The sequence below is a fragment of the Lysobacter sp. DMC104 genome (genome assembly GCF_056313665.1).
Window position 1 is genome coordinate 171,647 of sequence record NZ_JBQUZW010000005.1, and the last position, 54,469, is coordinate 226,115.

Consider the following 54,469-nt stretch of genomic DNA (forward strand, 5'->3'; position numbering starts at 1 on the left):
TCTCGATCACCGCGGTGAACCTCGACCAGAAGCAGCCGGGCTTTCCCGAGCACGTGCTGCCGGACTACCTGACGTCGATCGGCGTCGACTTCCGCATCCTCGAACAGGACACCTACTCGGTCGTCACCCGCGTGGTGCCCGAGGGCAAGACGATGTGCTCGCTGTGCTCGCGGCTGCGCCGCGGCGCGCTGTACACCTTCGCCGAGGAACAGGGCTTCACCAAGATCGCGCTGGGCCACCATCGCGACGACCTCGTGGCGACGTTCTTCCTCAACCTGTTCTTCCACTCGAAGATCAGCGGCATGCCGCCGAAGCTGCTGAGCGACGACGGCAAGCACGTGGTGATCCGCCCGCTGGCCTACGCCCGCGAGGACGACATCGCCGCCTACGCCGAGGCCCGCGGCTTCCCGATCATCCCCTGCAACCTCTGCGGCTCGCAGGAGAACCTGCAACGCAAGCAGGTGAAGAAGATGCTCGATGCCTGGGAACGCGAGACGCCCGGCCGCATCGAACAGATCGCCCGCGCGCTGGGCGACATCCGCCCGTCGCAGCTCAGCGACCCCAAACTGTTCGACTTCCTCGCGCTGGGCAAGCGCGGCGACGGCGCGCTGCCGGATGCGCATGCGTGGCTGGGAGGCGCGAACGACACCGACGCGAACGAGGGGCCCGGCGACACCGCGATGCCCTGATGGTGTCCTCCCGGGCACAGCGAGGGACCCGCTGCGTCCTCCCCGTTTTCCCGCAGCGAATCCCGAAGCCATCCGGCCGCGGGACGACACGACCCCCACTCTTTCCGGATTCCCGATGTTCTTCCGCAACCTCACGTTCTTCCGCTTCCCCGCCTCGCTCAACGTCGACGACCTCGACGCCGGCCTCGTCGAATGCGCACTCAAGCCGGTCGGCGCGCTCGAACTCTCCTCGCGCGGCTTCATCTCGCCGTTCGGCCGCAACGAGGAAGCACTGTCGCATCGCATCGGCGAGTCGATCTGGCTGGCCGCCGGCAGCGAGGACAAGATCCTCCCGGGCTCGGTGGTCAACGACCTGCTGCAGAAGAAGCTGGCGGAGATCGAGGAGAAGGAAGGCCGCCGCCTCGGCGGCCGCGCGCGCAAGCGGCTGAAGGAAGACCTGGTCCACGAACTGCTGCCGCGCGCGTTCGTGAAGCCCGGCCGCACCGACGCCCTGATCGATCTCGCCAACGGCTTCATCGCCGTCGACACCTCCTCGCGCAAGAGCGGCGAAGCGGTGGTGTCCGACGTGCGCCAGGCGCTGGGCAGCTTCCCGGCGCTGCCGCTGAACGCGGAAGTCGCGCCGCGTTCGATCCTCACCGGCTGGATCGCCGGCGACCCGCTGCCCGCGGGCCTGTCGCTGGGCGACGAATGCGAACTGCGCGATCCGGTCGACCACGGCGCGATCGTCAAATGCCAGCACCAGGAGCTGCAATGCGACGAGATCGCCAAGCATCTGGAAGCCGGGAAGCAGGTCACACGCCTGGCACTGACCCTCGACGACCATCTCGGTTTCGTGCTGGGCGAGGACCTGATCGTGCGCAAGCTGAAGTTCCTCGACGGCGCCGTCGACCAGCTCGAATCCACCGAGCGCGACGACCTGCGCGCCGAGCTCGACGCGCGCTTCGCGCTGTTCAGCGCCGAAGTGCGCCGGCTGTTCCTCACCCTCGAACCGGTGCTGAAACTCTCGAAGGCGGACTGAAGCGCGTCGAGCGACGTCGAAACGCGTCGCGTCGGATCGAGTCCGATCGACGCCTCCGACGTTCGTCCCCTTCCGCAGCGCATGACGCTGCGGGTAGCATGTCGCAATGCCTTTCCGATTCCGATGGCGGGACGATGCTTCCCCCGCACGTGCGCCTGCGCGTGCCGCCCGCACGCAGCAGCGCGATGTCGTGCCGTTCCGCTTCGAGGACGGTCGCGCCGTCGACGTGCTGCGCGTGCGCGATCCGCGCGCGCGCCGGATCAAGCTGTCGGTGAGCGAACGCGGCGTGCGCCTGACCGTGCCCGAGCGCGCCAGCCTCGGCGCCGCGGACCGCTTCCTGGCCGAACACGGCGAATGGCTGGATGCACAGCTCGCACGGCTGCACGGCATCGGCCACATCGCGCTGCGTCGCGACGAGACCAACGCCCTGCCGCTGCGCGGCGCGGCGATGCCGCTGCGCTGGGCCCCGGGCCGCTTCACCGCGGTGCGTCGCGAGGACGACACGCTGGTCTTCAACGTCGCCGCACGCGCCGGCGATGCCGCACTGCATCGCGCACTGCGCGATTTCTACGAGGCCGAGGCCCGCGCCGACGTCGGCCGCTGGCTGCCGCGCTGGCTGCCGACCGTGGCGCGCGAACCGCGCCGCGTGCAGTTCAAGATCATGAGTTCGCAGTGGGGCTCGCTGGCGCCCGACGGCACGGTCTCGCTGGACCTGTCGCTGGTGCTGGCACCGCCGGAGGCGTTCGAGTACGTGCTGGTGCACGAGCTGTGCCACCTGATCCACCACGACCACTCGCCGGCCTACTGGGCCGAGGTCGAAGCCCGCTTCCCGGGCTGGCGCGAACAGCGCGACTGGTTCCGCGAACACGGTCGCGCGCTGAAGGCGCAGCTGCTGGCGCTGGTGCGCTGAGCGAACTGCTGCCGGCCAAGATGCTCTGGTAGAGCGGCCTGACCAGCCATTCGGCTGTTGAACACCAGGCCGCTGCGTTTGGCTTCATCTCGAAAAGCAGCGGCCTAAAGGCCGCTCTACCGCGCCGGGGAGACAGCGCAGGTCCGGCGCCTCACAGTTCCAGCGCCGCCACGACTTCGGCCGGATGCGTCATGTGCAGGTGATGGCTGCCGACGATCGGCGTGCAGCGGATGTCCGCGACGCAGGCGAGGCGGCCTTCGCGCAGGCCCGGCGGGAAATACGGCGGCGAGGGATCGGCGACGACGAGCCGCACCGGGCACGTGATCGCGCGCAGGCAGTCGCGCACCTGCGGCTCGGTCATGCGCATCGCGGTGGGCACGGTCAGGCGCGCGTCGCTGCTCCATTCGAGGCCACCGTCGACCGGGCGCATGCCGCGCGCGACCAGCAGCTGCGCCGACGCTTCGTCCAGTTCGGTGATGTTGTTCTGCATCCGCGCCTGCACCGCCAGGCCGGGATCCGTGAACACCCGCTTGCGTTTGCCGTCCAGCGCACGGCGCTTCACCACCGCATCGCGCAGGCGTTCGGCGGTGGTGTCCTCGGTGCCCGACAGCGGGCCCAGCGCCTCGATCAGGTGCAGGCGCTCGACGCGCCCGGGCGCGACGGCCGCCAGCAGGCTGGCGATCGCGCCGCCCATCGAATGCGCCAGCACCGCGAACCGGTCCCAACCCAGCGCGTCGGCGGCCGCGAGGATGTCCAGCAGCGTGCTGAACAGGCTGTACTCGGCGTGTTCGGGATAGTGGAAGCTGCGGCCGCTGCCGGGCAGGTCCAGCGCGACCAGGTCGTACCCGGCGAGATGCGGCGCCATCGGGACGAAGCTGGCGGCGTTGTCGAGCCAGCCGTGCAGCGCCAGCAACCGCGCGCCGCCGTCGCCGTCGTTGCGCAGGCCGGCGAAACGGCCGCGCGCGGTCTCCAGTTCGAATTCGCGCAGGCCGCCACTCATCGACCGACACCGTCCACGGTGCGCCGCGCCAGCGCCGCCAGCGCATCGGCATGCGCGTCGGAGGCATTGAGGCAGGGGATGTAGCGCAGCGCCTCGCCGCCGGCCTCGCGGAACAGCGCCGCGTTCTGCAGCGAGATCTCCTCCAGCGTCTCCAGGCAGTCGACCGCGAAGCCCGGGCAGACGACGTCGATCGTCTTCACGCCCTGCGCCGCCAGCGCCTTCAACGTCTCGTCGGTGTAGGGCTGCAGCCACGGTTCGCGGCCGAAGCGCGACTGGAAGGTCTGCACGGCCTGCGCGGCATCGAAGCCGGCGTCCGCGGCCAGCGCCGTCACGATCGCCTCGGTACCGGCGCGGCAATGCACGGCATAGGGATCACCGGCGTCGGCCAGCCGCTGCGGGATGCCGTGGAACGAGAACAGCAGGCGATCGGCGCGGCCATGTTCGGCCCAGTGTTCGCGGATCGAACCGGCGACCGCGGCCACCCAGGCCGGGTCGACGTGGTAGTCCGCGATCGTCTGGAAGGTCATCGCATCGTCGGCCTCGCGGGCGAGACGCGCGACCACGTCCTCCACCGATGCCGTGGTCGTGGTCGAGTACTGCGGATACAGCGGCAGCACCACGACGCGGCGCACGCCTTCGGCGCGCAGGCCGGCGACCACGTCGGCCATCGCCGGCTTGCCGTAGCGCATCGCCCAGGCCACGCGCAGGTCGGGCAGGCGCGCCTGCATGGCCTCGGCCAGCGCGGCGGTGTGCACCGCCAGCGGCGAGCCGCCGTCCATCCAGATCTCGGCGTACTTGTGCGCGACCTTCGGTCCGCGGATCGGCAGGATGATGAAGTGCAGCAGCGGGCACCAGAGCCAGCGGCTCAGCGCCACCACGCGGTGGTCGTGGAGGAATTCGGCCAGGTAGCGGCGCACCGCCGGCGCGGTGGGCGCATCGGGCGTGCCGAGGTTGACCAGCAGGACGGCGGTTCCGGGCGCGGAACCATCGATGGGGAGGACATCGGAAACGGGTGGCGTCATCGCCATAGGATGACAGCTGCGCCGGTGGGCGTCAGCGGAGACTGGCGCGGTTCATGCCGGCCGCATTACGCTCGGCGCACCCCCGCACGAGAATCCCCGCCCATGTCGACCGCGCGCTTCGCCGCCCTGTCCCTCGCCGTCTCGCTCGCCGTGGCGGCTCCCGCCCACGCCGGCCCCCGCGAGGATGCCCAGGCCGACAACGCCGCGCGCGTGCTGAGCGAGATCCAGGCGATCCCCGAATCCGCCATCCCCGACAAGCTGCTCGACGAAGCCAAGGCGATCGTCATCGTGCCCGACACCATCAAGGCCGGCCTGGTGCTCGGCGGCCGCCGCGGCCACGGCCTGCTGTCGATGCGCACCGCCGACGGCGACTGGTCGAACCCGGTGTTCGTGAAGCTCACCGGCGGCAGCATCGGCCTGCAGGTCGGCGTGCAGTCGTCCGACGTGGTGCTGGTGTTCCGCAGCCAGCACGGGCTGGATTCGATCGTCAACGGCAAGTTCACCCTCGGCGCCGATGCCGGCGTCGCCGCCGGCCCGGTCGGCCGCCAGGCCGCGGCCCTCACCGACGGGCAGATGAAGGCCGAGATCTGGTCGTGGTCGCGTGCCCGCGGCCTGTTCGCCGGCGTCGCCCTCGACGGTGCGGTGCTGAGCATCGACGATGCCGCCGACGAGGCCGTCTACGGCCAGGACACCACGCCGCGGATGATCTTCGAGGACCGCGCCGCGCAGGCGCCCTCGGCCGCTGTGGCGGCCTTCCGCGACCGTCTCGTGCAGGCCAGTTCGGCCGCGCGCGCCGCCCGCCAGCCGGCGGAACCGGCGGCCGCCAGCGCACCGGCCGCCAGCGCGTCGCCGCAACCGCAGCCGGCGGACGGCAAGCCGGTGGAAAACCCGGCCAAGGTCGAGGCCCTGCCGGCCACGCCCTGAGCCCGCCGGCGGCAATGCGGTATCCTGCACGTCTGTTCTTCCTTTTCCAGCGAGCACTCCCATGGGCGGCATGAGCCTCACGCACTGGATCATCGTTCTGGTCATCGTGCTGCTGGTGTTCGGCACCAAGCGCCTGACCAGCGGCGCCAAGGACCTCGGCAAGGCAGTCAACGAATTCAAGAAGGGCGTGCAGGGCGAGGACGACAAGCCCGCGCAGCTGAAGGACCAGTCGCAGCGCGAGTCCGCCGGCGACGCCCAGCGCAACGACGACCACGTCGCCCGCTGACCGCACTGCAAGACCCGGCCATCGCGGCCGTCCGTCATGTTCGACATCGGCTTCTCCGAACTCGTGGTGATCGGGATCGTCGCCCTCGTGGTGCTCGGTCCCGAACGCATGCCCAAGGCCGCCCGATTCGCCGGGCTGTGGGTGCGCCGTGCCCGCGCACAGTGGTACTCGGTGAAGTCGGAGCTGGAGCGCGAACTGGCGGCCGAGGAACTCAAGCGCACACTGCACGACACCCGGCAGACGATGAACGACCTCGACGCCGGCATGCGCACCGCTTCGGACGATGCCCGGCGCGAGTTCGAGGCCATGCAGGCGCAGCTGCGCCAAGCCACGGCCGACGCGCAGGCGCCCGCCCCATCGCTGCCCGAACCCGCTGCCGACACCGCCGCCAATACCGCTGCCGGGGAACCCGATGACCGACGCTGACGGCGGCGCCGAGGGCAGCCTGCTCAGCCATCTCATCGAACTGCGGGCGCGGCTGATCCGCGGCCTTGCCGCGGTGCTGGTGGTCTTCTTCGCGCTGGTGCCGTTCTCCAAGCAGCTGTTCACCTGGCTGGCGCACCCGATGCTGGCGGTGCTGCCGGCGGGCGCCACCCTGAATGCGTACGAGGTGATGTCCTCGTTCATGGCGCTGATGAAGCTGGACTTCTTCATCGCCGTGTTCGCGACCATGCCGTGGCTGCTGTACCAGGCGTGGGCGTTCGTGGCGCCGGGACTGTACCGCAGCGAGAAGCGCATGGCGCTGCCGATCCTGGTGTCGTCACTGCTGCTGTTCTACGCCGGCTGCGCGTTCGCCTATTTCGTCGTGCTGCGCGGCGCGTTCCGGTTCCTCACCTCGTTCGCACCGGACATCATCAAGATCACGCCGGACCCGGTGAAGTACCTCGACTTCGTGATCGTGCTGTTCTTCGCCTTCGGCGTGAGCTTCGAACTGCCGGTGGCGCTGGTGATCCTGGTGATGCTGGGCCTGGTCACGCCGCAGCAGCTGTCGCAGTGGCGCGGCTACGCGCTGATCGGCATCGTCGTGGTGGCCGCGGTGATCACGCCCCCGGATGCCGTGTCGCAGCTGATGCTGGCGATCCCGATGTACCTGCTGTACGAAGTCGGGATCATCGCCTCGCGGCTGGTGGCGCCGAAGCGGGAAGCGGCCTGACGCGACGACCGCAACGCCTGCTGACAAAGTCTGTCGTCAGGGGCTGGTGCAATGGCGCTTCCTTGCACCGAGGCCCCATGCCATGCCTTTTTCCTCCCCGCGCGCCACCGTGCGCACCCTGGTCGATGCCATGAACCGCGGCGATCTCGACGCCGCATGCGCCTGCTACGCACCCGATGCGGTCTTCGCGGCCGCGCCGGGGCAGCTGTTCCACACCGCGGACACTCGCCGCGCCGCGCTCGACGGCATGCTCGCGATGCAGCCGACGCTGGCCACGTTGTCCGAGATCGTCCTGCAGGGCGACGACATCGCGCTCTACCAGAGCGCATGGCGCATGACCGGCGTCGACGCGACCGGCGCCCCGGTCGTACTCGATGGCCACTCGGCGGACGTGCTGCATCGTCAGGCCGACGGGCAATGGCGGATCGCCGTGGACAACCCTTGGGGCGCGGTACTGCTCGACGCCGCGCCGTGATGCCTGCCCACACGAAGACGCCGGCTTGCGCCGGCGTCTTCACTGCACGGGTGACGGGCAGGGATCGCGTCACTGGGTGATGTCGACGTCCTTGGTCTCGCGCAGGAACAGCGAGCCGATGACGGCGGTCATCACCGCGATGCTGATCGGGTACCACAGGCCGCTGAAGATGTCGCCGGTGGCGGCCACGATGGTGAAGGCGATGAACGGCAGGAACCCGCCGAACCAGCCGTTGCCGATGTGGTACGGCAGCGACATCGAGGTGTAGCGGATGCGGGTGGGGAACAGCTCCACCAGCCACGCCGCGATCGGGCCGTAGACCATCGTCACCAGCAGCACGAGGTAGGTCAGCAGCGCGATCACCATCGGCTTGTTCATCTGCGCGTCGTCGGCCTTGGCCGGATAGCCGGCGGCCTTCAGCGCATCACCCAGCGCCTTGCCGAACGCTTCGGACTGCGCCTTGAAGGCGTCCTTGTCCAGCGACTCGCCTTCGAAGCTCGGCAGGGTGGCGGCACCGATCTTGACCTCGGCGATGCTGCCCGCCGGGCCGTCGACGATCGTGTACGGGATGCCCTTCTTCGCCAGCGCCGAGGTGATGATGTCGCACGACTGCTTGAAGGTCTTCTTGCCCACCGGGTCGAACTGCAGCGCGCAGCGGCTGCGGTCGGCCTTCACCGTGGCCGGAGCGCTGGCCACGGCCTGCTCCAGCGCCGGGTTGGCGGCGTGCATCAGGCCCTTGAACACCGGGAAGTAGGTCAGCGCGGCGATCAGGCAGCCGGCCATGATGATCTTCTTGCGGCCGATCTTGTCCGACAGCCAGCCGAAGAAGATGAAGCCGCCGGTGGCGATGGCCAGCGCGATCGCGATCAGGATGTCGGCCGTGTTCGGGTCGACGCTGAGCGTCTTGGTCAGGAAGAACAGCGCGTAGAACTGGCCCGTGTACCAGACCACGGCCTGGCCGGCAGTGGCGCCGAGCAGCGCCAGCAGCGCGATCTTGCCGTTGCGCGAGAAGAAGCTCTCGGTGATCGGCGCCTTCGACTGCTTGCCTTCGGCCTTCATCTGCTGGAACAGCGGCGACTCGTGCAGCTGCATGCGGATCCACACCGACACGCCCAGCAGCGCCACCGACACGATGAACGGCACGCGCCAGCCCCAGTCCTCGAAGGTTTCCTTGCCGAGGTAGTTGCGGCACGCCCAGATCACCAGCAGCGACAGGAACAGGCCCAGCGTCGCGGTGGTCTGGATGAAGCTGGTGTACAGGCCGCGCTTGCCGTGCGGCGCGTGCTCGGCGACGTAGGTCGCGGCACCGCCGTACTCGCCGCCGAGCGCGAGGCCCTGCAGCAGGCGCAGCGAGATCAGCGCGACCGGCGCGGCGATGCCGATGGTGTCGTAGCTCGGCAGCACGCCGACGAGGAACGTCGACAGGCCCATGATCACGATCGTGACCAGGAACGTGTACTTGCGGCCGATCATGTCGCCGAGGCGGCCGAACACCAGCGCGCCGAACGGACGCACCGCGAAGCCGGCCGCGAAGGCGAGCAGCGCGAAGATGAACTGGCTGGTGTCGTTGAGGCCGGTGAAGAAGTGCTTGCCGATGAGCGCGGCGAGCGACCCGTAGAGGTAGAAGTCGTACCACTCGAAGACCGTCCCGAGACTCGAGGCGAAGATGACCTTCTTGTGGGCGCCGGTGAGCGCTCCCGTCGCGGGAACGCCTGGTGCGGTGGTGCTGGACATGGTGCGTTCTCCGGTCAGAAGCTGTACTTGACGTGGGTGTGCAGGCGATTCAGGTCGCCATCGAGATCGTTCTCCAGCGTGCGACGGCCCCAGATCAGCTCGGCACCGATGTCGAGCTTCGGCACCGGCGAGTAGATCAGGTTGGCGTGGAACGACTCGGCGCCCTTGGTGACGGCGACGCCGGTGAGCGCGGTGTCGTTGTCGAAGGCAGCGGCCGAGTAGAACAGGTTGCTGCGCAGCTTCGGCGAGAACGCGTGGCGCCAGGCGGCGAAACCGCCGTAGCCGTCGATCGCCTCCAGGCTGCCGCCGGCATCGAGCACGGTGTCGCTGGCGATGCCCAGGCCGAGGTAGCGGCCGATGCCCTTGCCGTACGTCGCCATGTAGCGGATGTCGTCGTTCTTGCCGATGTTGAAGCGGCCGGACACGCTCAGCGCGCCGCCGGTGGCGGTGTCGTCGATGCCGGCGGCCGGGTTCTCGTACGCGAACTGGCGCACCATGCCGGCGACCGACACGTAGCCCCAGTCGCCCTTCTTTTGCCAGCGCACGGTGAGGTCGGGCACGTTGTTGTCGTCGCTGCTGATGCGCGCGCCGACGTTGTGGTACGGGGTGATCGTGGTTTCGGGATTCTCCAGCGAGAACGACCACGCGCCCTTGGTGTAGCGCACCTGGGCCTGGCGCACGAAGATCGTGCCCTCGGTCGGGCCGACGAAGTCGATCGCATCCGGCAGCGCGGCCACGTCCTGGAAGTTCGACCACGTCTGGCCGGCGAGCACGCTGCTGCCGTCCGGGCGGGTCCAGTTCACGTAGGCCTGGCGCAGGCTCACGCCGTAGGTGTTGGTCGACACCTCGTTGCCGTTGATGTTGCCGCCACCGAACATGTCCATCTCGAGGTAGCCCTTGAGCTTGTCCCCGGATTCCAGGTCGGTATCGGCCGCGAACCAGAAGCGCGAGAACTGCGCGCCCATGTCGGTGTCGGTGCCTTCGTTCGCGCCCGGCGCACCGACCGGAATGGTCGACGGCACGTAGAACAGGCGACCGACACTGCCGTCGGCGATCTCGCCGTCGCTGGTGTTGGTGATCATCGCGTCGAGCTTGACGAAGCCGCCGAACGAGAAGCGCGTGCCGGCGTTGGCCGCGGTCATGATCGGCGTGCTCTGGATCTTCGGCTTGTTGTCGGCCGGCGCCGGCGCGGCAGCGGGCGCGGCCGTCTGCGCGGCCTGTGCCTGTTGCTGCGCAGCGAGCTGCTGCACGATCTTCTCGAGCTCGGCCACGCGCGCTTCGAGCGCCTGTTCGCGTGGCGTGGATGCCTGCGCGAGGGCGAGCCCCGGCGCGAGCAGACAGACCATCAGCGACAGCGTCAACGGCCTCCTGGATTGCAGTCGATGGTTCATGGCGGGCCCCTCCCGAGGGCACGTAACGGTGCGAAGTGGTCGCAGCCTGTGCCCCACCACCGGCCCCGCCTATTCGCCATTGGTCGAAGCGCACGGGCATTCCCGGCATTTTGCGACCATGGTCTAAACGTCATGTTGCACTGCAAAACAACGGGTTTGCGGCACACTGTGTCCATTGCATCCCCCGCGGAGGAACTCCCCATGTCGCAGACCGACAACGCCCCGTCCGTCTATCCGGTGCCCGACGCATTCGCGGCGCAGGCCAGGATCGGACGCGAAGACTACGCACGCGACTACGCCGCCGCGATCGACGATCCGGAAGGCTACTGGGGCCGCATCGCGCAGCGCCTGGACTGGTATCGCGCGCCGACGAAGATGAAGAACGTGAGCTACGCGCTCGACGACTTCCGCATCCGCTGGTTCGAGGACGGCGAGCTCAACGTCAGCGTCAACTGCCTCGATCGCCACCTCGCCACGCGCGGCGACAAGGTCGCGCTGATCTACGAACCCGACGATCCGGCGAAGCCCGCCGAACGCATCACCTACCGCGAACTGCACGCACGCGTGTGCAAGCTCGCGAACGCGCTGCGTGCGCTCGGCGCGAAGAAGGGCGACCGCATCACCATCTACCTGCCGATGATCCCCGAGGCGGTGGTCGCGATGCAGGCCTGCGCGCGCATCGGCGCGATCCACTCGGTGGTGTTCGGCGGCTTCTCGCCGCATTCGATCGCCGACCGCATCGCCGACTGCGGCAGCCGCATCGTCATCACCGCGGACGAAGGCCTGCGCGGCGGCAAGTCGGTGCCGCTGAAGGAGAACGTCAACGCCGCGCTGAAGATGGCCGGCACCGATTCGGTCGACACCGTGCTGGTGCTGCGCCACACCGGCGGCGCGGTCGAGATGCAGATGCCGCGCGACCGCTGGTACGACGCGGTGGTCGACGAACAACCCGCCGAGTGCGAACCCGAGCGCATGAACGCGGAAGACCCGCTGTTCATCCTCTACACCTCCGGCAGTACCGGCAAACCCAAGGGCGTGCTGCACACCACCGGCGGTTACCTGGTGTGGGCCAGCTTCACCCACGAGGCCGTGTTCGACCTGCGCGAGGACGACGTCTACTGGTGCACCGCCGACGTCGGCTGGGTCACCGGCCACAGCTACATCGCCTACGGCCCGCTGGCCAACGGCGCGACCTCGGTCGTGTTCGAGGGCGTGCCGAACTACCCCAGCGTGTCGCGCTTCTGGGAAGTGGTCGACAAGCACCAGGTCACGATCTTCTACACCGCACCGACCGCGATCCGTGCGCTGATGCGCGAAGGCGAGGCGCCGGTGAAGAAGACCTCGCGCGCGTCGATCCGCCTGCTCGGCAGCGTCGGCGAGCCGATCAACCCCGAAGCCTGGCGCTGGTACCACGACATCGTCGGCGACGGCCGCTGCCCGATCGTCGACACGTGGTGGCAGACCGAAACCGGCGGCATCCTCATCTCGCCGCTGCCCGGCGCCACCGACCTCAAGCCCGGCTCGGCCACGCTGCCGCTGCCGGGCGTGCGCCCCGCGCTGGTCGACGCCAACGGCGAACATCTGGAAGGCGCGACCGAGGGCAACCTCGTTCTGCTGGATTCCTGGCCCGGCCAGATGCGCACCGTCTACGGCGACCACCCGCGCTTCATCGACACGTATTTCCGCACCTATCCGGGTAGCTACTTCACCGGCGACGGCTGCCGCCGCGACGAGGATGGCTACTACTGGATCACCGGCCGCGTCGACGACGTGATCAACGTCAGCGGCCACCGCATCGGCACCGCCGAGGTCGAAAGCGCGCTGGTGTCGCATCCGAAGGTGGCCGAGGCCGCGGTCGTCGGCTTCCCGCACGACATCAAGGGCCAGGGCATCTACGCCTACGTCACGCTGGTGGCCGGCGAAACCCAGACCGAAGAGCTGCGCAAGGCGCTGGTGGCGCACGTGCGCAAGGAGATCGGACCGATCGCCACGCCCGACTTCGTGCAGTGGGCGCCGGGCCTGCCCAAGACGCGATCGGGCAAGATCATGCGCCGCATCCTGCGCAAGATCGCCGAAAATGCGCCGGACCAGCTCGGCGACACCTCGACCCTGGCCGACCCGTCGGTGGTGAAGTCGCTGGTCGAGGAGCGGCTGGTCAAGTGACGCCGCTGCAATGAACCGGCGGCCGCCATTGGAGCCGGCCGCCGGTCTGCGTTACCTTGGGCGGGCCGCCCTCGCCGTGCCGCCCGCCATGCCCACGATTCTGGTCGCCGACGATCACCCGCTGTTCCGCGAAGCCCTGCGCGGCGCGGTGTCGCGCGCGCTGCCCGGCGCGCAGCTGCACGAAGCCGACAGCGTCGACGCGCTGTACGCGCTGGTCGAACGCGAACCCGACGCCGACCTGCTGCTGCTCGACCTCAACATGCCCGGCGCGCACGGTTTCAGCGCGCTGGTGCACCTGCGCGCGCACTACCCGCAATTGCCGGTGATGGTGGTGTCCGCACGCGAGGAACCCCCGGTGATGCGTCGCGCGCTGGACCACGGCGCCGTCGGTTTCCTGCCGAAGTCCGCCGATGCCGCGACCCTGGGCGAAGCCGTCGACACCGTGCTGGCCGGCGACCGCTGGGCACCCGCCGCCGCGCTGAAGGCGCCGGCCGCCGCCGCGGACGAACACGACGCCGCGGCGCGCGTGCGCGAACTCACGCCGCAACAGTTCCGCGTGCTGCAGATGCTCGGCGACGGCCTGCTCAACAAGCAGATCGCCTACGAACTCGGCGTCTCCGAAGCCACGATCAAGGCGCACATGACCGCGATCCTGCGCAAGCTCGGCGCCAGCAACCGCACCCAGGCCGTGCTGATCGCCGGCAAGCTCGCGGTCGATCCCGAAGCGGTCACGCCGCCACCGCCGGACGACGAATAAGCCTCGGGCTTCCGCATCACGCAGATCGCGATGCGCGTCGTGCGCATCGCCAAGCGGGCCACGCATTCATCCGCGACGACATCCCCGCGCCTACACTCCACGCGTCTTCATCGCCTCGGAGTCGCCCATGCGCCGTTTCTGCGCACTCGCGTTCGTCTTCCTCGCACCCGTCGCCCCGCACGCCGCCAGCTTCGACTGCGCGAAGGCGCGCGCCGCCGACGAGAAAGCCATCTGCCGCCATCGTGCGCTCGAGGATGCCGACGTGCGCATGGCGACGATGTGCGAACTCGAAGGCCACCTGCTGGCGATGGGCGGCCGCGGCGCACTGCAGGATGCGCAGGTCGCGTGGCTGAAGCAGCGCCGCCGCTGCGGCGCCGACGTCGCCTGCCTGACCCGCAGCTACGACCGCCGCCTCGCCGAACTGCAACGCGTGTTCGACGACATCGCCTCGCGCGGGCCGTTCTGACGCGGCGTTTCCGAACCGCGTCACTCGTCCTCGCCACGCGCCTCGACGCACGTCACCTCGCCGTCCTCGGCGACGACGGTAAACACGATCGGCCGGCAGCAGACGCTACAATCCTCGACGTAGGTCTGCTGGTCGACCGAGCCATCGACCAGCACCTCGATCTCCTCGCCGCAATAGGGGCATTGCACGAACGCACTGTCGAGACCGGGCATGGGATTGTCCTGCGTAATGGTCGGCGTAGGCGCGATCCGACCACATCGTGATCGATCGCCGCGGCCATCGTAGCGCTCGACTGCGGGGATTGCCGGCCATCGAGGAAGGCCGATCCATACGCCTGGAGACAGGGGCCGCCATCAAGGTCGGCGACCACAGCGGCAAATGGATCGGACGCTCATCGCCAAAGTCCTCGACGATTTCATCGAACGCTCGAAAGCATCTCGGCTCACGATCGAATCGGGATGACAGCTCGAAAGCAACCAGATCCGCTTCCCGATCAGATGGCGAAACAGATCGCACTGATCCGCCGCCGTTGCATAGAAGTCGAGGTTGGACAAAGGGATGCGCTCAAAGTCGCCCCTGTACCACGGCGGCAATGACATTTCCGCAGAGGAGGCTGGCTCGTCAATCGCTACCCGTCTTTCCGTGCCGGCACCGTCTCGCACCCGCCCAGCTACCTGAAGTTCGGGCCGCTCGCGGCGGGGAAATGAACAGACACCACGACCAGGCCTTGCGAACGGCCATTACAAGATATATCTTGAAACCATCAAAACACCTCCGAGAGGCAATTCCATGATGTCCCCCTTCCGACGCCACGGCGGCCGCCGCGGCCATGGTCACCACGCCCCCGACGATCGTTTCGGGCCCGATTCCGACTGGCAGGGCCCCGGCGCCGGCCGTGGACGCCGAGAACGCATGTTCCAGGGCGGCGACCTGAAGCTCCTGCTGCTGCACCTGCTGCGCGAACCGGCGCACGGCTACGACCTGATGCGCGCGATCGGCGATCTTGTCGGCGGCGACTACAGCCCCAGCCCCGGCACCATCTACCCCACGTTGACCCTGCTCGAAGACCTCGGCCTCGCCGTCTCGGTCACCGAGGAGGGAGGCCGGCGCCGCTTCCGCATCACCGCCGAGGGCGAAACCCATCTCGAACAGCAGCGCGACGCACTGGCGCAGTTGCTCGAACGCCTGCAGCACGTCAATGCGCGCAGCCGGGCGCGTCGCATGCCCGACATCGTGCGCGCGATGGAAAACCTGAAGACCTCGCTGCGCCTGCGTTTCGCCGACGGCGCCGTGGACGAGGACACCACGCGCCGGATCGCCGATGTCATCGATCGCGCCGCGGTGGAGATCGGCCGCATCCAGCCCGGCGCTCCGGCACCGGAGCCTTCGGCATGAAGCAGCATAGTTACCGCATCACGCTCGAACATCTCACGGACGCGAACGGCGCACCGCTCGCATTGGCCGAACCGTTGCGTTTCGCGGTCGGCAACCATGACGACATCCCGGCCATCGTCGCGCGCCTGCGCGGGCGCGATGACCTGCCGTTCGATGCGGACCAGGCGGCCGCCTTCGCGACCGGTCTGAAGCTGTTCTCCGAAGTCATGCTCGAACATCGCGGCCATCCACTGTTCGCGGACTTCGCCCCGCACTTCGGCCAGTTCATGAAGACGCTGAAGAAAGGCCCGCAGGACAGCCGGGGATGACGCCCCTGCGGTGCATCTTCGGGCAACCCTGAGTCAGGCGGCCGCAGGTGCTCGCCGCACCAGGACCCACACATTCGCCAGTCCGCCGAGCGCGGAATGTTGCGTCGCCGTCCAGCGCGGATCGTCGAAGGTCGCATCGGGCAACGCGCGGCCGCTGCGCGCCATCGCCCAGAGCAGCAGCATCCCGCCACCATGCCCGAGCCCGCCGCGCAGCCACTGCCGCAGTGCACGGCCGCGGCTCATCGCCGGCGCGGCCTCGATCACGATCACGCAGCCGCCCGGCTTCGTCAGCGCAAGCAGATGCTGCAACGTCTCGCGCGGGTCGGGCGTGACCACCACCAGCGACGATGCCGACACCACGTCGTGGCGCCGATCCGTCGCGACTTCGTCGGCGAGATCGGAGACGGCGAATTCGATCGTCGCGCCGTGCATCGCGGCCAGGCGTTCGGCCGTCGCGATCATGCCGGGATCGCGATCGATGCCGCGCACCCGGAAGCCGCGCGATGCCGCGATGCGCGCGAACACGCCGGGCCCGCAACCGACGTCCAGCCACGTGCGATCGCCGTGCGCGACGCCGGCGAAACCGGCGGCGATCTCGTGCAGGCCGCGGTAGAACGCCGCGGCCTGCAGTCGCCCGAAGAGCGCCGGCCCGGGCATCGTCACGCGGCTTCGACGCGCGCGGCCGGCGTCGCTGCCTGCCGCCGCAGTTCGCGCACCAGCACGACCACGAACAGCACCGGCAGGAACGGTGCCGTGGACGTCTGCAGCCACGTCACCTTGCCCGCGAACAATGCCGCCAGCGTGCCGAGCCAGTCGATCGCCTGCACCAGCACCATCGCGCGCAGCCAGCCGGCGTTCGCACGCGGATCGCGCAACGCCAGACGCATGCCGTAGGCGAAGCCGAGTGCGCGGGCACCGAACTGCGCGAACATCCAGTCGGTCCAGGCCGGCGCGGGCGGCAGCCCCAGCGCATGCGCGAAGGCCTGCGGCGCGAACGTGAACACCACGCCGAGCACCAGTTGCACGATGAGGATGAGGACGATCACGCCGCGCGCGATCGTGCCGGGTCTGTCGAGGGTCTGCATGGGTCGGCTCCGGTTGTCGGCGCGCAGCATAGGTGCCAGCATGCGGCCCCGGAAGAACGCACTTTCCGGTAATCCGGTATACGGAAGTGAAGCAATGACCGTTGCACGCGCGGAGGCGAGATGGGCCTGAAGGGTTGTCCGATCGAACGCGCCGTCGACGTGCTCGACGGCAAGTGGACGCTGCTGATCCTGCGCGAACTGTTCGACGGCACGCGCCGCTTCGGCGAACTGCGCGCGGCCCTGCACAGCGTCAGCCCAAAGGCGCTGACCGACCACCTGCGCCGGCTGGAAGACGGCGGCGTGATCGAACGCACGGTGTATCCGGAGATCCCGCCGCGCGTCGACTATCGCCTCACCGACCGCGGCCGCGCCGCCTGGCCGGTGATCGAAGCGCTGCGTGCATGGGGCGAGACGTTGGACGGCTGAGTCCGCACTGCGCACTCAATCGTCGACGACGCCCGCGGCGCGCCACAGCGCCTCGAAGTCCGCTTCCGGTACCGGCTCGCCCGGGCAATCCTCCAGACGCAGGTTCGTGTCGAGCCAGAAGCCGTAGTTCTCGCGATCAGGCCCGGCCAGCACGATGCCGCCGCCGGCATCCAGCCCGATCTCGCGCCCGGGCAGCCCCTGGTCGTCGAATTCGATGAGCCAACTGTGCACGCGGTGCATGCGATCGACGTAGCGGGGATTGGCGGTGATCGGACGGAGCCGTCGCGCCAGCCACGTCGGCGCGGGCCAGTCGGTGGCGAGCATGGTGCGGAGGAAGGGCATGGTGCGTTGCGTGTCCGGCCTCAACGCACCTGGTAGGTATCGAGGAACTTGCCGACCTCGTTGCCTTCCTCGGTGCCATCCGGATGCGCGATGGTCCAGTCGAGCAGTTCCGCTTCCGGGAACGCGTACGCATCGCCGTGGTGGTAGCCGCGCACGCCGGTGACTTGGCTCCAGATCCGGCCGCGGATCGTGCCGCCCTCGATGCTGCGCACGGCGATGAAGACCTGCTCGAACGCACCGGTGCCGTCACGCAACCGCGTGGTGACGAAGAACGATTGCCCCTTCGGCAGCCCGGCGAGGAAACGCCGCTTCGCGGCCGGGTAGGTCTGCTTCGCGTGCGCGACATGCGGTGCGATCGCGGCTTCGAAGGCGGACAGCCCGGAGGAATCGACGTGGTTCGGCTTGTCCTTCGGCGCATCCGGGGACAACTGCGGGTTCTGCGCGAACAGGACGGCTGGCCAGAGCAGCAGGCCGAACAGGGCGGATCGTGTCATCGCGATGCCTCACGGAGATGTCGATCGGGGAATGATGTCACGACCACGGCGAAACGATGGCCTTGCCCCTGCCGCCGCAGTGCCGGCGACAACGCCGGCATCGACGTCGCCACGGATCATCCGCCTACACGTGCGTCCGCGCGACATTCCCGCGGTTGTCGCGCAGTTCGCGGATCCACCACTGGATCGCGGGATCGCCTTCGATGAAACGCAGGTGCGTGGCGATCTCCAGCAGCAGGCGGTCGTCGGGGTCGAGCAGGGTGCCGACGTAGGCCACCAGGTCGTCGGCGCAATGCGTGAACTCGTAGCCGTCGTGGTCGAACAGGAAGACATGGCCGGCGTGCGTGCCGTCGGTGGGCATGAGCAGGGTGTTGCCCGTGCGCGGCTCCTCGCCGATGGCGACGCAGGCCTCGACCCATTCCGGGACGATCTCGGCGCGTTCGTCCTCGTCCAGCGGATCGAGCCAGTCGAGGAAGCCGGCGCGCAGGCCCGCCCAGGCGGTCGGCGCGGCGATGTGCACGGCGGCGTCGCCGCTCTTGTCGTCGACGAAGAAGACGATGCTGCCGAAGGTGTCGTAGAAATCGTCGAGGCGGCCGATGTCGGGCAGCGCATGCCCCGACAGCGGCGGCGCGACGACATGCCGGAAGCGGACGATCTTCTTCTCGTCGGGGCGGCGGATGCGCTCGCAATGGAACTCGCCCGTGTGCGCGAGGACGGCCGATTCGAGTTCGACGAGTTTCAAGCGGGACCTCGCAGGGGAAACAGCGGCGCGCGCGACGGCGGAGGCCGGATTCCGCAGTCTGCGAGCGCGACCGGAGCCGCGTCAACGCGGCGCGCCCTGCCGGATCTTGCAGGTTGCCGGCACGACGCGACGCGCCATCGCGTCAGCCCCACGCCCCCAGCCACGCGCGCAGCGACGCGGGTTTCACCGGTTTTGTCAGCACGGTGCAGCCGTATTCGCGGGCGGCGTTCTTGAGCATGTCGCTGCCGTCGCCGGTGAGCAGCGCGGCGGGCAGGTCGCGCCTGGCGCGGCGACGCAGTTCGGCGATCACGCCGAGGCCGTCGAGCCGGTCGTGCAGGTGGTAGTCGACCAGCGCGACGTCGGGCAGCGTGTCGGGTTTCTCCGGATCGATGTGCGCCAGCGCTTCGTCGACGGTGGCGGCGGTGAGCGCGACGGCGTTCCAGCGATCGAGCAGCGCGCGCATGCCGTCGAGGATCTCGGGGTCGTTGTCGACGCACAGCACGCGCAGGCCGGCGACGGCGTCGGCCGCGGGCATCACGCGCGGCGGCCGCGCGGGCATGGCACGGCCGGGCGGCACGCGGATGGAGAACACGCTGCCGCGACCCACGCGCGAATGCACCTGCAGCGGATGGCCGAGGATGCGCGCAATGCGCTGGCAGATCGACAGGCCGAGGCCGAGGCCGCGTTCGCCGCCGACGCCGGCCTGCTCGAAGCGGCGGAATTCCTCGAAGATCTGGCCGAGGTGGTGCGCGGGAATGCCCGGGCCGGTGTCCCACACCTGCAACTCGATGCCCTGGCCGCGACGGCGCAGCGCGAGCAGCACGCCGCCGTCGCGGGTGTAGCGCAAGGCGTTGGCGAGGAAGTTCTGCAACGCGCGACGCAGCAGGCGGCGATCGCTGCGCGCGAACGTGCCCGGGCGCGCATGCACGCGCAGCGCGAGGCCGCGGCCGGCGGCGCTGGGCGCGTACTGCGCGGCGAGCTCGTGCAGCAGTTCGGTCGCGTCGAAGTGCGAGAGCTCCGGTTGCAGCACGCCGGCGTCGAGGCGCGAGACGTCGAGCAGGCCGTCGAGCAGATCCTCGGCGGCGCGCAGCGCGGTGTCGACGCGCTCGGCGAGGCGCGTGCGCTCGTCGGGATCGGGCGTCTCGCGCAGCGCGGAGGCGAACAGGCGCGCGGCGTTCAGCGGTTGCAGCACGTCGTGGCTGACCGCGGCGAGGAAGCGCGTCTTCGATTGCTGCGCCGCCTCGGCCTCGCGGGTGCGCTGCTCGACACGCTGCTCCAGCGTCTCGTTCACTTCGCGAAGCTGGCGTTCGACGTGCTTGTAGTCGGTGATGTCGCTGAAGCTGGTGACGTAACCGCCGCCGGGCAGCGGCTGGCCGCGCATCTCGATCACCTGGCCGTTCGCGCGCACGCGCTGGAACACGTACGCCTGCCCCGCGCGCAGATGCGCGAGGCGGCGATCGACCTGGTCCTCGACCGACAGCCCGGTGCCGCCGCTCATCTCGTTCATTTCGGCGCGCTCGGCGCTCCAGCGGATGAGGTCGGCGATCGGCCGGCCGACGTAGAGCATGCCCTCGGGGAAGCCGAGCATCTGCTGGTAGCGCCGGTTCCACGCGACCAGGCGCAGGTCGGCGTCGACCACGCTCACGCCCTGGCTGATGTTCTCCAGCGTGGTCGACAGCACCTGGCGGTTGAAGCGCAGTTCCTGGCTGGCTTCGTCCAGCAGCGACACCACTTCGCCCAACTCCATGCCCGAGCCGCGCAGCGCGCTGGTCAGCGTGAGCCGCGCCGACGCCGCACCGATCGCCGAGGCGAGCAATCGTTCGGTGAACTGCACCAGCGCGCGGTCGGCGAGCTGCTGCGGCTGCCACTGCCGGCGCACCGTCGACTCCGCGAAGTCGGCGAACGCGCGCCGCGCGTGGCGCTCGCCGACGATGCGTTCGGCCAGCGCCAGCAGTTCGCCGCTGCGCACGGTGCCGGCCCAGCCGCCCGGACCCAGCGGCGACTTCTGCGCGTAGGGATCGAGATACGACGCGGACAGCAGTTGTTCCTGCAACAGCGGCCGGCGCCGTGCCGACACCAGGAACAGCGCGCCGATGTTGAACAGCAGCGACCAGAACACGCCGTGCGTGAGCGGGTCCCAGCCGGTGAGGCCGAACAGCTGCCGCGGCCGCAGCCACGACAACCCGAACGGCCCCTGCGCCAGCCACGACGCGCCCCACTCGCCGCCGAAGCCGCCGCTCTGCGCCAGCGTCGGCAGCAACAGCGTGTACGCCCACACCACCGCGCCGGCGAACACGCCGGCGAACGCGCCGGCACGGCTGGCGCCACGCCAGTACAGGCCGCCGATCAGCGCAGGCGCGAACTGCGCCACCGCCGCGAACGACAGCAGGCCGTGCTGGGCGAGGCTGTCGCCCGCGGCCGCGGCCATGCGGTGGTACGCGTAGGCCAGCAGCGCGAGCAGCAGGATGGTCACGCGCCGCACCCACAGCACGAGGCGGTCGATGCCGCCGGCGGTGGGTGCCCGGCCGCGCAGCAGCAGCGGCATCACCAGATCGTTGCTCACCATGGTCGCGAGCGCGACGCTGGCAACGATCACCATGCCCGTCGCCGCGGAGAATCCGCCGATGTAGGCCACCAGCGCCAGCCAGTCGCGATCCAGCGCCAGCGGCAGCGCCAGCACGTAGGTGTCCGGCGAGACGCCGCGCCCGGCCAGCAGTTCATGGCCGGCGAGGGTGATCGGCACCACGAACAGGCTGAACAGTACGAGATAGCCACCGAACAGCCAGCGCGCCGGGCGCAGGTCGGCCACGTCCTGGCATTCGACCACCGCCACGTGGAACTGGCGCGGCAGGCAGACGATCGCCGCGAACGCGATCAGCGTCTGCGCGACGAAGCCCGCCGGCAGGCCCGGTGCCGACGCGACGCCGCCGGCCGCGGCGATGCGCGCGACCAGGCTGCCGTCGCCGGGCAGGTGCAGCAGCGCGAACACGCCGATGCCGAGGAACGCGAGCAGCTTCACCAGCGACTCCAGCGCCACCGCCAGCACCATGCCGCGGTGGTGCTCGGTGGCGTCGATGGCGCGGGTGCCGAACAGGATCGCGAACGCCGCCAGCAGCAGCGCGACGTACAGCGCGGGATCGGCGAACAGCTGGCGGTCGCTGCCCGGCGCCAGCACTTCCACGCTCATCGCCACCGCCTTGAACTGCAGCGCGACGTAGGGCACCGCGGCCAGCACCGCCACCGCCGCGACCAGCGCCGCCAGCCCGGGCGCGCGGCCGTAGCGCGAGGACAGGAAGTCGGCGATCGAGACAATGCGGTGCTCGCCGGAGATCAGCACCAGCCGTTCGAGGATGCGCCAGCCGAACAGCAGCAGCAGCAGCGGCCCGAGGTAGATCGGCACGAAGCCCAGCCCGGTGCGCGCCGCGGTGCCGACCGCGCCGTAGAACGTCCACGACGAGCAGTACACCGCCAGCGCCAGCGCGTAGACCGCCGGCCGCAGCCAGCGCCAGCGCGGGCGCGCGCCGCGCACGTCGCCGATGTAGGCGACGGCGAACAGCACGCCGACGTAGCCCAGCGACACCAGCAGCAGTACCCAACCCGGGATCATGCGTCCCCCTCGGACGAGGCCCGATCGAAGGGGCGAGTGTACGTCGGTGCAGGGCTCAGCCCTGAGGTATCCCCACTTTTTGTGCCGACAGACCATCGGGGCAAGCGATTTCGCCCCATTTCGTGTCATCCCGAGCCCAAGGCGAGGGACCTGCTTCATTGACGATCGGGGTCATCCTTGACGAAGGCATGCGGCGAGCTTGCCTGCCCGGCTTTTGGTTTCGCTCGCTGCCGCGAGCGAGTCACCTTTCTTTGCTTGTGCAAAGAAAGGGTGACCCAAAGAAAGCACACCCCGTCGGTCGCGCCCGACGCTGTGCGTCGGGTGCACGGTCTTCGCGGGGTTTTTCGACAGCACATCCATGTGCTGGTCGAAAAACGCGCGGCCTCCTGCCGCGCGCCCTGCGGGCCTGATCCGCGAAGCCCGTCGCGACCAGGGGCCCCGACAGATCAAGACCAGAACCGGCTCACGAATGTCGTCGGGACGTGAAGGCCCAAGGATTCCACGAAAATTTGTGGGGATACCTCAGACTCAGTCGCGCCGGCGGCGCAGCGCGCGCCACGCCACCAGATCGGCGATCAGGGCATGCAGCGCGCGGCGTGCGGGCGCATCGGCCGCGAGCGCCAGCAGCCGGTGCAGCGGGTACGCGCGGCCATCGTCGAGCAAGACGATCAGGCGCGCGACGGTGGCGGCGTCGAGCGTGGTCGCGGCGACATGGCCTTCGGCGCCGACCAGCACCGGCGCACCCGCGGCGGCGGACCACAGCATGCGCACGCCGGGCACGCGGCGGAGCGAGTCGCCGGGTGCCAGCGTCGGCCGCTTCGCCGGTGACGGCACGGGCTCGAAGCCGCCGGCGCCGGCGCGGACCAGCGCGACCCGGCGCGCGCTCGCGGCCAGCCGTCGCGACGCGCAGCGGCGGCGCAGGTCGGCGGCGGCGGCGCGCCAGACCGCGGGCGTATCGGCGTCGGCGTCGCGCTGCGCGTCGACCGGCATCGCGACGCAGGGCTGCGCCGGCACGACGATGCGCGCGGCACCGCGCGCCGGCCGCATGTCGACGGCGGACAGCAGGTCGTCGATGTCGTAATGCCGATGCTGCTCGCCACGCGGAATGCCGACGTTGACGCTGGTCGCCGCGCCGTCGCCGGCGGTTTCGCCGACGTGGTAGTAGCTCGCCGGCCAGTACAGCGCCTCGCCCGGGCCCAGCTCCACCGCGAACGACTGCGGCAGGTACGCAGCGTACTCGACCATCGTCGTCACCGGCTCGCGCCACGGACGTTCGGCCCAGAAGCGCATGCGCTTGCGCCCGGCCAGCACGAACATGAAGGTCGCGAAACGGTCCTTGTGCACGCCGATCGGGCTGTGGTCGTAATCGCCGTGGAACCACGTGGTGATCGCGCTGCCCGACGGCAGCCCGACGCGCGCCCACAGCGGCGCGAACCAGTCGCGCTCGCGCCGCCACAGCGCGTGGTCGAACCCGTGCAGGCGATTGACGATCACCGCGTGGCGTCGCCCGTCGGCAAGATCGACGAGACGACGCGCGTAGGCGGCGAGATCGCGCTCGCCGGCGCGTGGCAATGCCGGCCGCGGATCGGTCTGCTGCGCGCGATCCAGCGTGAACTGCGCGTACGGCAGCGGCGACATCCCGACGCCGGCCGCACGCGACGCCGCACGCAGCACCGCATCGGCCACGAACGGCGCGCGGCCGCAATCGACGATGCGCACCGGTCGCCGGTCCCAGTGCGCGGCGACGAAGCGATCCCAGTCCAGCGTCGGCAGCACGTCATGGTCGGTCATGGCGCCGGTTCCTGGATCAGGTCGAGCGCACCCAGCGCATGCAGTGCATCGAGCCGCTCACGCACGGCGTCGCGATCGCGCGCGCCACCCACCAGATCGCCCATGCGCTGCGGCATGTCCGTGCACAGCCGCGTCCACGCGCGACGCCACGCGGGCCGCGCGTCGACAAGCTGTGCATGGCCGTTGATCGCCAGCAGCCAGCGCCGGTCGTCGAGCCTGCGGCGGATGACGCCATCGGTGCAGAGGCGAACGCATGCATCGTCGTGCAACGACGCGCGACGCACGCCCGGGATCGGCAGCAGCCCGCGACTGCTCGCGCGCAGGCAGGCATCGAACTCGATCGCCTCGGCCAGCGTGTCGTGCAGCGACGCCGCCGACAGCGCCTGCGCCACCGCGCGCAGCGCCGGCGACGGCGCCACGCCGCGCGCACCGGGCGTCGGCGGAAATGGCCGCATGTCGACGGCGCCGTCGTCCGGCCACTGCCGTTCGAGCAGATCACGCAGCAGCGCGTCGGTCGCCTCGGCGGCGGCCTGCGCGATCGTCGCCGGATCGGTCGCGATGCACAGGGACAGCAGCAGTGCGCCGGCATCGTGCGGCGGCGCATCCGCATCGACCGGCCACCACAGCGCATCGCCGCGCGCGACGACGCGGCCGTCGTCGAGCCGCAGCGCGCCGTCCAGCACCGCGATCAGCCGCGCGTGGCCGTCCGGCCACGTCCACGGCGCGAGTGCATCGCCGGCGCGGAGCGTCAGCGCCGCGGCGACCGGCAGCACCGGCACGGTGTCGGCACCGAGCGCGTCGCGCAGCAGCGCGCGCGCGGCCTGCCACAGCGCGGCATCGGCCAGCAGCGGTTCGTCGACGCGCAATGCGAAATCCGACGTCCCTTCGGCCGCGAGGCGCGCGCGATACGCCGCGAGTGTGCGGTCCGGCGGGCCGGGCAGCGCCACGCCGGGTGCACGCAGTCGCGCGCCGTCGCGCCAGAAACGCACGTCGGGCAACACGCGGAAACGGGTGCCGTCGCGGAACGGCGCGCAGGCCGCGCGCAACGCGCGCCAGGCATCGCGCGCATGCAGGCCGGCGGCGCGCGCGGCGCCGGGCAACGGCTGCGGCACGGCGGGCGGCGTCCAGGCAGCATCGCGGGTCATCGGCTGCGCTCCATGGCGGCCAGCTTGCGCTGCGCCTGTCGCAGATACCGCGCCATCGGCGGCAGGCCGACGTCGGCGCGGCGCGCGTCGACCTGCGCGGCGCCGCGGATCGGATACGGCACCAGCGCACCGTCGACACGCCGCAGCTTGGTGCCGAAGCGCTGCGGCCGTCCGGCCTGCACGCACAGCGCGTCTTCGAGGTACGCCGGCTGCGACGGCGGCACGTCGCCGGCCTTCGCGGCCGCACGCAGCAGGCGCAGGCCGCGACGCTGGAACGCGACATCATCGGGCAGGTGCTGGATCAACCGGCAGGCCGCTGCCGCCGCGCGTTTCCCGACCAGCGCATGACCCGGCCAACCGTGCGCGTCGATCACTGCATGCAGCCAGTCGCCAGCGCTGCGTTCGAGCGCGCGCAGTTCGCGTGCGACCTCACCGCGTGCGGGAAAGCCGGCGGCAGCCCAGCGCGCGCGCAGCGCGGCGTCGACCCGATCGATCCGCAGCAGCTGCGTGCGCAGCCGCGCGCGTTCGGCCGCATCCGGTGGCGGCGACGACAGCGGTTCGGCACGCAGGCGCAGGCGTTCGCCGTGCCAGCGGAACACGAGGCGATGGCCCTGCTGCGGCCAGTCGAACGTCGCGCTGCCGCGACGCGCACCGTCGATGCGCAGCGACACGCCGAGCGCGGCGTCGACGCGTTCGCACGGACCGGTGTCGCGGAACACGTAGGCCGCGGCATCGCGCAGCGCGATCGCGAGATCGATGATCTCCGGCGCTTTCGCGAGGCCATCGCGCGACAGCGCTGCGGGATCGGTGCAGCGCAGTGTGCGCCAGCGCGGTGTCCCGTCGCCGTCGATCGCACACCAGCGCAGCGGCCCGCCACGCAGCGCGCGATAGAACGCGGGCAGATCACCGCGCCGCATCTGCGCGCGCTCGGCGGCATCGAACGCGTCGAAGCCGGCGCGCGCGTCGAGCATCGCGTCGTCCATCGCCGCGGCGTAGACCTCGCTCGATCGCCGCAGCACGCGGGTCCGCGCATCGGTGGCATGACGGCGCAGCCAGGCGTCGAGACGCGGGCGCTCCAGGCACAGCGTGAGCCAGGCGTCGAACATGCCGCGGAAGAACGCGGGCAGGTACGGCGCATAGCCGATGCGGCCGTGCGCATCGGCGACGACGTTCGCGGTCGTGGTGCGCGCCAGCGAGGCATGGATCCGGCGCAGCGCGAGCCGGCCGTCGGCGTCGCGCACGAAGCCGGTCAGCGGCGTGTCGGTGCTGCACAGTCGCGGCAGGCGCTCGAAACCGACGTGGTGGTTGCCGCCGTCGGCGGCGTCGCCGACGAGGCCGGTCTGCCACAGGCCCGGCAGCGGCTGGAAACAGACTTCCGGATCGACCGGATACGGCAGCGGGTCGGCCAGCGCACGGCGGCGACCGACGCGCACGTTGCCGCCGAACAGGTCGGCGATGCCGAAGCCGAAGCTCGCCGCCGCCAGCGCACCGGCGTCGTGCCAGAACCGTCGCGCGACGCGCTGCGGCAGCCGCGGCCCGCGCAGACGCCACGCACCATCGCGACGCAACGTGCCTTCTTTGTCCGCCAGCGCGATCCACTCGCACCACACGCAGTCGCGGCGCACACCGTCGACCGATGCCAGCAGCGGCAACCGGAACGCACCGGCCGCGGCGGGCGCGCGTTGCAGCACGTCGAACAGGCCGCCGGCGCGCAGCAGCAGACGTTCGCCGTCGGCGGGACGCGCCTTGCAGACGACGGCGACGCCGTCGCGGAAACCGACGCGCAGCACGCGATCGAAGCCGTTGTGGGTTTCGTCGCCCAGCGCAGCGAGCGTGAGTGCGCGACCGCGCACGCCGAGCGCGTGCAGGCGGCCGCCGCGCAGGTCGCGGCGCAGACGATGCAGGAAACGTTCCATCGCGGCGCAGAAGGCGCGGCGACGATGCTCCAGCCAGCGCGCGTTGTCGGCGACGCGATGCGCACCGGCGCAGCGTTCGAACGCCTCGCGCAGCAGATCACCGTAAACGTCGCCGTTGAGCAGATCGAGCTGCCGCGGTGCGAGCACGTCGGCGTACCGCGGCGCCTGCACGCGGCACCAGGCGTCGAGCGCGGACAGCAGCGTCAGGAACGGCGCGAACGCCGGCCGCGACCACAGCGCGAGCAGCGCGCGTGCGGTGTCGGCGCCGGAGAGCGCGCCATCGGCGACGGCGAGGCGCCCGCCATCGGGGCCGTCGCGCAGCGCGAGCACGGGCGGCAGCAGCGTGCCAGCGTCGCCGCGCGCGACCGCACGCGCGATGCGCCGCGCGACCGGCGGCAGCGTGCGCGGGACAGGACCGGGTTCGAGGACGCACAGCGCAGTCGCGTCGTCCATGCGTCCGTGCATGCGGGCGTGTCGCGTACGTCGGCGGAAATCGATGCACGCCCGCCGGGCGCAAGTGGCGACCGGCGGGCGTGCAGGACCTCAGAAGCAGTAGATGAACCGGGTGCAGCTGCCGGCCGGCGCATGGCCGGCGGGCGCCTTCTTCTCGAGCGAGCCGAGGGCGGCGTCGAGGCGCTGGTCGCGGGAAGCGGAGCGGGTCTGCACGGACTTGTGCTGCGTGGTCTTGCGCTTCATGGCGTGGTTCTCCTTGAGGGTCGATGGAAACGCCGCCGCGGACGCGACGGCGTTCGACAGCATCACCAACGGACGTCGCATCGAAGGCGACGCGATGCCCGCAACGGGGCATCGAGGCGGTGATACCACGCGGCACGCGCCGGAAAAAAGGGCGGCGGTCCCATTCATGGTGCCGCTCGCGACGGACGGCATGTGTGCCGGCCCGCTTGCGGCCCCCTCCGGATCAAGGCTTCGCCGCGGGCGCAGGTTTCTTCAGCTCGGCCATCCGGCCCCGGGCGGTGTCCGCATCGGTCGGCAGCAAATCGATGCTGCCCCGCACCATGCCCATCACCAGGCTCGCCTCGAAGTAATAGACCTCGCCCGGTTCGATCGCCTGCAAGCGGGCATCGCGCCGCTTCTTCTTGTCGCTGTAGAGCTGGTAGTCGCCGGGCTCGAGGTAGGCATACACGAAGCTGCCGTTCTTGAGCTTCGGGAACTGGGTGTCGTTGTAGAACAGCTTCCACCCCACGCCGCCGCCGACGAAGCGCGACTCGCGGAAGATGACCACCAGGCCCTTCTGCGGATCGGGACGCGGCATCCAGTCGGGATCGGCGCGGTAGTCGGGATTCACCGGCGTGTCGGCCACCGGCGCGGGCGGGGTGGCGGGCGGGGTGGCGTCCTGGGCGGTCGCGATGCTGTTGCCGCACGCCAGCAGGGCGGCGAGAAGGAGGGCGTTGCGCACGAAGCTCATCGGGGATTCCGGATGGTGGTGTCGGAGGTGGTGCCGCCGGAAGCGGCGGCAGCGGGGACCGCGACCGCTGCAGGCGCAGCGGAAGCGGGCGTGTCCGCGGCCGGCGGGAGGGCCGAGGCCGGGGCAGCGGCCGTCGCCGGCGGAGCGACCGGGCGCGGCGGTGCCACGACGGCATGCAGCTCGGTCCCCGCAGGCACGTCGATGTCCTCGCCCTGCACCAGGGCGGCCCCGATCAGGCCGAAGGCGATCCCCGCGGCCGTGCCGCTGCGGCGGCGATCGGTGCCGCGGTTGGTCTCGGCGCTCCTGAGACGGATCGCGCCACCGGGCGCGTCGATCGCATCCACCCGGAGGTCCAGCGCACCGGGCCGACCACTGGCGCCCTTCTTGCGCGCGAAGATCACCGTGCCCTGGCCGCGGGTGCCGGCGGGAACGCGCACGGCGCCGTCGACGACGACATCGGCCGCCACTTCGACGGCGAATTTCTGTCCGGTGGTCGCGGTCGCCGAAGCCATGGGCTCCAGCGTCCTCACCACGATTTCCGTTCCCGGCGGAACGGGCGGCGCCTCCTGGGCCGCAACGGGCAGGACGACCGGGATCGACAGCAGGAGGGCCGCGAGGCACCCCCTAATCGTGGGTTGGCGTTGCATTCGGAATCCCCTGTTGGATGACGGCATCGGCGTGCGTCGCGACGGACGCCGCCGTTGGAACCAGCGCCGCGGCCGGCGGGGCCGCGGATTGCATGACGGGAAGGTCGACGTCCTGGTCGACGTGCACCAGCAGCGGCGTGCCGCGTGGGATCTTCACCGATTTCCCGTGGACGACGCCGCCCAGCGGGCCGAACGCGGCGCTCAGCCAGACCATGCCGGCATCGCCGTCCTTGCCTTGCCTGAGCATCGAGAAGAACAGCGGAATGCGGCGATCCCCCACCTGCACGGCCAGCACCTTCAGTTGCAGCACGCCGGGCTTCCCGTAGGCCTCGCGGGCCTGGGCACGGACGACGACACCTTCGGCGGGCGTGCCGCGCGGAATCACCACATGGCCCTGCGTGCGGACGTCCTCGCCGACCTCGAGCCGGAAGACCTGGCCCTTGCGCGCGCCCTCGGACGAGAGCTCCTCGCCGAGCACGAGGCGGACCTCGGTGCCGGCACGCACGCGCACGACCGTCTCGGCGGCCTGCGCACATGCCATGCCGGCCCACAGCCAGGCACATGCGGCGAGCATCCGGCATGGCCGGGTGATGGTCGTCATCATCGTCCCCCTTCGCGACGACCGCGCCGGAATGACGCGAACATCGTCCCCCGCGTCCATCGCGTTCTGCTTCCCTGCACGCGACAATCCGCATCGTGATCCGCACCGCTCCACCCGGCGCGGTCGCATCCTATCCCGTGCCGGACCCCACTGCATGAACGACCTTCGCCTCGATCCGCTGACCGATGCCGACTTCGGTACCGTCGCCGCGCTCGCCGACACGATCTGGCGCAGCCACTACGGCACGATGATCTCGATGGCGCAGATCGACTACATGCTGGAAGGCCGCTACACCGCCGACAACCTGCGTCGCTACGTGGACTCGGACGCGCGCTGGCTGTGGGTGCTGCGCGTCGACGGCGAGGCGGTCGGCTACTGCAGCTGTTCGCTGGGCGAAGGCGACGACGAGATGAAGCTCGAACAGCTCTACCTGCTGCCCGCCCTGCACGGCCGCGGCCTGGGCGGCCGCATGCTGCGCCACGTCGAAACGGTGTGCCGCACGCAGGGCCGCGACGTGCTCTGGCTCACGGTGAACAAGGGCAACGCCGGCTCGATCGCCGTCTACCGCAAGGCCGGCTTCACCGTCCGCTGCGACGCCGTCTTCGACATCGGCCACGGCTACGTGATGGACGATTACGTGATGGAGAAGCGGTTGGGGGCATAAAGCCGCGCGCGAATGCGTTCGCTTCCGGTAGAGCGGCCTTCAGGCCGCTGCTTCTTACGCCGACATAAAAGCAGCGGCCTGAAGGCCGCTCTACCGGGCATCACCGGGCATTCCGGTCGCGTTGCGAACCGCGATCCTCACAACAACGAATCCGCCAGCCGCGCGATGCCGTCCCGCGTGCGCCGCCACGTCGGTCGCCGCGCCCACTGCGCCGGATCGACGAGGTCACTTTCGGCGAGGCGCGCCGCCTCGATCGCGTGCAGCCGCGCGACCACGCTGGCGTCGTAACACAGCATGCCCGCCTCGGCATTCAGCGCGAACGAGCGGATGTCGAGGTTGATCGAGCCGATCAGCGCCACGTCGTCGTCGACACTGAGGTGCTTCGCGTGCAGGAAACACGGGCGGTGCAGCGCGATGCGCACGCCGGCGACGAGCAGGTCGTCGAAGTACGACGCCTGCGCCCACGCGGTGAGCGTCTGGTTGTTGCTGCGCGACAGGATCAGCGTGACCTCGATGCCGGACAGCGCGGCGATGCGCAGCGCGGCCAGCACGGCGTCGTCGGGCACGAAGTAGGGCGTCGCCAGCACCACGCGGCGACGCGCGCGCTGCACCAGCGCGACCACCGCATCGCGCGCGTTCTCGAACGGATACGCCGGCCCCGACGGCAGCGCCTGCGCGATGCCGCCGCAGGGTTCCGGCGCGCAGGTCGCGACGGCGAGCGTCTCGCCGGTCTCGATGTACCAGTCGCTGGCGAACAGCGCCGCCAGCTGCGCGACCGCCGGCCCGCGCAGGCGCGCGACCAGTTCGCGATTCGGATAACCGGGCACGAACGTCGGCACGGCGAGGTTCTGCGAACCGGTGTAGCCGATGACGCGGTCGATCACCGCGATCTTGCGATGGTTGCGTAGATCCATGCGCCCGCTGCGGCGCCAGCGCAGGCCGCCGGGCAGCATCGCATGCACCTCGATCCCGCCCGCGGCCAGGCGGTGCTTCCACGCGCGCAGGCCGGGCTTCGCGCCAAGCGCATCGAGCAGCAGCCGGCAGCGCACGCCGCGCGATGACGCGCGCAGCAGGGCATCGCAGACCGCGGCGCCGACGGCGTCGTCGAACATCAGGTAGTACAGCAGGTGGACTTCGTCGTTCGCGGCGTCGATGTCGGCGATCAGGCGCCGGAGGCTGTCGTCGTAGTCGTCGAGGAGTTCGACGCCGTTGCCCGGCATCGGCAGGAAGCCGCCGAGGCGTTCGACCAGCGCGGCGATGTCGGCGCCCGCGCCGGCCGGCACCGCGCGCTGCGCGGCCAGCGGTACCTGCGCCTCGCGGATGCGCGCGGAGGCCTGCGCCTGGCGCGCGCGGCGTTCGCGCGAGATCCACGGCTGCCCCAGCAGCAGGTACAGCGGCAGCCCGAACAGCGGCACGAAGCCGACCAGCAGCAGCCAGCTGCGCGCCGCGGCGGGCCGGCTGCGCGACGGAATCCACCACAGCGCGGCAAGGCGGATCGCCCAGTCGACGATCAGCAGCCAGTAACCGGGATGCAGGCCCAGGAGCATGCGGCGATTGGAGCATGGCCCCCGCGACAATGGCGAGCGTGAGGCCGCGGAACGGTCTTTTGCGCGATCCCGCGCTTCGGAATCGCGCATCGGAAGCGGGTGCCGGAAAAGCAAGAACCCGCCTTGCGGCGGGTTCTCGTGGAAGCGGATCAGTGCGGTGCGTGTCGGGCGATGGATCCCGGCTTTCGCCGGGATGACCTGCGGCCTGCGCAGGTCACTTGATCTTGCCTTCCTTGTACATCACGTGCTTGCGGACGACGGGGTCGTACTTGCTGACCTCCATCTTGCCGGGGGTGTTCTTCTTGTTCTTGTCGGTCGTGTAGAAATGACCGGTGCCGGCCGAAGAGATCAGGCGGATCTTGTCGCGCTTGGAAGCCATGGTCGATTACTCCTCAGATCTTTTCGCCGCGGGCGCGGAGCTCGGCGAGCACGGCGTCGATGCCGTTCTTGTCGATCGTGCGCAGGGCCTTGGTGGAAACGCGCAGCTTCACCCAGCGGTTCTCCGAAGCCACCCAGAAACGGCGCTCGTGGAGATTGGGCATGAAACGGCGGCGGGTCTTGTTGTTGGCGTGCGACACGTTGTTGCCGGTCGCGACGCGCTTGCCAGTCACCTGACATTCGCGGGACATACGTACCTCTCGATCAAGAACGCGCGACATCGGAAGTCGTGCGATCTGCGGATGCCTCCCGTGGCCCGGGAGACGGCGGCCCCGGCGGCGGTCCGGGCCTGGGCCGGGACGTTCGCCACGCGATGCGGGTCGAAGATCGTTGCGGAGGTCGACGGATCGAGCCGACGGGGATCGCGTTCCCCGTCCCCGGGCCTCCCGGAAGGGACACACCGGCCGCAGCGAGCCGCGCATGATGCCAGCTTTTCCGAGTCCGGGCAAACACTTAGGGGTCGCGGGCCGGGCCGGACGCGGAACCGTCCGTCGCCACTGGCTGGCCGCCGCTCGTCAACCGGCGAAGGAAACCGGTAGCATCCCGCGACCGGGGTCGCGACTCCTCAGGGAGCGCGGAGACATCCGGCCGACGACCATGCGCCAGAATCGCGCCTTTCAAGGACGAAAGAAAACCGCCATGACCCGCCCCCCCGCCCCTTCTGCCCGCGCCGACCGCGCCCATTTCCCATGACCGGCCAGGCCCGTGTTTCCCAGGACGACTTCATCCAGGTGGTCCCCGGCGTCCTGTCCCGCGAGTTGTGCGCGGAAATCGTCGCCCGCATCCGCGCCAGCGACGCGCTGCGCCCCGGGCAGGTCGGCGGCGGGGTGTATCCGGAACTCAAGCACAGCCGGGACATCTCGATCACCGGGCAGGCCGGCTGGCAGGACGTCGAGCAGGTGCTGAACCTGGCGATGCTGGACGCCCTGGTCCACTACCTGCGCGCCTGGCCCCAGGCGCTGATCGCGCCGCTGATGCTGCAGCGGCAAACACCCGATGGCGGCGTGCGCCGGCTGGCGGCGGAAGATTTCCCGGAGATGGACGCCGCGCAGCTCAGCGAACTGGCCCGCCACTGCCTGCGCCCGGGCAGCATCAACCTGCAGTGGTACCGCGCCGGCGAGGGCGGGTATCCCTACTGGCACTGCGAGTTGTACCCGCGCGATCCCGGCTGCGAGACGCTGCATCGCCACCTGCTGTGGACGGTCTACCTCAACGACGAGTTCGAGGAAGGCGAGACCGAATTCCTGTTCCAGCAGCGCCGCATCAAGCCGACCACCGGCACGCTGTTGATCGCGCCCGCCGGCTTCACCCACACCCATCGCGGCAATCGCCCGCAGGGCGGCGACAAGTTCATCGCCACCAGCTGGATCCTGTTCCAGAAGGCGGAGCGGCTGTTCGCGCAGGGGTGAGCGCGACGGCCACCGTCTCCGCTCCCGATCGACGACGTCAGTCCACTCCTGCTTCCCGACACCGGACGCACGCACATGGAGTTTCTGCCCGACTTCGCGGCCTCGCTGTTCATGGCCTTGTTCATCGCCAGCCTCCTGTTCATCCACCTGGGTCTACGCAGCAAGGCCAGCCTTGCTGCCTTCCTTTCGATGGTCGTCGTGCTGGCATGGAACTTCTGGGCACATGCGGTCTTCCACTTTGTGTCCGGCACCGAAGATCCCGTAGGCCAGTTGCGCATGGACCCTTATTCCTCACATCCGATCTTCGATACCGTGCACGGAATCGTCGGATTCGTACTGTTCGCGGTTTTCATTCTTTCCTTTTTCTGTGTCGCGATTTCCATCTCCGCAAAAGCGACCGTTCCTCCACCGCGTGAAGACATCGCCCGCGGCATGGCGCGTATCACGACACGCATGCTCTGGACCTTGGCGGCCGTTTCCCTGGCGTTGTCGCTCGGAGGGGCACTTGGTCATCACCTCATCGCGACAAGCGGTCGTTACCTGGAATTCGCACGCCCTTTGACCGTCACGTCGCTCTGCTGCCTCGGGGGCGGCGTGTGGCTTGCCGGCATGGCGATCCGCCGTCGCTTGGTAGCAGTGCGTTCGGACTGAACCGGCTCAACGGACGCCGTGATCGTCGCAACCGGCGACCATGCCCGTCTGCGAGGCAGTGGCGGTACGCCGTTGGCGGTCGTTTCGCGGACTTCAGAACAGGCTTCTCTGGCTCGGGTCCGACGCTCCGGCGTGCGACCGAGGCGGGGCGCTCGGCTTGACGAAGCGGGTCGCATCCAGCGCCGGCAATCGCCCGAACCCGATGCGCTTGTACGCCTTCGCGAAGCGCATCGCGATGAAGTCCGCGAACGGGCCTTCGCCGCGCATGCGCGTGCCCCAGGCGCTGTCGTAGTCCTTGCCGCCGCGCATCTGCTGCACGAGGCTCATCACGTGCGCGGCGCGCTCGGGGTAATGCAGCGACAGCCATTCGCGCCAGACGTCCTTCAGCTCGTGCGGCAGGCGCAGCAGCACGTAGCCGGCGGCGCGCGCGCCATGCGCATGCGCGGCTTCGAGGATGTGTTCCAGCTCGCGGTCGGTGATCATCGGGATCACCGGCGCCACCATCGTGCCCACCGGCACGCCGGCTTCGTGCAGCGCCTGCACGGTCTTCAGCCGCGTGTGCGGCGCAGCGGCACGCGGCTCCAGTTTCGACGAGAGCCGGTTGTCGAGCGAAGTGATCGACACGTACACCGACACCAGCCCGTCGCGCGCCATCGGCGCCAGCAGGTCGAGGTCGCGCAGGATCAGCCCGCTCTTGGTGATCAGGCTGACCGGGTGCCGCGTTTCGGCGAAAACCTCCAGCAATTCGCGGGTGATGCGGTACTTCCGCTCGATCGGCTGGTAGGCGTCGGTGTTGATGCCCAGCGAGATCGGCGAACAGCGATACGCCTTCTTCGCCAGTTCCGCGCGCAGCAGCGCCGCGGCGTTGGTCTTGGCGTACAGCTTCGTCTCGAAATCCAGCCCGGGCGACAGATCGAGGTAGGCGTGCGACGGCCGTGCGAAGCAATACACGCAGCCATGCTCGCAGCCGCGGTACGGATTGATCGACTGCGAGAACGGGATGTCCGGCGACTGGTTGCGGCTGACGATGCTGCGCGCGCGTTCCTCGGTGACCTGCGTGCGCGGCGCCTGCACGGCGGGTTCGCCGTCCTCGTCGCCGGCGTAGACCGAACCCCAGCCGTCGTCCTCGGCCTCGGCGACGGTCTTCTCGAAGCGGCCACGCACGTACGACGCCGCGCCGCGCCCTTTCAGTGGGCCGTCGCGCAGCAGGTTGTGGGTCGCGGGGTGCAGTTTGCCGCCGTGTGCCATCCGGGTAGGCTAGCGCGCACGGTTCGCACGCGCTGCGACGGAGAAGGCGGATGTACGCACTGTGGGACTGGCTGCACACGTGGCCGGGCTTCGGCCCCAAGCTCGCCTGGGCGTTGCTTGCCGGCTGGCTGCTCTATCTGGTGTGGCTGGGTGGCTGGATCGTGCTGCAGAAGCGCGAGCCGGTCGCCACCCTCAGCTGGCTGCTGGGCCTTGCGCTGCTGCCGTATGTCGGCTTCGTCATCTACTACCTGCTGGGGCCGCAGAAGATCCGCCGCCACAAGCTGCGCCGTGCGCGCAGCCGGTTGCAGGCGGATGCGCTGGGCAACAGCGGCTGCATCGACATCTGTTCGCCCGATGCGCAGGAGCTGGCGACGCTGGCGCACGCCGCGACCGGCCTCGCCCCCAGCACCGCGCGCGACGTGCGTCTGCTCGTCGACGGCGCCACGACCTACGACGCGCTGATCGAGGCGATCGGCAACGCACGGCACCAGGTCCACCTCGAGTACTACACCTACACGCCGGACACGAGCGGCGGCGCGCTGCGCGACGCCCTCGTCGCCTGCGCACGGCGCGGCGTGAAGGTGCGGCTGCTGCTGGACGCGATCGGGTCGGGTGCATGCAGCCGCGCGTTCCTTGTGCCGCTGGTCGATGCCGGCGGCGAAGTAGCGTGGTTCCACCCCACCCGCTTCTGGCGCTTCTGGTCGCGGCCGTGGCTGAACATGCGCACGCACCGCAAGATCGCGGTGATCGACAGCCGCATCGGCTTCGCCGGCGGCATCAACATCACCGACGAGGAAAACGAGCGCGTCCGCAGCGACGCCTATCGCGACCTGCACCTGCGGCTGGAGGGCGACATCGTGCGCTCGCTGCAACTGGTGTTCGCCGAGGACTGGGTCTACGCCACCGGCAAGCGCGGTTTCCTCGACGAAGTGGCGCAGACGCTGCCGCCGCTGGCGCCCGGTCCGATCGCGATGCAGACGCTGACCTCCGGTCCCGACGCCGCGTGGGAACCCATCCACCGCCTGCAGGTCAACGTGATCCACGCCGCGCGCAGCCGTGTGTGGCTGATCACGCCGTACTTCGTGCCCGGCGAAGCGGCGATGATGGCGCTGACCTCCGCCGCGCTCGGCGGGCTGGACGTGCGGCTGATGGTGCCGCGCATGAGCGACTCGCGGCTGGTCACGCTGGCCGCGCGGTCGTACTACGACGACCTGCTCGCCGCCGGCGTGAAGATCTTCGAGTACGGCCCGCGCATGCTGCACACCAAGGCGCTGCTGGTGGACGACGGCACCGCGATCCTCGGCAGCGCAAACTTCGACCACCGCAGCTTCCGCCTGAACTTCGAGGTGGCGCTGCTGGTGCAGGACCGCGGCGTCGCTGGTGAACTCGCGCGGCTGATGGAGGGCGAACTCGCGGCCACGACACCGGTGCGCGACGACCGCCGCCGTCCGCTGCTCACCACACGGTTGCCCGAGGCCCTCGCCCGGCTGCTCTCGCCGCTGCTTTGAGGGCTGCGCCCGGGCGCAGCGACGACGGACGGCGGATGCGGCGGTCCGGGCGGGCTGTCGGCGGCGGCGCGGCCGGGAGTAGACTTGCAACCGCCTTTCAGCCCCCGAGAAGGACGCCCCCATGCCCTGGTTGTTGCTTCTGATCGCGGTCGCCCTGTTCCTGGCCGCCCTCGGCGCCAGTTCGACCCTGCTCGTGGTGCTCTGCGTCCTCGGCTCGCTCGTGCTGAGCATCGTCGCGGTCATGAGCCTGCTGGCGCAGCGCGTGGACAACAGTTCACGCAGCGAAACCCTGCTGATCGACCCGCAGGAACTTCGCCGCCTCCGCGAGCAGGCCGAGGCCCGCCGTGCCGAGGCCGGCAATCCGGTCCCGCCGCCGCAGGTCGCCGCCAACGACACCGGCGCGCAGCCCTGATCGCCGCCGCGATGTTCCACGCGTGACCGTCCTCAGCGTCAACGTCAACAAGATCGCAGTGCTGCGCAATTCGCGCGGCGGACGCGATCCCGATGTCGTGACTGCGGCCCGCGCCTGCCTGGACGCCGGCGCGCACGGCATTACCGTGCACCCGCGCCCGGACGCCCGCCACATCCGTCAAGACGACGTGCTGGCGCTCGCCGTGCTCACCCGCGAGTACGGCGTCGAATTCAACCTCGAAGGCAATCCGTTCGCGCCGCCGCGGCCGGGGTATCCCGGTTTCCAGGCGCTGTGCGCCGCGGTCCGCCCGGCGCAGGCCACGCTGGTGCCTGACGGCGACGGCCAGCTGACGTCCGACCACGGCTTCGATTTCGTCCGCGATCTCGACGCACTGCGCCTTCAGGTCGCCGACCTGAAGGCGCTCGGCTGCCGGATCAGCCTGTTCGCCGACGCCGGCGCGGACATGGCGGCCGCCGCAGCCAGCGGCGCGGATCGCATCGAGCTGTACACCGGCCCTTACGCCGAGGCCTTTGCGGAAGGCCAGCCAGGCAACGCGATTCCGGCGTTCGCCGACACCGCACGCGCCGCGGCGACGCACGGTCTCGGCGTCAACGCTGGCCATGATCTGAGCGCGGCCAACCTCGGTGCGTTCCTCGACGGTGTCCCGGGCGTGCTGGAAGTCTCGATCGGCCACGCGCTGATCGGCGAAGCGCTGTACGCCGGGCTCGACGCCACGGTGAAGGCGTATCTCGCGGTGCTCGCCGAGCGCTGACGCCTGCCCGCCGCGCGGACAGACGTCGCGGCGATCGTCAGAGGAAACGGATGTTGTCGAGGCCGGCGTTCTTCGCGGCGGCGATGACCTGCGCCACGGTCTGGTAATCGGCCTGCCCGTTCACGTCCATCTGCAGCGGCAGCACCTGCGCGCCGACGCGGACGTGCTCGGCTTCCAGCACGGACGGCAGCGCCGACAGCGGCATCGGCCGGCCGTCGACGAACAGGTCGCCGCTGGCGTCGATGCGAAGGGTCAGCGGTTGTGCGGGTTTGGGTTGATCGAAACCATCCGCCCTGCCCGGCAGATCCAGCGGGATCGGTCGGCTCAGGATCGGCGCGGCGATCATGAAGATCACCAGCAGGACGAGCATCACGTCGATCAGCGGCGTGATGTTCATCTCGGCGATGTCGGACGGGGCCTGACGCTGGGCAAATGCCATGACGCACTCCTCGGGTTGGACAGCCATATGTCGAACGTACGCCCAGCCCGGTCACACGCACAAGACCGGGGGGCCGGATCGATGTTTCGGGATGCGACAGTCGCCGGTGGGCGATGCCGTCAGTACTTCACGAAGCCGACGCTGACCAGGCCCGCGTCCCGGCCGGCCGCGATCACGCGGGCAACGGTCTGGTAGTCGACCTCGCCGTCGATGTCCATCACGAGGGACGCGGCATGCGGCGCGGCATCGGCCTGCGCCGTGGCGAAGACCGCATGCAGGGCCGACATCGGCGTCGGCTGGTCGTTCACGAACACGCCACCGGCGGCATCGATATCGACACGCAGCGGGGGCGGCGTCTCATCGAGTGGCCCGGGGCAACCTCCGTAACTGATGTCCAGCGGGACTGCGCGGTTCGTCACCGGCAGCGTCACCATGAACATCACGAGCAACGCCATCATCACGCCCACCAGCGGCGTGATGTTCATCTGCGCCATCGCGTCCTGCCGGGACGGACTCACTGCAAAGGCCATGATGCGCTCCCCGGAGTGTGGGCCACGCCATCCTGCGCCCGACCGGAGCCGGGTCGCAAGCCCTCGCGGCAGGCACAAAAAAACGCCGCCCGGGTGGGGCGGCGTCCGAAAGGTGAAGCGGTGTTCGGCGCGGCGGCGGGCTGCAGGCCGCCGCCGGCCGGTGTGGCTTACTTCTTGACGAAGCCGATCTTCAGCATCTGCGCGTCCTTCGCCGAGGCCAGGACCTTGGCCAAGGTTTCGTACTGCGCATCCTGGTTCATGTCGATCTCGAGCGTCGGCTGGTTCTTCGGGTCACGCTCGACCTCCTGCGACATCATGCTGCGCAGGGCGCGGATCGGCGTCGGACTGTCGTTCCAGTAGATGGTGCCGGTCTGGTCGATACGCAGCTTGATCGGCGGCGGCGGATCCACCGGGTTCGGCGGCGGATTCAGCGTCGGCTGCGGCAGGTCGATGTCGATCGGGTAGGACAGGATCGGCGCGGTCACCATGAAGATGATCAGCAGCACGAGCATCACGTCCACGAGGGGCGTGACGTTCATGTCGGCCATCGGGCCCGAACCGGAGTTGGAAGCAAATGCCATGACTCTGTTCTCCGTGGGTCGCGATCAGTTGCGTTCGCGGGTGGCGACGAAGCCGACCTTGCGCATGCCCTGGGCCTGCGCGAGGTTGACCACGTCGTTCACGAAGCGATACGGCGTGGTCTTGTCGCCGCGGATGTTGACCTGCGGCTGCGGGACCTTCTGCGCTTCCACCGACAGGCGGCTTTCCAGCAGTTCGCGGGTCACCGGTTCGTCGTTGAGGTAGAACTTGCCTTCCTCGGTGACGGCGACGGTGATCGGCGGCGCGGGCGGCATCTGGTTCGGGTTGCGAGTGTCGTAGTTCGCCTGCGGCAACTCGACCTTGACCTTGTGCGTCATCAGCGGCGCCGTGATCATGAAGATGATCAGCAGCACCAGCATCACGTCCACGAGGGGCGTGACGTTGATTTCGGACATCGGGCCGCCACCGCTACCGGTACTGAAGGCCATGGGTGTGCTCCGTCAGTGGTTCGGGTTCGTCGCGACCGGGATCAGCGCTTGCCGCCGACTTCGCCGACGCGAGCGCCGGTGGCGAAGAAGTCGTGCAGGTCGTGGGCGAAGGTATCGAACTTGTTGTTCGTGATGCGGTTCAGGCGCACGAAGAAGTTGTACGCGAGCACCGCCGGGATGGCGACGAACAGACCGACCGCGGTCATGATCAGCGCTTCACCCACCGGGCCGGCGACGGCGTCGATCGAGGCCTGGCCGCTGGCGCCGATCTTGATCAGGGCGCCGTAGATGCCCCACACGGTGCCGAGCAGACCGACGAACGGGGCGGTCGAACCGACGGTGGCGAGCACGGTCAGGCCGCTTTCGAGGCCCATCGACTCGCGGGTGACGGCCTGGCGCAGGGCGCGGTCGACGAACTCGGAGCGGTTCAGCGACTCGACCAGGCGCGAGCCTTCATGGCGCTGGTGGTGCGCGGCGGCCTGGGCGGCGTCGAGCGCGATCTTCGAGAAGGGCTCGCTCTTGGGCTGCTCTTCCATGAAGCGGATCGAATCCTGCGCGTTCGGCGTTTCCCAGAAGGTCTGGGTCACGGTGTCACCGCGGCCGCGGAGATTCAGGTTCTTGATGAAGTTGACCACGATCCAGTACCAGGACATCGCGGACATGATCGCGAGCACGGCGGCGACCGTGAGCTGGACGACGTAATCCCCCGGGTGGGAGAGCATCTCGCGCGCCAGATGGTCGACGCCCATCTGCTTCAGAGCGGCGGCGCTGTTGCCTCCCGCGGCGGCGGCGTTGGTGGTTTCCTGCAGCATGACGCTTACCTTTCTTGTGTGTGGAAAGAATCGACGAAGGGTCGGTGGAGCGGTGGAACGGGAACGGATCCCTGACGCGGTCGGACGGCTTATTCGACCGCGAAGGCGAACGGCAGGCGGCCCTGGCCGGCGCTGCCGGGGCAGAGCTTGGCGCGGCGGGCCCAGGTGACGGCGGCGCGGTCGAGGTCGCGGTTGCGACTGCTCTTGGCGATGCTGACGTCGGTGATGGTGCCGTCGGCCTGGTAGGTGATCAGGAGCGCGAGGTCGGCGGCCACGCCGGCCTTGCTGACCGCGGCCTGCAGCGGCGCCAGCGACGGGCGGACGCAGAGGGCGGACTTGAGGTCGTTGTCGTTGCGCGGCGTGCCGGTCGGCGCGGGCGGGGCCGGCGGCGCGGGCGGAGCCGGCGGCGGGGCCGGGGTCGACACTGGGGTCGGGTCGTCGAAGACCACCGGCGGCGGCTCCGGCGGCGGCGGCGTCGGGGTCGGCTTCGGCGCCTCCTGCGGCGTCAGCTTGATCTCCTTCGGCGGCTCCGGCGGCGGCGGCGGCGGCGGCGGGGGCGGCGGCGGCGGTTCGATGATGACGACGCTGGTGTTTTCTTCGTCCTGCTTCTCGGCGCCCGGCGGATTGACCGGAACGAGCAGCAGCATGAGCGCGGCGATGTGCAGCGCGATGGCGAAGCTGATGGCGGTGATCCGCGACCAGTTCAGGCCGGAATCTTCGCGGTCGCGCTTGTCATGGATCGGCAACGGTTGGGTCATGCGCAGCAGGCTCGGTTTAGCGGACTCGTGGAGCTGATTCGGTATCGCGTTCGCGATCGATCCCTGATAGTGAACCCGACCCCCAACCCGACACCCCGGAATGGTCGAACCGCGATTGTTCTGCGGACGAGAAGCAGTCGCGGGAATTTGCAAGCTTATACCAATCGCGGCAGGACTTACCAACACCCCCGTCGCGAAATCCCGTCCGCCGCAAAGCCCCCGTGGCGGACGGGCCCTGCCTCACTTCCCGGGCAGGGCGAGAATGTCGTTCGCTTCCTTCGGCTTCTTCACGCCGCGGGCCAACGCTTCGCGTGCGGCGGCCTTGGCTTCGCCGATGCGGTTTTCGTTGCGGAGCACCTTGGCCAGGTTCAGGTACGCATCACCGGTGGTGGCGACCTTGGCGGCGCGACCGTAGAAGTCGATCGCCTGCGGGATCTTGTCCTGGGCGAGGTAGTTCTGGGCGATCAGCGTGTAATCGTTGGCGAGGTCATCCGATGGCTTGATCGCGCCCTTGCCGACGCCGTCCACCAGCACCTCTTCCGCTTCCTTGTACTTGTCGGCGTTGACGTAGCCGATGAACAGCGCGCGGAATTCGTTCTCGCTCTCCAACATGCCCTGCTTGCGCGCGTTCTCCAGCAGCGCATTCGCCTTGTCGTCCTGGTCGGCCTGCTGGTACAGCGACACCGCGTTCATCATGATCTTGCGATCGCCCGGATGCGCGGCGACCAGCTTTTCGTACACCGCGGCGCCTTCGGCGGCGCGATCGAGCTTGCTCAGCACGTAGGCCTTGAGGCCGAGTGCCTGTTCGCTCTCGTTCTTGGTTTCGCTGATGTAGCGATCGATCCAGGTCAGCGCTTCGGCTTCGCGGTCGACTTCGTTGAGCGTGACCGCGAGGTTGAACATGATCTGGTAGTGGCCGTTGTTGTCGAGGCCGTTCGCCTGCATCGTCTTGAGGTAATAGTCGGCGGCCTTGGCCTTGTCGCCCAGCTTGAGTTCGGCGCTGGCGGCGAGCTGCGCGAAATAGCTGTTGAGATAGGCGTTCTGCGACGCGGGCAGGAAGGCGTCGACCTTGGCGATCACGTCGGCGAACTTGTTGGCGTCGAAATCGGCCTGGATCTCGTTGGCGGTCTTGGCTTCCTTCTGCGAGACCTTCTTTTCCGGCGGCTTGCGCGTGGCCTGCGGGAACATCTCCGGCTGCGCCGGGTTGGCGGCCTGCGCCTTGCGCTGGCGGGCGCGTTCGGCGGCGGCGGCGGCGCTGCCGCTCATCGTCGCGGAGCGCGGCTTGTCCTCGAATTCGCCGTTGTCGTCTTCCTGCGCCAGGACCTGGCCGGCGAAGGCGCAGCCCAGCAGCAGCCCGACGGCGGCGGCGAGGGCGGTGTTCGGGAAGGGACGGGCAGGCACGGTCATGGATGTTCTCGACGGAGGAAGGACGGCAGGTGCGGCGCAAGCCGCGGTGGCAGGGGGGTGCAAGCGTAACGCGTCGCGGCGCTCAGCCACAGCTGGGCTTTCGGCCACTGGCGCGCGCCTGTTCGTAGACCGGCATCAGGCTGTCGGCGCGCTTGCGCATTTCGCCGATGCGGGATTTCGGGTCGGGGTGGGTGGACAGCCACTGCGGCGGACGGCTGCCGTTGCTGGCCAGCATGTTCTGCCACAGCTCGATGGCCTGGTGCGGATCGTAGCCGGCCTGCGCCATGAGGCGCTGGCCGACGACGTCGGCTTCGTTTTCCTGTTCGCGCGTGCCGGGCAGCAGGAACGTGGTCTGCAGCAGCAGGCCACCGCCCTGCGACACGCCCTGCGCGACGCCATCGCCGTAGCGCGAACCCGCGAGCAGGCTGGCGACGCTCAGCGCGGCCTGTGCACCGTACTGGCGGGTGATGCGCTCGTCGTGATGGCGCTCGACGACATGGCCGATCTCGTGGCCGACCACGGCCGCGAGCTGGCCCTGCGATTTCGCGACATCGAAGATGCCGGTGTACACGCCGACCTTGCCGCCGGGCAACGCGAACGCGTTCGGCGTCTTGTCGACGAACACTGCGGATTCCCAGCCGGTCTGGCGCCACTGCGGCGGCAGCTCGCGCACGATGCTGTCGACCACGCAGCGCACGTAGGCGTTCTGGCGCGCGTCCTGGCTCAGCGGTTTCTGGCCCTTTTCCTGGTTGAAGGCCTGGATGCCGAGCTGGTTGAGCTGGTCCTGCGACACCGCGCCGACGTACTGCGTGCGGCCGGTCGACGAGGTGGTGGTGGCGCACCCCGCGAGCACGAACACGCAGGCCACGCCGAGCACGGCCGTGCGGGCATTCCTCGGTCTCATGGCGGCGTCTCCGGGCAGCGGGGGCGACACTTTGTAATCTGCCGGGGATTAAGGTTTCGTCAAACGCCTTTTTCCCGGGTTCCGGCGCGGTTCGCGCCGTGCACAAGACCATGCGTCGCGTGCAGCTTGCCGGCCCGCGCGCGGATCAGCGCAGCAGCATCAGCAGGCCGATCGCGTTGTACGCGGCATGCGCGAGGATCGCGGCCCACAGCGTGCCGCAGCGGCGATAGACGAGGGCGAAGGCGACGCCCATCAGCGCATACACCGACCACAGCACCAGGCCGGCGGCCAGACCGCCCTCGCCCATGCCCGGAAGCTCGTGGACGCACGCGAACAGCGCGGCGCTGATCGCCAGCCCCGCCCGCGGAAAGCCCGCCTGCGCGAAGCGCCCGAACACGACGCGGCGGAACAGCACTTCCTCGTACAGCGGCGCCAGCACGACGACGAAGCTCCACAGCAGCACGGGATGCCGTTGCAGCAAGGTGCGGATGATCGCGTCGTTGCTCGGATCGACCTGCAGGCCGGATGCCGACGCCACGGCGCCGAGCGCGGCCGCCAGCAGCGTGAGGCCGAGCGCCGCGAGCATCGCGATGCCCCACGTCGCGGACCTGCGTGCCGCAGTCAAGGATTCGCGCCATTCCCCGCGCGAAGGACGCCGGCGCCACCACAGCAAGCCTGCGGCCGCGCTGCCCATCGCGGCGATCATCGACAGCACTTCGGCCAATGGCCCGGGCATGGCGGCACGTTGCGCGCCGTTCGCGGCATGTCCGGCGTCGTGCGTCGCGGCCCAGACGATGCCACAGGCCATGAACGCGCCGAGTGCCAGCGCGACGGCGAGCGCGAGATCGAGCGCGAACGCGACGGCGAGGCCGGACGCGCGCGCGACCCTCGGCTCAGACATCCAGGTTGGCCACCTTCAACGCGTTGTCCTCGATGAACTCGCGCCGCGGTTCGACCACGTCGCCCATCAGCGTGCTGAAGATCTGGTCGGCGGCGACCGCGTCCTCGATCCGCACCTGCAACAGGCGGCGGGTGTCGGGATTCACCGTGGTTTCCCACAGCTGCTCGGGATTCATTTCGCCGAGGCCCTTGAAGCGCTGGATCTGGCGACCCTTCTTCGCTTCCTCGAGCAGCCAGGCGTAGGCCTGCGCGAAGTCGGACACCGGTTCCTCGCGGTTGCCGCGGACGATCTTCGCGCCGGCGCCGAGCAGATCGTGCAGTTGGTCGGCAGCATCACGCAGCGCGCGCAGTTCACCTTGCTCGAAGCTGTTCGCGGCGAGTTCGTGGACCACGGTCTCACCCATGTGCGTGCGACGCACGATCAGCGCGGCGCCCTGCTGTTCTCCGGCGGCGCGCGCTTCCAGGCGGAAGCGCGGACGGCCCAGCGCGGTGCTGTTGAGGCGCTTCTCCAGCGCGTCCAGCGGCGCGCGATCGCCGGCGAGCTTCGCCAGCGCGTCGGCGCCCAGCGGCGGGAACGCGATCAGGGATTCCAGCAGCGCGGGATCGTAGCGGTAGGCGTTGCGTGCGATCACGTCGCGCGCACCGGCGTACGCCAGCAGCAGGTCCTGCAGGCCCTTCCCGGTCACCGGCGGCGCGCCGGCGGCGGGCACCAGCTGCGCGCCTTCCACGGCGTTGCCGGCGAGGTATTCGTCCAGTGCCGCGTCGTCCTTGAGGTACAGCTCGTTGCGGCCCTGCTTGATCTTGTACAGCGGCGGCAGGCCGATGTAGATGTGGCCGCGCTCGATCAGCTCCTTCATTTGCCGGTAGAAGAACGTCAGCAGCAGCGTGCGGATGTGCGAGCCGTCGACGTCGGCGTCGGTCATGATGATGATGCGGTGGTAGCGCAGCTTGTCCGGGTTGTACTCGTCCTTGCCGATGCCGGTGCCCAGCGCGGTGATCAGCGTGCCGACTTCGGCGCTGCCGAGCATGCGGTCGAAGCGCGCGCGTTCCACGTTGAGGATCTTGCCGCGCAGCGGGAGCACCGCCTGGTTGCGGCGATTGCGGCCCTGCTTCGCCGAGCCGCCCGCCGAGTCGCCCTCGACGATGAACAGTTCGGACAGCGCCGGATCCTTCTCCTGGCAGTCGGCCAGCTTGCCCGGCAGGCCGGCGATGTCGAGCGCGCCCTTGCGACGGGTCAGGTCGCGCGCCTTGCGCGCGGCTTCGCGCGCCCGCGCGGCGTCGATGATCTTGCCGACGATGGCCTGCGCTTCCTTCGGGTTTTCCTGCAGGAATTCCTCGAGCTTGGTGCCGAACACGTTGTCGGTGACCGGACGCACTTCCTCGGTGACCAGCTTTTCCTTCGTCTGCGAGGAGAAACCCGGGTCCGGCACCTTCACCGACAGCACCGCGACCATGCCTTCGCGCATGTCCTCGCCGGAGAGGCTGACCTTTTCCTTCTTCGCGACGCCGGTCTGCTCGATGTACTTGTTCAGCACGCGCGTCAGCGCGGCGCGGAAGCCCGTGAGGTGCGTGCCGCCGTCCTTCTGCGGGATGTTGTTGGTGAAGCAGAACATCGTTTCCTGGTAGGCGTCGGTCCACTGCAGCGCGACGTCCACGGTGATGCCGTTCTGCTCGCCGGTCACCGAGATGACGTTCGGATGCAGCGGGTTCTTCAGCTGCGCGAGATGCTCGACGAAGCTGCGGATGCCGCCGGCGTACTCGAACAGGTCCTGCTTGCCCTCGCCGCGTTCGTCGACCAGCGAGATCTTCACGCCCGAGTTGAGGAACGACAGTTCGCGCAGGCGGTACGCCAGGATGTCGTAGTGGAATTCGGTGTTGCCCTTGAACGCTTCGGCCGACGGCCAGAAGCGCACCAGCGTGCCGCGCTTGTCCGAGGCTTCCAGCTGCTTCAGCGGATAGACCGGCTCGCCGTGGCGGTATTCCTGCTGGTAGTGGTGGCCTTCGCGCCAGATGTCGAGCGTCAGCTTCTCCGACAGCGCGTTCACCACCGACACGCCGACGCCGTGCAGGCCGCCGGAGACCTTGTAGCTGTTGTCGTCGAACTTGCCGCCGGCGTGCAGCACCGTCATGACGACTTCGGCGGCGCTGACCTCGCGGCCCAGCTTCTCGCTCATCGACGCATGGCGGCCCACCGGGATGCCGCGGCCGTTGTCCCACACCGACACCGAACCATCGGCGTGGATGGTGACGAGGACCGTGTTGGCGTGGCCGGCCAGCGCCTCGTCGACGCCGTTGTCGACGACCTCGAACACCATGTGATGCAGGCCGCTGCCATCGTGCACGTTGCCGATGTACATGCCGGGGCGCTTGCGGACGGCTTCGAGTCCTTCCAGCGCGGTGATGCTGTTGGCGTCGTAGGTGTTGTTGCCGGTGCCGGGCTGCGGCTGGGTTTCGTCGGTCATTCGCTTCGATCGGCTGCGGTTGCAGGAAGGACACGCCGCGGGCCGCGCCGTGGGCGCGCGCGATACATTAGCTATGGTGTCCAGCTGCGCATTATAGCGCGTGCGCCGGATCGGGCTGGGACGGCCTCCCGGACCCCGGGATCTCGCGCGCCAGTGGCTCCGGAGAAGCGGTCACGAGCCGGAATATGTCCTCGCGCGCCTTTGGATCAGACCGGGCGCGAAACCACGTCGCCGTGTTCCACGTGAAACACCACGGGTTCCACCAACTGTTCGGACGCCAGCTCGGACAAGGCCGGCGGCATTTCGGTGCCGGTGACGAAGATCTGGGCCCCGGAGGCCAGCAGCCGCTCCAGCACACGCCGCTGATGGCGGCGATCCAGCTCCGACGCCAGATCATCCAGTGCGATCACCGGCCACTCCCCCCGCTCGCCGGCGTGCTGCTCGGCCTGGGCCAGCAGCACCGACAGCGCGGTGAGCTTCGCCTGCCCGCGGGAGAGCGCTTCCCGGCCCGGCAGGGCCGCGTAGTCGATCCGCCAGTCGGCCCGGTGCGGACCCACCGAAGTGAAGCCGTTGCCGAGGTCGCGATCACGGGCGACCAGCAGCGCATCCGACAGGGAGAGGGTGTCCCGGGCCCAGCCCGGCTGGAACTGGAGTCGCGCAGTGCCAAGCGACGGTACGAGACCGGCAGCGATCGTCTGCAGGACCGGCTCCAGCCTCTCCAGATAGGCCTGGCGACGCCGGGTCAGCGGTTCGCCGGCTTCGGCCAGTTCGTGGTCCCAGACGTCCAGCTGGCCGTCGCGGATCCGCGCCTTCAGCAGCGCGTTGCGCTGCTTCAGCGCCCGGGCATACCGGCGCCACAGCGGGAGAAAACCAGGTTCCACGTGGAACAAGCCCCAATCGACCAGCCGCCGCCGCGGTTCGCCGCCACCGGTGATCAGCGCGTGGCTGCCCGGCTCGAAGGTGACGACCGCCAATGCCGCGCACAGGTCGCCGAGCTGGGCGACGGGTGCGCCGTCGAGCCGGCCTTCCCAACGCTGTCCTGCATGCCGCAGACCGGCCCGGCGCGAGCGTCCGCTGGCGTCCTCCTGCCATTCGGCGAAAACTTCCACCGCCTCGGTACCGGTGCGGATCAAACCGTCGCGGACGCGCCCGCGGAAGCTGCGACCGTAGGCCAGGAGGTGCAGGGCTTCGAGCAGGGTGGTCTTGCCGGCGCCGTTGTCGCCGGTGATCAGGTTCAGGCCGGGAGCGGGGCGCAGTTCGGCTTCACCGAACCGGCGCACGTCGGTCACGCGCAATCGGGTCACGTGCATGCCGGCCTCCGATATGCGGGCCCGTCGACGAGCAACGCGGCTTTGGGCAGCACAGGCATCAAACGAAATCGCCCGGGAGGTCCCGGGCGAATCGTGTCGAAACGAAAACGATGTTCCACGTGAAACGCCACGGCTCGGGTCAGAGCCTCAGCGGCATGACGACGTGGCGGCACTTCTGGCTACCGGCTTCGCGGAGCAGGGCGGACGAGTTGGCGTCGCGCAGCTGCAGGACCACATGCTCGTCGCGCAGGGCGGAGAGGGCATCCAACAGGTAGTTCACGTTGAAGCCGATCACCAGGCTGTCGACGCGGGTCTCGGCCTCGACCTCTTCCTGCGCTTCTTCCTGTTCCGGGTTGTGTGCGTTGATCTTCAGCTGGCCGGGCGAGACTTCGATGCGCACGCCGCGATACTTCTCGTTCGAAAGGATCGCCGCACGCTGGAGCGAAGCGCGGAAGGCTTCGCGGTCGATCTTCACCTCGCGATCGGCGCCGATCGGGATCACCGCCTCGTAGTCGGGGAAGCGGCCGTCGATCAGCTTGCTGGTGAAGGTCACGTCGTCGCGCTTCACCCGGATGTGGCTGCGGCCCATCTCGAGTTCGAGTTCGCGGTCGCCGCCTTCCAGCAGGCGCTGGAGTTCGAGCACGCCCTTGCGCGGCACGATGATCTGGCGCTTGGTCTGCACCGGCGCTTCCAGCCCGGTCTCGCACAGCGCGAGGCGATGGCCGTCGGTGGCGACGCAGCGCAGGATCGCGTCGCGCAGGTCGAACAGCAGGCCGTTGAGGTAGTAGCGAACGTCCTGCTGGGCCATCGCGAACGCGGTGCGTTCGATCAGTTCCTTCAGTCCGGCTTCGCCGACCTTCACGCGCTCGGTAGCGTCGACTTCATCCAGCGCCGGGAAATCGTTGGCCGGCAGGCTGGCGAGGGTGAAGCGGCTGCGGCCGGCTTGCACCGTGATCTTGTCGCCGCTCTGGCTGATCGTGACCCGGCTGCCATCGGGCAGGGCACGGACGATCTCGAACAGCTTGCGGGCCGGGATGGTGATTTCGCCGTCCTGGGCATCCTCGACCTTCGTGCGGGCGACCATCTCGACTTCCAGATCGGTGCCGGTCAGCGACAGCAGATCTCCGTCGACCCGGGCCAGCAGGTTCGCCAGCACCGGGAGCGTCTGGCGACGCTCGACCACGTTCACGACCTGAGCCAGCGGCTTCAGGAGCACTTCGCGTTGCAGGCTGAAACGCATCGGATTCGGTTCCCCTCGTGAGCGACGCTGGTGCACCGCTCTGGCTTCTAAAAGATGTAAATCTATAAAAACGGTGGTGATGGTAGCGCGAAAAACGGTGGGAAACGCACTCAAGTCGCTGTTTTCGAACGCTTTTCCCGAACTTCCAACGTCTGTATAACCGCAACCTCGTCGTGGGGATGGCCTGTGGATAGTTTCGGGCGCGTCGGCGGGCGCCGTTTTTATCCACAACTTGTCTCCACGCCATGCGCAAATTACGAAATGCGGGTGTGGATATCCACACTTTTCGCCGTGCCGGTCACTCGCTGAGCTTGCGGATCAACTTGTCCCAGTCCTCGCGCAGCTTGCCGTCACTCTCGATCAACGTGCGGATCTGGCGGCAGGCGTGCAGCACCGTGGTGTGGTCGCGGCCCGCGAAGGCGTCGCCGATCTCCGGCAGGCTGTGCTCGGTCAGCTCCTTGGCCAGCGCCATCGCCACCTGGCGCGGGCGCGCCAGCGAGCGCGTGCGGCGCTTGGACAGCAGGTCCTTGATCTGCAGGCCGTAGTAGTCGGCCACGGCCTTCTGGATGTTGGCGATGCCGATGGCCTGCTGCTGCGCGCGCAGCAGGTCGCGCAGGGTTTCCTGCGCGAACTCGGCGGTGATCGCGCGGCCGGTGAAGTTGGCGCGCGCCGCCAGCGTGTTGAGCGCACCTTCGAGGTCGCGCACGTTGCTGCGCATCTTCTTGGCGAGCAGGAACGCCACGTCCTCCGGCAGCGCCACGTTGCGCTCGCGCGCCTTGCTCAGCACGATCGCGGCGCGGGTCTCGAAGTCCGGCGGATCGATCGCCACCGACAGGCCCCAGGCCAGCCGCGACTTCAGCCGCGGCTCCAGACCTTCGACCTCGCGCGGATAGCGGTCGCAGGTCATGATGATCTGCTGCCGGCTGTCGAACAGCGCGTTGAAGGTATGGAAGAACTCTTCCTGGGTGCGGTCCTTGCCGGCGAAGAACTGGATGTCGTCGATCAGCAGTGCGTCGATCTGTTGGAACTGGCGCTTGAACTGGTCCGACGACTTTTCCTGGATCGAGCGGAAGAACGCGTTGTAGAACTGCTCCGAGCGCAGGTACATCACCCGCATGCCCGGATTGAGCCGCCGCATCTCGTTGCCCGCGGCGAACATCAGGTGGGTCTTGCCGAGGCCCGTGCCGCCGTACAGCAGCAGTGGGTTGTGGGCGCGGTCGCCGGGCTTCTGCGCGGCCTGCAGCGCCGCCGCGAAACCGAGCTGGTTGCTGCGGCCTTCGACGAAGTTGGCGAACGTGTAATGGCCATCGAGGTTGCCGCCGAATTCCGGCGCGGTGCGGCTGGCCGCCACCGCAGCGGCGTGGGCCTGCGTCGGCGTGAGCGTGGGTGCGACGCCGGCCGCCGGTTTCGGCGCCGAGCCGACTTCCAGCGAGACCGTCGCGCCGTCGGCGAGGTATTCCATGAGTTCGGCGATGCGCGGCAGGTATTTTTCCTGCACGGCATCGCGCACGAACGCGTTGGGGGCGTACAGCACCAGACCGTCGTCGCGCAGGCGAGCCTGCAGCGGTTTCAGCCAGGTCTGGACCTCCTCCACCGGCAGTTCGGCTTCGAGACGTTCGAGACAGCGGGGCCAGGCATCCATCAGGGGTATCGGGCGGGGTATGGAGATCGTACGGAGGCGCAGCGCGCGGGAATGCGGACGCGGGAGAGCGCCGGGCCGGCCGCGGGATGCGCGGAGCGGGCACGGTCGTAGCGGAGGCGTCTGCCGAGCCGGTCAGACTACCATCGCCCCGCCGCCCCCGCACCCGGCCGGGCCTTGCGCCCGCGTCGCATTTGACCGGAGCGCCGGGCGCCGGGCATAATCGCCGGTTCTTGCGGTTTCGGTGATGCGCTTCGGCGCCCATTCGTCGTCTCCGCCTCCCGACACACGACTCAAGAACGCAACGAGCCCGACCATGGCCACCAAGCGCACCTACCAGCCCAGCAACCTCAAGCGCAAGCGCGACCACGGCTTCCGTGCCCGCATGAAGACCGCGGACGGCCGCAAGGTGCTTGCCCGCCGTCGCGCCAAGGGCCGCAAGCGTCTCACCGCCTGACCTGACGGACTGATCCGACGGTTCCGGGGTGCAAGCCCGTCGTCGCCCTCCGCGCGACGCTTCCGGGATTGCCCCGCTCCGTTTCCGGGCGGCATGACATGACCCCCGGCCTTTCCGGCATCGCCCGCTACCCGCGCTCCGCGCGGGTACGCGCGCGTCCGGAATTCGATGCCGTGTTCGCCGGCGGCCGCCGTGCCGCCAACGCGCTGCTTGCGCTGCACCACCTGGGCGACGACCGCCCCGCCCGGCTGGGCCTCGCGGTCTCGCGCAAGGTCGATCGCCGCGCCGTCGTCCGCAACCGCATCAAGCGCGTGCTGCGCGACCGTTTCCGCCACCTGCGCGCCAGCCTGCCCGGCGGTGCCTACGTGGTCGTGGCTCGCAGCGGCGCCGCGCGCGCCAGCGGTGCCGAACTCGGCGACGCCCTGCGCCAGGCCTTGCGCCGGCTTGCGTTGCCCCCATCCAAGGCCGGCGGCACAATGCCGCCCGCTTCTCCCTCCACCGCACAGGCGCCATGCAACGCAGGCGCGACGGGTCCGTCCACCACATGAATTCGATGCGCAGTTTCCTTCTGTTCGCCTGGCTGATGGTGGCGGCGATCCTGTGGATGCAGTGGAACAAGGAACAGCAGCCGGCGCCGCCTGTGCCGGCCGTGGCCAACGCCGCCGGCACGCCGGTCGATGGCCTGCCACCGCCCGCCCTGCCCGATGCGGTCCCGACCGCCGGCGCCACTGCGCCCGCGATGACGGCCACGCCGTCGCCGACCGCGAATGCGCCGACTGTCACCCTGTCCAACGACGTGCTGCGCCTGGTGCTCGATGGCGGCCACGTGCGTCGTGCCGACCTGCTCGGCTACCGCACCAGCCGCAACGATCCCACGCCGGTGCGTTTGCTCGATGACGCGCCCGCGCATCGCTACCTCGCCGAAAGCGGCTGGCGCAGCGCGCAGGGCGCACCGAACGCCAACGGCTTCGTGCCCGAGCAGTCCGCCACCGACCTGCGTCTGGCCGATGGCGCCAGGGACGTCAGCGCACGCTTCGTCTGGACCGGCGCCGACGGCGTGACCGTGCGTCGTACCTACACGCTCGCCCGCGGCAGCTATGCCTTGCAGGTGCGCGACGACGTCCTCAATGCCGGCAGCAAGCCCTGGACCGGCGATGTGTACCGCCAGCTGGGCCGCATCCCGCCGAAGATCGACCACGGCCTGACCAGTCCCGAGCGCTTCGGCTTCAACGGCGCCGCGTGGTACACGCCGGACGCGAAGTACAACAAGCGCGACTACGACAAGTTCGACGACGACGGCAAACTCGATCCGATCCGCGTCGACAACGCCAGCGGTGGCTGGATCGCGCTGCTGCAGCACTACTTCTTCGCCGCGTGGATCCCGCAGGCCGACCAGCACTCGAACTACGAACTGGCGCACGCCGGCGAACTCCGCGGCATTTCCGCCAGCGGCCCGCGGTTCACGGTGCCGGCCGGCGGCAGCGCGCACACCGTCGCGCGGCTGTGGATCGGTCCGAAGCTGCCCGAGCAGCTGTCGGCGCAGGCCCCGGGCCTGGAACGTGCGATGGATTACGGCATCTTCCGCATCATCGCCGAGCCCATCCACAAGCTGCTCGGCCTGCTCCACGGCGTCACCGCCAATTGGGGCTGGGCGATCGTGCTGCTGGTGCTGATCATCAAGTTGCTGCTGTATCCGCTGTCGGCCGCGCAGTACAAGTCGACCGCCAAGATGCGCAAGTTCCAGCCGCGCATGGCGCAGTTGAAGGAGCGCTTCGCCAACGAGCCGCAGAAATACCAGGAAGCGATGCTCGACCTGTACCGCAAGGAGAAGATCAATCCCGCCGGCGGCTGCCTGCCGGTGCTGATCCAGATGCCGATCTTCCTGTCGCTGTACTGGGTGCTGATCGAATCGGTGGAACTGCGCCAGGCGCCGTGGATGCTGTGGATCCAGGACCTGACCTCGCGCGATCCGTACTTCATCCTGCCGGTGATCAACGCCGCGGTGATGTTCGTCACCCAGC

The 54,469-nt window shown here is 69.4% G+C and carries 58 protein-coding genes (2 of these 58 cut by a window edge); 23 read left to right on the forward strand and 35 right to left on the reverse strand.

Annotation, left to right across the window (positions count from 1 at the left end; translation table 11 throughout):
* From ttcA to ACT53R_RS08875, 3 genes are all read left to right on the forward strand, one after another.
* Positions 1-689 carry the 3' portion of a tRNA 2-thiocytidine(32) synthetase TtcA gene (gene ttcA / locus ACT53R_RS08865; protein ID WP_476171499.1) on the forward strand. The gene continues 229 nt to the left of window position 1, outside the view, so only the last 689 of its 918 coding nucleotides appear in the window; the start codon falls outside the window, past its left edge; the stop codon is at positions 687-689.
* A 115-nt stretch (positions 690-804) separates the two neighbouring features.
* Positions 805-1,707 carry a recombination-associated protein RdgC gene (locus ACT53R_RS08870; RefSeq protein WP_476171500.1) on the forward strand — a complete coding sequence of 301 codons (903 nt, stop codon included), beginning with the start codon at positions 805-807 and terminating at the stop codon, positions 1,705-1,707.
* Between the two features lie 190 nt (positions 1,708-1,897).
* Positions 1,898-2,617 (forward strand): M48 family metallopeptidase, encoded by a 720-nt coding sequence (locus tag ACT53R_RS08875; protein WP_476171501.1) that lies wholly within the window; start codon positions 1,898-1,900, stop codon positions 2,615-2,617.
* Positions 2,618-2,768: 151 nt separating this feature from the next.
* Here the strand turns inward: ACT53R_RS08875 and ACT53R_RS08880 are convergent, their stop codons facing one another.
* Positions 2,769-3,617, reverse strand: a complete 849-nt coding sequence (locus ACT53R_RS08880; protein ID WP_476171502.1) for an alpha/beta fold hydrolase — start codon at positions 3,615-3,617, stop codon at positions 2,769-2,771.
* Complete coding sequence (gene hemH, locus ACT53R_RS08885; protein ID WP_476171503.1) at positions 3,614-4,639, reverse strand: ferrochelatase; 1,026 nt, start codon at positions 4,637-4,639, stop codon at positions 3,614-3,616. The genes ACT53R_RS08880 and hemH overlap by 4 nt, the downstream gene beginning before the upstream one ends.
* 102 nt (positions 4,640-4,741) lie before the next feature.
* Here hemH and ACT53R_RS08890 point away from each other — a divergent pair, with 102 nt between their 5' ends.
* The 5 genes from ACT53R_RS08890 (at position 4,742) to ACT53R_RS08910 (ending at position 7,477) form a co-directional block, all read left to right on the forward strand.
* Entirely contained in the window at positions 4,742-5,563 is an 822-nt protein-coding gene (locus ACT53R_RS08890; RefSeq protein WP_476171504.1) for a lipid-binding SYLF domain-containing protein, read from the forward strand.
* Positions 5,564-5,624: 61 nt separating this feature from the next.
* Positions 5,625-5,849, forward strand: a complete 225-nt coding sequence (gene tatA / locus ACT53R_RS08895) for a twin-arginine translocase TatA/TatE family subunit (protein ID WP_476171505.1) — start codon at positions 5,625-5,627, stop codon at positions 5,847-5,849.
* Positions 5,850-5,885: 36 nt separating this feature from the next.
* The gene (tatB, locus tag ACT53R_RS08900; protein WP_476171506.1) at positions 5,886-6,275 is read left to right on the forward strand and encodes a Sec-independent protein translocase protein TatB; all 390 of its coding nucleotides are present in this window, start codon (positions 5,886-5,888) and stop codon (positions 6,273-6,275) included.
* Positions 6,262-7,002, forward strand: coding sequence for a twin-arginine translocase subunit TatC (gene tatC, locus ACT53R_RS08905; RefSeq protein ID WP_476171507.1), 741 nt, complete (start codon positions 6,262-6,264; stop codon positions 7,000-7,002). Before tatB ends, tatC begins: the two co-directional genes overlap by 14 nt.
* 82 nt (positions 7,003-7,084) lie before the next feature.
* Complete coding sequence (locus tag ACT53R_RS08910) at positions 7,085-7,477, forward strand: YybH family protein (protein WP_476171508.1); 393 nt, start codon at positions 7,085-7,087, stop codon at positions 7,475-7,477.
* 69 nt (positions 7,478-7,546) lie between these two features.
* On the opposite strand, the gene ACT53R_RS08915 is transcribed toward ACT53R_RS08910, so the two are convergent.
* Entirely contained in the window at positions 7,547-9,211 is a 1,665-nt protein-coding gene (locus ACT53R_RS08915; protein WP_476171509.1) for an MFS transporter, read from the reverse strand.
* Between the two features lie 14 nt (positions 9,212-9,225).
* Positions 9,226-10,602, reverse strand: a complete 1,377-nt coding sequence (locus tag ACT53R_RS08920) for a DcaP family trimeric outer membrane transporter (protein ID WP_476171510.1) — start codon at positions 10,600-10,602, stop codon at positions 9,226-9,228.
* Positions 10,603-10,803: 201 nt separating this feature from the next.
* On the opposite strand from ACT53R_RS08920, the gene acs reads away from it, so the two are divergent.
* The 3 genes from acs (at position 10,804) to ACT53R_RS08935 (ending at position 13,988) form a co-directional block, all read left to right on the forward strand.
* Entirely contained in the window at positions 10,804-12,765 is a 1,962-nt protein-coding gene (gene acs / locus ACT53R_RS08925) for an acetate--CoA ligase (protein WP_476171511.1), read from the forward strand.
* Positions 12,766-12,853: 88 nt separating this feature from the next.
* Positions 12,854-13,522 (forward strand): response regulator transcription factor, encoded by a 669-nt coding sequence (locus ACT53R_RS08930; protein ID WP_476171512.1) that lies wholly within the window; start codon positions 12,854-12,856, stop codon positions 13,520-13,522.
* A gap of 127 nt (positions 13,523-13,649) precedes the next feature.
* The gene (locus ACT53R_RS08935; protein WP_476171513.1) at positions 13,650-13,988 is read left to right on the forward strand and encodes a lysozyme inhibitor LprI family protein; all 339 of its coding nucleotides are present in this window, start codon (positions 13,650-13,652) and stop codon (positions 13,986-13,988) included.
* Between the two features lie 20 nt (positions 13,989-14,008).
* Here ACT53R_RS08935 and ACT53R_RS08940 read toward each other — a convergent pair whose 3' ends face one another.
* A complete protein-coding gene (locus ACT53R_RS08940) occupies positions 14,009-14,200 on the reverse strand; it encodes a CPXCG motif-containing cysteine-rich protein (protein WP_476171514.1) in 192 nt (63 codons plus the stop codon).
* 700 nt (positions 14,201-14,900) lie between these two features.
* Between ACT53R_RS08940 and ACT53R_RS08945 the strand changes: the two genes are divergently transcribed.
* Both ACT53R_RS08945 and ACT53R_RS08950 read left to right on the forward strand, forming a co-directional pair.
* The gene (locus ACT53R_RS08945; protein ID WP_476171515.1) at positions 14,901-15,383 is read left to right on the forward strand and encodes a PadR family transcriptional regulator; all 483 of its coding nucleotides are present in this window, start codon (positions 14,901-14,903) and stop codon (positions 15,381-15,383) included.
* Positions 15,380-15,691, forward strand: a complete 312-nt coding sequence (locus ACT53R_RS08950; protein WP_476171516.1) for a DUF3861 domain-containing protein — start codon at positions 15,380-15,382, stop codon at positions 15,689-15,691. The genes ACT53R_RS08945 and ACT53R_RS08950 overlap by 4 nt, the downstream gene beginning before the upstream one ends.
* Positions 15,692-15,724: 33 nt before the next feature.
* Here the strand turns inward: ACT53R_RS08950 and ACT53R_RS08955 are convergent, their stop codons facing one another.
* Entirely contained in the window at positions 15,725-16,348 is a 624-nt protein-coding gene (locus ACT53R_RS08955; protein WP_476171602.1) for a class I SAM-dependent methyltransferase, read from the reverse strand.
* Positions 16,349-16,350: 2 nt separating this feature from the next.
* Positions 16,351-16,776, reverse strand: coding sequence for a hypothetical protein (locus ACT53R_RS08960; RefSeq protein WP_476171517.1), 426 nt, complete (start codon positions 16,774-16,776; stop codon positions 16,351-16,353).
* A gap of 120 nt (positions 16,777-16,896) precedes the next feature.
* Between ACT53R_RS08960 and ACT53R_RS08965 the strand changes: the two genes are divergently transcribed.
* Positions 16,897-17,202, forward strand: a complete 306-nt coding sequence (locus ACT53R_RS08965) for a winged helix-turn-helix transcriptional regulator (protein ID WP_476171518.1) — start codon at positions 16,897-16,899, stop codon at positions 17,200-17,202.
* A gap of 15 nt (positions 17,203-17,217) precedes the next feature.
* Here the strand turns inward: ACT53R_RS08965 and ACT53R_RS08970 are convergent, their stop codons facing one another.
* The 11 genes from ACT53R_RS08970 to ACT53R_RS09020 form a co-directional block, all read right to left on the reverse strand.
* Positions 17,218-17,544 (reverse strand): hypothetical protein, encoded by a 327-nt coding sequence (locus tag ACT53R_RS08970; RefSeq protein WP_476171519.1) that lies wholly within the window; start codon positions 17,542-17,544, stop codon positions 17,218-17,220.
* A 20-nt stretch (positions 17,545-17,564) separates the two neighbouring features.
* On the reverse strand, positions 17,565-18,038 hold the full coding sequence (locus ACT53R_RS08975; protein ID WP_476171520.1) for a hypothetical protein: 474 nt from the start codon (positions 18,036-18,038) through the stop codon (positions 17,565-17,567).
* Positions 18,039-18,162: 124 nt separating this feature from the next.
* Positions 18,163-18,780 (reverse strand): hypothetical protein, encoded by a 618-nt coding sequence (locus ACT53R_RS08980; protein WP_476171521.1) that lies wholly within the window; start codon positions 18,778-18,780, stop codon positions 18,163-18,165.
* A gap of 142 nt (positions 18,781-18,922) precedes the next feature.
* Complete coding sequence (locus ACT53R_RS08985; RefSeq protein WP_476171522.1) at positions 18,923-22,387, reverse strand: NahK/ErcS family hybrid sensor histidine kinase/response regulator; 3,465 nt, start codon at positions 22,385-22,387, stop codon at positions 18,923-18,925.
* Positions 22,388-22,915: 528 nt separating this feature from the next.
* Positions 22,916-24,178, reverse strand: a complete 1,263-nt coding sequence (locus tag ACT53R_RS08990) for a JmjC domain-containing protein (protein WP_476171523.1) — start codon at positions 24,176-24,178, stop codon at positions 22,916-22,918.
* Positions 24,175-25,323: a hypothetical protein gene (locus tag ACT53R_RS08995; RefSeq protein ID WP_476171524.1), complete on the reverse strand. Its 1,149-nt coding sequence runs from the start codon at positions 25,321-25,323 to the stop codon at positions 24,175-24,177. Before ACT53R_RS08995 ends, ACT53R_RS08990 begins: the two co-directional genes overlap by 4 nt.
* Entirely contained in the window at positions 25,320-27,692 is a 2,373-nt protein-coding gene (locus ACT53R_RS09000) for a DUF6624 domain-containing protein (protein WP_476171525.1), read from the reverse strand. The genes ACT53R_RS08995 and ACT53R_RS09000 overlap by 4 nt, the downstream gene beginning before the upstream one ends.
* Before the next feature lie 90 nt (positions 27,693-27,782).
* Positions 27,783-27,935 carry a hypothetical protein gene (locus ACT53R_RS09005; protein ID WP_476171526.1) on the reverse strand — a complete coding sequence of 51 codons (153 nt, stop codon included), beginning with the start codon at positions 27,933-27,935 and terminating at the stop codon, positions 27,783-27,785.
* A gap of 223 nt (positions 27,936-28,158) precedes the next feature.
* A complete protein-coding gene (locus ACT53R_RS09010) occupies positions 28,159-28,665 on the reverse strand; it encodes a DUF2846 domain-containing protein (RefSeq protein WP_476171527.1) in 507 nt (168 codons plus the stop codon).
* Positions 28,662-29,177, reverse strand: a complete 516-nt coding sequence (locus ACT53R_RS09015) for a hypothetical protein (protein WP_476171528.1) — start codon at positions 29,175-29,177, stop codon at positions 28,662-28,664. The genes ACT53R_RS09010 and ACT53R_RS09015 overlap by 4 nt, the downstream gene beginning before the upstream one ends.
* 112 nt (positions 29,178-29,289) lie before the next feature.
* Positions 29,290-29,916, reverse strand: coding sequence for a hypothetical protein (locus ACT53R_RS09020; RefSeq protein ID WP_476171529.1), 627 nt, complete (start codon positions 29,914-29,916; stop codon positions 29,290-29,292).
* Positions 29,917-30,067: 151 nt separating this feature from the next.
* On the opposite strand from ACT53R_RS09020, the gene ACT53R_RS09025 reads away from it, so the two are divergent.
* Positions 30,068-30,577, forward strand: a complete 510-nt coding sequence (locus ACT53R_RS09025; RefSeq protein WP_476171530.1) for an N-acetyltransferase family protein — start codon at positions 30,068-30,070, stop codon at positions 30,575-30,577.
* Positions 30,578-30,714: 137 nt separating this feature from the next.
* On the opposite strand, the gene cls (ACT53R_RS09030) is transcribed toward ACT53R_RS09025, so the two are convergent.
* The 3 genes from cls (ACT53R_RS09030) to rpmB form a co-directional block, all read right to left on the reverse strand.
* Positions 30,715-32,124, reverse strand: a complete 1,410-nt coding sequence (gene cls, locus ACT53R_RS09030; protein WP_476171531.1) for a cardiolipin synthase — start codon at positions 32,122-32,124, stop codon at positions 30,715-30,717.
* A gap of 214 nt (positions 32,125-32,338) precedes the next feature.
* Positions 32,339-32,503, reverse strand: coding sequence for a 50S ribosomal protein L33 (gene rpmG / locus ACT53R_RS09035; RefSeq protein WP_476171532.1), 165 nt, complete (start codon positions 32,501-32,503; stop codon positions 32,339-32,341).
* Between the two features lie 13 nt (positions 32,504-32,516).
* Positions 32,517-32,753, reverse strand: a complete 237-nt coding sequence (rpmB, locus tag ACT53R_RS09040; RefSeq protein ID WP_345302467.1) for a 50S ribosomal protein L28 — start codon at positions 32,751-32,753, stop codon at positions 32,517-32,519.
* A gap of 498 nt (positions 32,754-33,251) precedes the next feature.
* Between rpmB and ACT53R_RS09045 the strand changes: the two genes are divergently transcribed.
* Together ACT53R_RS09045 and ACT53R_RS09050 are read left to right on the forward strand one after the other, a co-directional pair.
* On the forward strand, positions 33,252-33,971 hold the full coding sequence (locus ACT53R_RS09045; protein WP_476171533.1) for a 2OG-Fe(II) oxygenase: 720 nt from the start codon (positions 33,252-33,254) through the stop codon (positions 33,969-33,971).
* 75 nt (positions 33,972-34,046) lie between these two features.
* The gene (locus ACT53R_RS09050; RefSeq protein ID WP_476171534.1) at positions 34,047-34,622 is read left to right on the forward strand and encodes a hypothetical protein; all 576 of its coding nucleotides are present in this window, start codon (positions 34,047-34,049) and stop codon (positions 34,620-34,622) included.
* A gap of 93 nt (positions 34,623-34,715) precedes the next feature.
* Here ACT53R_RS09050 and ACT53R_RS09055 read toward each other — a convergent pair whose 3' ends face one another.
* Positions 34,716-35,870, reverse strand: a complete 1,155-nt coding sequence (locus tag ACT53R_RS09055; protein ID WP_476171535.1) for a PA0069 family radical SAM protein — start codon at positions 35,868-35,870, stop codon at positions 34,716-34,718.
* 50 nt (positions 35,871-35,920) lie between these two features.
* Here ACT53R_RS09055 and cls (ACT53R_RS09060) point away from each other — a divergent pair, with 50 nt between their 5' ends.
* From cls (ACT53R_RS09060) to ACT53R_RS09070, 3 genes are all read left to right on the forward strand, one after another.
* The gene (cls, locus tag ACT53R_RS09060) at positions 35,921-37,378 is read left to right on the forward strand and encodes a cardiolipin synthase (RefSeq protein WP_476171536.1); all 1,458 of its coding nucleotides are present in this window, start codon (positions 35,921-35,923) and stop codon (positions 37,376-37,378) included.
* 121 nt (positions 37,379-37,499) lie between these two features.
* Positions 37,500-37,790 carry a hypothetical protein gene (locus ACT53R_RS09065; protein WP_476171537.1) on the forward strand — a complete coding sequence of 97 codons (291 nt, stop codon included), beginning with the start codon at positions 37,500-37,502 and terminating at the stop codon, positions 37,788-37,790.
* Between the two features lie 22 nt (positions 37,791-37,812).
* A complete protein-coding gene (locus tag ACT53R_RS09070) occupies positions 37,813-38,562 on the forward strand; it encodes a pyridoxine 5'-phosphate synthase (RefSeq protein ID WP_476171538.1) in 750 nt (249 codons plus the stop codon).
* A gap of 37 nt (positions 38,563-38,599) precedes the next feature.
* Here the strand turns inward: ACT53R_RS09070 and ACT53R_RS09075 are convergent, their stop codons facing one another.
* The 13 genes from ACT53R_RS09075 to dnaA form a co-directional block, all read right to left on the reverse strand.
* The gene (locus ACT53R_RS09075; RefSeq protein WP_476171539.1) at positions 38,600-39,001 is read right to left on the reverse strand and encodes an ExbD/TolR family protein; all 402 of its coding nucleotides are present in this window, start codon (positions 38,999-39,001) and stop codon (positions 38,600-38,602) included.
* Positions 39,002-39,120: 119 nt separating this feature from the next.
* Positions 39,121-39,531, reverse strand: coding sequence for an ExbD/TolR family protein (locus ACT53R_RS09080; protein ID WP_476171540.1), 411 nt, complete (start codon positions 39,529-39,531; stop codon positions 39,121-39,123).
* A 167-nt stretch (positions 39,532-39,698) separates the two neighbouring features.
* Positions 39,699-40,112, reverse strand: a complete 414-nt coding sequence (locus tag ACT53R_RS09085; protein WP_476171541.1) for an ExbD/TolR family protein — start codon at positions 40,110-40,112, stop codon at positions 39,699-39,701.
* A 24-nt stretch (positions 40,113-40,136) separates the two neighbouring features.
* Positions 40,137-40,559: an ExbD/TolR family protein gene (locus tag ACT53R_RS09090; RefSeq protein WP_476171542.1), complete on the reverse strand. Its 423-nt coding sequence runs from the start codon at positions 40,557-40,559 to the stop codon at positions 40,137-40,139.
* Positions 40,560-40,600: 41 nt separating this feature from the next.
* Positions 40,601-41,371: a MotA/TolQ/ExbB proton channel family protein gene (locus ACT53R_RS09095; RefSeq protein ID WP_476171543.1), complete on the reverse strand. Its 771-nt coding sequence runs from the start codon at positions 41,369-41,371 to the stop codon at positions 40,601-40,603.
* A gap of 89 nt (positions 41,372-41,460) precedes the next feature.
* A complete protein-coding gene (locus ACT53R_RS09100; protein ID WP_476171544.1) occupies positions 41,461-42,129 on the reverse strand; it encodes an energy transducer TonB family protein in 669 nt (222 codons plus the stop codon).
* 240 nt (positions 42,130-42,369) lie between these two features.
* On the reverse strand, positions 42,370-43,536 hold the full coding sequence (locus ACT53R_RS09105) for a tetratricopeptide repeat protein (RefSeq protein WP_476171545.1): 1,167 nt from the start codon (positions 43,534-43,536) through the stop codon (positions 42,370-42,372).
* An 82-nt stretch (positions 43,537-43,618) separates the two neighbouring features.
* The gene (locus ACT53R_RS09110) at positions 43,619-44,440 is read right to left on the reverse strand and encodes a M48 family metallopeptidase (RefSeq protein WP_476171546.1); all 822 of its coding nucleotides are present in this window, start codon (positions 44,438-44,440) and stop codon (positions 43,619-43,621) included.
* Between the two features lie 145 nt (positions 44,441-44,585).
* Positions 44,586-45,341, reverse strand: a complete 756-nt coding sequence (locus ACT53R_RS09115) for a lysostaphin resistance A-like protein (protein ID WP_476171547.1) — start codon at positions 45,339-45,341, stop codon at positions 44,586-44,588.
* Positions 45,334-47,802, reverse strand: a complete 2,469-nt coding sequence (gene gyrB / locus ACT53R_RS09120) for a DNA topoisomerase (ATP-hydrolyzing) subunit B (protein ID WP_476171548.1) — start codon at positions 47,800-47,802, stop codon at positions 45,334-45,336. Before gyrB ends, ACT53R_RS09115 begins: the two co-directional genes overlap by 8 nt.
* Before the next feature lie 206 nt (positions 47,803-48,008).
* Positions 48,009-49,112, reverse strand: a complete 1,104-nt coding sequence (gene recF / locus ACT53R_RS09125; protein WP_476171549.1) for a DNA replication/repair protein RecF — start codon at positions 49,110-49,112, stop codon at positions 48,009-48,011.
* 139 nt (positions 49,113-49,251) lie between these two features.
* Positions 49,252-50,352: a DNA polymerase III subunit beta gene (gene dnaN / locus ACT53R_RS09130; protein ID WP_476171550.1), complete on the reverse strand. Its 1,101-nt coding sequence runs from the start codon at positions 50,350-50,352 to the stop codon at positions 49,252-49,254.
* A 298-nt stretch (positions 50,353-50,650) separates the two neighbouring features.
* A complete protein-coding gene (gene dnaA, locus ACT53R_RS09135; protein ID WP_476171551.1) occupies positions 50,651-51,994 on the reverse strand; it encodes a chromosomal replication initiator protein DnaA in 1,344 nt (447 codons plus the stop codon).
* Between the two features lie 313 nt (positions 51,995-52,307).
* On the opposite strand from dnaA, the gene rpmH reads away from it, so the two are divergent.
* The 3 genes from rpmH to yidC all read left to right on the forward strand — a co-directional run.
* The gene (gene rpmH / locus ACT53R_RS09140; RefSeq protein WP_041043460.1) at positions 52,308-52,448 is read left to right on the forward strand and encodes a 50S ribosomal protein L34; all 141 of its coding nucleotides are present in this window, start codon (positions 52,308-52,310) and stop codon (positions 52,446-52,448) included.
* Positions 52,449-52,546: 98 nt separating this feature from the next.
* On the forward strand, positions 52,547-52,996 hold the full coding sequence (rnpA, locus tag ACT53R_RS09145) for a ribonuclease P protein component (RefSeq protein ID WP_476171552.1): 450 nt from the start codon (positions 52,547-52,549) through the stop codon (positions 52,994-52,996).
* On the forward strand, positions 52,993-54,469 hold the 5' portion of the coding sequence (yidC, locus tag ACT53R_RS09150; RefSeq protein ID WP_476171553.1) for a membrane protein insertase YidC. 209 nt of this gene lie beyond the right edge of the window; the window shows 1,477 of its 1,686 coding nt (coding positions 1-1,477); it begins with the start codon at positions 52,993-52,995; its stop codon lies beyond the right edge, outside the window. Before rnpA ends, yidC begins: the two co-directional genes overlap by 4 nt.

Excerpts from the sequence above, each read along its gene's own strand:
- ACT53R_RS08870 (WP_476171500.1), top strand. The coding sequence starts at position 805 with ATGTTCTTCCGCAACCTCACGTTCTTCCGCTTCCCCGCCTCGCTCAAC.
- ACT53R_RS08880 (WP_476171502.1), bottom strand. The coding sequence starts at position 3,617 with ATGAGTGGCGGCCTGCGCGAATTCGAACTGGAGACCGCGCGCGGCCGT.
- hemH (WP_476171503.1), bottom strand. The coding sequence starts at position 4,639 with ATGACGCCACCCGTTTCCGATGTCCTCCCCATCGATGGTTCCGCGCCC.
- ACT53R_RS08890 (WP_476171504.1), top strand. The coding sequence starts at position 4,742 with ATGTCGACCGCGCGCTTCGCCGCCCTGTCCCTCGCCGTCTCGCTCGCC.
- tatA (WP_476171505.1), top strand. The coding sequence starts at position 5,625 with ATGGGCGGCATGAGCCTCACGCACTGGATCATCGTTCTGGTCATCGTG.
- tatB (WP_476171506.1), top strand. The coding sequence starts at position 5,886 with ATGTTCGACATCGGCTTCTCCGAACTCGTGGTGATCGGGATCGTCGCC.
- tatC (WP_476171507.1), top strand. The coding sequence starts at position 6,262 with ATGACCGACGCTGACGGCGGCGCCGAGGGCAGCCTGCTCAGCCATCTC.
- ACT53R_RS08910 (WP_476171508.1), top strand. The coding sequence starts at position 7,085 with ATGCCTTTTTCCTCCCCGCGCGCCACCGTGCGCACCCTGGTCGATGCC.
- ACT53R_RS08915 (WP_476171509.1), bottom strand. The coding sequence starts at position 9,211 with ATGTCCAGCACCACCGCACCAGGCGTTCCCGCGACGGGAGCGCTCACC.
- ACT53R_RS08920 (WP_476171510.1), bottom strand. The coding sequence starts at position 10,602 with ATGAACCATCGACTGCAATCCAGGAGGCCGTTGACGCTGTCGCTGATG.
- acs (WP_476171511.1), top strand. The coding sequence starts at position 10,804 with ATGTCGCAGACCGACAACGCCCCGTCCGTCTATCCGGTGCCCGACGCA.
- ACT53R_RS08930 (WP_476171512.1), top strand. The coding sequence starts at position 12,854 with ATGCCCACGATTCTGGTCGCCGACGATCACCCGCTGTTCCGCGAAGCC.
- ACT53R_RS08935 (WP_476171513.1), top strand. The coding sequence starts at position 13,650 with ATGCGCCGTTTCTGCGCACTCGCGTTCGTCTTCCTCGCACCCGTCGCC.
- ACT53R_RS08940 (WP_476171514.1), bottom strand. The coding sequence starts at position 14,200 with ATGCCCGGTCTCGACAGTGCGTTCGTGCAATGCCCCTATTGCGGCGAG.
- ACT53R_RS08945 (WP_476171515.1), top strand. The coding sequence starts at position 14,901 with ATGTTCCAGGGCGGCGACCTGAAGCTCCTGCTGCTGCACCTGCTGCGC.
- ACT53R_RS08950 (WP_476171516.1), top strand. The coding sequence starts at position 15,380 with ATGAAGCAGCATAGTTACCGCATCACGCTCGAACATCTCACGGACGCG.
- ACT53R_RS08955 (WP_476171602.1), bottom strand. The coding sequence starts at position 16,348 with ATGCCCGGGCCGGCGCTCTTCGGGCGACTGCAGGCCGCGGCGTTCTAC.
- ACT53R_RS08960 (WP_476171517.1), bottom strand. The coding sequence starts at position 16,776 with ATGCAGACCCTCGACAGACCCGGCACGATCGCGCGCGGCGTGATCGTC.
- ACT53R_RS08965 (WP_476171518.1), top strand. The coding sequence starts at position 16,897 with ATGGGCCTGAAGGGTTGTCCGATCGAACGCGCCGTCGACGTGCTCGAC.
- ACT53R_RS08970 (WP_476171519.1), bottom strand. The coding sequence starts at position 17,544 with ATGCCCTTCCTCCGCACCATGCTCGCCACCGACTGGCCCGCGCCGACG.
- ACT53R_RS08975 (WP_476171520.1), bottom strand. The coding sequence starts at position 18,038 with ATGACACGATCCGCCCTGTTCGGCCTGCTGCTCTGGCCAGCCGTCCTG.
- ACT53R_RS08985 (WP_476171522.1), bottom strand. The coding sequence starts at position 22,387 with ATGATCCCGGGTTGGGTACTGCTGCTGGTGTCGCTGGGCTACGTCGGC.
- ACT53R_RS08990 (WP_476171523.1), bottom strand. The coding sequence starts at position 24,178 with ATGACCGACCATGACGTGCTGCCGACGCTGGACTGGGATCGCTTCGTC.
- ACT53R_RS08995 (WP_476171524.1), bottom strand. The coding sequence starts at position 25,323 with ATGACCCGCGATGCTGCCTGGACGCCGCCCGCCGTGCCGCAGCCGTTG.
- ACT53R_RS09000 (WP_476171525.1), bottom strand. The coding sequence starts at position 27,692 with ATGGACGACGCGACTGCGCTGTGCGTCCTCGAACCCGGTCCTGTCCCG.
- ACT53R_RS09005 (WP_476171526.1), bottom strand. The coding sequence starts at position 27,935 with ATGAAGCGCAAGACCACGCAGCACAAGTCCGTGCAGACCCGCTCCGCT.
- ACT53R_RS09010 (WP_476171527.1), bottom strand. The coding sequence starts at position 28,665 with ATGAGCTTCGTGCGCAACGCCCTCCTTCTCGCCGCCCTGCTGGCGTGC.
- ACT53R_RS09015 (WP_476171528.1), bottom strand. The coding sequence starts at position 29,177 with ATGGCTTCGGCGACCGCGACCACCGGACAGAAATTCGCCGTCGAAGTG.
- ACT53R_RS09020 (WP_476171529.1), bottom strand. The coding sequence starts at position 29,916 with ATGATGACGACCATCACCCGGCCATGCCGGATGCTCGCCGCATGTGCC.
- ACT53R_RS09025 (WP_476171530.1), top strand. The coding sequence starts at position 30,068 with ATGAACGACCTTCGCCTCGATCCGCTGACCGATGCCGACTTCGGTACC.
- cls (WP_476171531.1), bottom strand. The coding sequence starts at position 32,124 with ATGCTCCTGGGCCTGCATCCCGGTTACTGGCTGCTGATCGTCGACTGG.
- rpmG (WP_476171532.1), bottom strand. The coding sequence starts at position 32,503 with ATGGCTTCCAAGCGCGACAAGATCCGCCTGATCTCTTCGGCCGGCACC.
- rpmB (WP_345302467.1), bottom strand. The coding sequence starts at position 32,753 with ATGTCCCGCGAATGTCAGGTGACTGGCAAGCGCGTCGCGACCGGCAAC.
- ACT53R_RS09045 (WP_476171533.1), top strand. The coding sequence starts at position 33,252 with ATGACCGGCCAGGCCCGTGTTTCCCAGGACGACTTCATCCAGGTGGTC.
- ACT53R_RS09050 (WP_476171534.1), top strand. The coding sequence starts at position 34,047 with ATGGAGTTTCTGCCCGACTTCGCGGCCTCGCTGTTCATGGCCTTGTTC.
- ACT53R_RS09055 (WP_476171535.1), bottom strand. The coding sequence starts at position 35,870 with ATGGCACACGGCGGCAAACTGCACCCCGCGACCCACAACCTGCTGCGC.
- cls (WP_476171536.1), top strand. The coding sequence starts at position 35,921 with ATGTACGCACTGTGGGACTGGCTGCACACGTGGCCGGGCTTCGGCCCC.
- ACT53R_RS09065 (WP_476171537.1), top strand. The coding sequence starts at position 37,500 with ATGCCCTGGTTGTTGCTTCTGATCGCGGTCGCCCTGTTCCTGGCCGCC.
- ACT53R_RS09075 (WP_476171539.1), bottom strand. The coding sequence starts at position 39,001 with ATGGCATTTGCCCAGCGTCAGGCCCCGTCCGACATCGCCGAGATGAAC.
- ACT53R_RS09080 (WP_476171540.1), bottom strand. The coding sequence starts at position 39,531 with ATGGCCTTTGCAGTGAGTCCGTCCCGGCAGGACGCGATGGCGCAGATG.
- ACT53R_RS09085 (WP_476171541.1), bottom strand. The coding sequence starts at position 40,112 with ATGGCATTTGCTTCCAACTCCGGTTCGGGCCCGATGGCCGACATGAAC.
- ACT53R_RS09090 (WP_476171542.1), bottom strand. The coding sequence starts at position 40,559 with ATGGCCTTCAGTACCGGTAGCGGTGGCGGCCCGATGTCCGAAATCAAC.
- ACT53R_RS09095 (WP_476171543.1), bottom strand. The coding sequence starts at position 41,371 with ATGCTGCAGGAAACCACCAACGCCGCCGCCGCGGGAGGCAACAGCGCC.
- ACT53R_RS09100 (WP_476171544.1), bottom strand. The coding sequence starts at position 42,129 with ATGACCCAACCGTTGCCGATCCATGACAAGCGCGACCGCGAAGATTCC.
- ACT53R_RS09105 (WP_476171545.1), bottom strand. The coding sequence starts at position 43,536 with ATGACCGTGCCTGCCCGTCCCTTCCCGAACACCGCCCTCGCCGCCGCC.
- ACT53R_RS09110 (WP_476171546.1), bottom strand. The coding sequence starts at position 44,440 with ATGAGACCGAGGAATGCCCGCACGGCCGTGCTCGGCGTGGCCTGCGTG.
- ACT53R_RS09115 (WP_476171547.1), bottom strand. The coding sequence starts at position 45,341 with ATGTCTGAGCCGAGGGTCGCGCGCGCGTCCGGCCTCGCCGTCGCGTTC.
- gyrB (WP_476171548.1), bottom strand. The coding sequence starts at position 47,802 with ATGACCGACGAAACCCAGCCGCAGCCCGGCACCGGCAACAACACCTAC.
- recF (WP_476171549.1), bottom strand. The coding sequence starts at position 49,112 with ATGCACGTGACCCGATTGCGCGTGACCGACGTGCGCCGGTTCGGTGAA.
- dnaN (WP_476171550.1), bottom strand. The coding sequence starts at position 50,352 with ATGCGTTTCAGCCTGCAACGCGAAGTGCTCCTGAAGCCGCTGGCTCAG.
- dnaA (WP_476171551.1), bottom strand. The coding sequence starts at position 51,994 with ATGGATGCCTGGCCCCGCTGTCTCGAACGTCTCGAAGCCGAACTGCCG.
- rpmH (WP_041043460.1), top strand. The coding sequence starts at position 52,308 with ATGGCCACCAAGCGCACCTACCAGCCCAGCAACCTCAAGCGCAAGCGC.
- rnpA (WP_476171552.1), top strand. The coding sequence starts at position 52,547 with ATGACCCCCGGCCTTTCCGGCATCGCCCGCTACCCGCGCTCCGCGCGG.